General features: G+C 74.8%; 49 protein-coding genes and 1 riboswitch (1 of these 50 running past the window's edge). Of the genes, 32 read left to right on the top strand and 17 right to left on the bottom strand.

The window, feature by feature from the left end:
• From ACFZBX_RS32395 to ACFZBX_RS32385, 3 genes are all read left to right on the top strand, one after another.
• A protein-coding gene (locus ACFZBX_RS32395; RefSeq protein WP_391537374.1) for a HipA family kinase crosses the window boundary here: on the top strand, window positions 1-684 show its 3' portion. Its footprint begins 72 nt before the window's first position; only the last 684 of its 756 coding nucleotides appear in the window; the start codon falls outside the window, past its left edge; the stop codon is at window positions 682-684.
• A gap of 140 nt (window positions 685-824) precedes the next feature.
• Window positions 825-1,211 (top strand): DUF3037 domain-containing protein, encoded by a 387-nt coding sequence (locus ACFZBX_RS32390; RefSeq protein WP_391537394.1) that lies wholly within the window; start codon window positions 825-827, stop codon window positions 1,209-1,211.
• Window positions 1,212-1,329: 118 nt separating this feature from the next.
• Window positions 1,330-1,776: a MarR family winged helix-turn-helix transcriptional regulator gene (locus ACFZBX_RS32385; RefSeq protein ID WP_391537373.1), complete on the top strand. Its 447-nt coding sequence runs from the start codon at window positions 1,330-1,332 to the stop codon at window positions 1,774-1,776.
• Here the strand turns inward: ACFZBX_RS32385 and ACFZBX_RS32380 are convergent.
• Window positions 1,773-3,962, bottom strand: a complete 2,190-nt coding sequence (locus ACFZBX_RS32380; RefSeq protein WP_391537372.1) for a HelD family protein — start codon at window positions 3,960-3,962, stop codon at window positions 1,773-1,775. The two genes, ACFZBX_RS32385 and ACFZBX_RS32380, sit on opposite strands and share 4 nt — an antisense overlap.
• A 118-nt stretch (window positions 3,963-4,080) precedes the next feature.
• Between ACFZBX_RS32380 and purB the strand changes: the two genes are divergently transcribed.
• Window positions 4,081-5,511, top strand: a complete 1,431-nt coding sequence (gene purB, locus ACFZBX_RS32375) for an adenylosuccinate lyase (RefSeq protein WP_391537371.1) — start codon at window positions 4,081-4,083, stop codon at window positions 5,509-5,511.
• 37 nt (window positions 5,512-5,548) lie between these two features.
• Here the strand turns inward: purB and ACFZBX_RS32370 are convergent, their stop codons facing one another.
• A complete protein-coding gene (locus ACFZBX_RS32370) occupies window positions 5,549-7,075 on the bottom strand; it encodes an MFS transporter (RefSeq protein ID WP_391537370.1) in 1,527 nt (508 codons plus the stop codon).
• 312 nt (window positions 7,076-7,387) lie between these two features.
• Window positions 7,388-7,550: riboswitch (cyclic di-AMP (ydaO/yuaA leader) on the top strand.
• Window positions 7,551-7,553: 3 nt separating this feature from the next.
• Here ACFZBX_RS32370 and ACFZBX_RS32365 point away from each other — a divergent pair.
• Together ACFZBX_RS32365 and ACFZBX_RS32360 are read left to right on the top strand one after the other, a co-directional pair.
• Window positions 7,554-8,570 (top strand): peptidoglycan DD-metalloendopeptidase family protein, encoded by a 1,017-nt coding sequence (locus ACFZBX_RS32365; protein WP_391537369.1) that lies wholly within the window; start codon window positions 7,554-7,556, stop codon window positions 8,568-8,570.
• Window positions 8,571-8,949: 379 nt separating this feature from the next.
• Window positions 8,950-10,548: an APC family permease gene (locus tag ACFZBX_RS32360; RefSeq protein ID WP_391537368.1), complete on the top strand. Its 1,599-nt coding sequence runs from the start codon at window positions 8,950-8,952 to the stop codon at window positions 10,546-10,548.
• Window positions 10,549-10,578: 30 nt separating this feature from the next.
• Here ACFZBX_RS32360 and ACFZBX_RS32355 read toward each other — a convergent pair whose 3' ends face one another.
• The 4 genes from ACFZBX_RS32355 to ACFZBX_RS32340 form a co-directional block, all read right to left on the bottom strand.
• A complete protein-coding gene (locus tag ACFZBX_RS32355) occupies window positions 10,579-11,334 on the bottom strand; it encodes a DUF2470 domain-containing protein (RefSeq protein WP_391537367.1) in 756 nt (251 codons plus the stop codon).
• Between the two features lie 160 nt (window positions 11,335-11,494).
• Window positions 11,495-11,902 carry a RidA family protein gene (locus ACFZBX_RS32350; protein WP_376139037.1) on the bottom strand — a complete coding sequence of 136 codons (408 nt, stop codon included), beginning with the start codon at window positions 11,900-11,902 and terminating at the stop codon, window positions 11,495-11,497.
• A 47-nt stretch (window positions 11,903-11,949) separates the two neighbouring features.
• Entirely contained in the window at window positions 11,950-12,702 is a 753-nt protein-coding gene (locus ACFZBX_RS32345) for an IclR family transcriptional regulator (protein WP_391537366.1), read from the bottom strand.
• Window positions 12,699-13,958 (bottom strand): sugar kinase, encoded by a 1,260-nt coding sequence (locus tag ACFZBX_RS32340; RefSeq protein WP_391537365.1) that lies wholly within the window; start codon window positions 13,956-13,958, stop codon window positions 12,699-12,701. Before ACFZBX_RS32340 ends, ACFZBX_RS32345 begins: the two co-directional genes overlap by 4 nt.
• Before the next feature lie 181 nt (window positions 13,959-14,139).
• Here ACFZBX_RS32340 and ACFZBX_RS32335 point away from each other — a divergent pair, with 181 nt between their 5' ends.
• The 5 genes from ACFZBX_RS32335 to ACFZBX_RS32315 all read left to right on the top strand — a co-directional run bounded on the left by ACFZBX_RS32335 (window position 14,140) and on the right by ACFZBX_RS32315 (window position 20,933).
• On the top strand, window positions 14,140-15,447 hold the full coding sequence (locus ACFZBX_RS32335; RefSeq protein ID WP_391537364.1) for an amino acid deaminase: 1,308 nt from the start codon (window positions 14,140-14,142) through the stop codon (window positions 15,445-15,447).
• A gap of 14 nt (window positions 15,448-15,461) precedes the next feature.
• Window positions 15,462-17,114: an amidohydrolase family protein gene (locus ACFZBX_RS32330; protein WP_391537363.1), complete on the top strand. Its 1,653-nt coding sequence runs from the start codon at window positions 15,462-15,464 to the stop codon at window positions 17,112-17,114.
• A 154-nt stretch (window positions 17,115-17,268) separates the two neighbouring features.
• Window positions 17,269-17,922, top strand: coding sequence for a bifunctional 4-hydroxy-2-oxoglutarate aldolase/2-dehydro-3-deoxy-phosphogluconate aldolase (locus ACFZBX_RS32325; RefSeq protein WP_391537362.1), 654 nt, complete (start codon window positions 17,269-17,271; stop codon window positions 17,920-17,922).
• 242 nt (window positions 17,923-18,164) lie between these two features.
• Window positions 18,165-19,784, top strand: coding sequence for an alpha-amylase family glycosyl hydrolase (locus tag ACFZBX_RS32320; protein ID WP_391537361.1), 1,620 nt, complete (start codon window positions 18,165-18,167; stop codon window positions 19,782-19,784).
• 177 nt (window positions 19,785-19,961) lie between these two features.
• A complete protein-coding gene (locus ACFZBX_RS32315; protein ID WP_391537360.1) occupies window positions 19,962-20,933 on the top strand; it encodes a hypothetical protein in 972 nt (323 codons plus the stop codon).
• Window positions 20,934-20,967: 34 nt separating this feature from the next.
• On the opposite strand, the gene ACFZBX_RS32310 is transcribed toward ACFZBX_RS32315, so the two are convergent.
• Entirely contained in the window at window positions 20,968-21,684 is a 717-nt protein-coding gene (locus ACFZBX_RS32310) for a (2Fe-2S)-binding protein (RefSeq protein WP_391537359.1), read from the bottom strand.
• Between the two features lie 104 nt (window positions 21,685-21,788).
• Window positions 21,789-22,172, bottom strand: coding sequence for a barstar family protein (locus ACFZBX_RS32305; RefSeq protein WP_391537358.1), 384 nt, complete (start codon window positions 22,170-22,172; stop codon window positions 21,789-21,791).
• 73 nt (window positions 22,173-22,245) lie between these two features.
• Here ACFZBX_RS32305 and ACFZBX_RS32300 point away from each other — a divergent pair, with 73 nt between their 5' ends.
• The 3 genes from ACFZBX_RS32300 to ACFZBX_RS32290 all read left to right on the top strand — a co-directional run bounded on the left by ACFZBX_RS32300 (window position 22,246) and on the right by ACFZBX_RS32290 (window position 24,812).
• Complete coding sequence (locus tag ACFZBX_RS32300; RefSeq protein WP_391537357.1) at window positions 22,246-23,541, top strand: sensor histidine kinase; 1,296 nt, start codon at window positions 22,246-22,248, stop codon at window positions 23,539-23,541.
• Window positions 23,542-23,835: 294 nt separating this feature from the next.
• Entirely contained in the window at window positions 23,836-24,090 is a 255-nt protein-coding gene (locus ACFZBX_RS32295) for a hypothetical protein (RefSeq protein ID WP_391537356.1), read from the top strand.
• Window positions 24,091-24,128: 38 nt separating this feature from the next.
• Entirely contained in the window at window positions 24,129-24,812 is a 684-nt protein-coding gene (locus ACFZBX_RS32290) for a response regulator (protein WP_391537355.1), read from the top strand.
• 311 nt (window positions 24,813-25,123) lie between these two features.
• Here ACFZBX_RS32290 and polX read toward each other — a convergent pair whose 3' ends face one another.
• The gene (gene polX, locus ACFZBX_RS32285; RefSeq protein WP_391537354.1) at window positions 25,124-26,854 is read right to left on the bottom strand and encodes a DNA polymerase/3'-5' exonuclease PolX; all 1,731 of its coding nucleotides are present in this window, start codon (window positions 26,852-26,854) and stop codon (window positions 25,124-25,126) included.
• A gap of 96 nt (window positions 26,855-26,950) precedes the next feature.
• On the bottom strand, window positions 26,951-27,847 hold the full coding sequence (locus ACFZBX_RS32280) for a hypothetical protein (protein ID WP_391537353.1): 897 nt from the start codon (window positions 27,845-27,847) through the stop codon (window positions 26,951-26,953).
• A gap of 281 nt (window positions 27,848-28,128) precedes the next feature.
• Here ACFZBX_RS32280 and ACFZBX_RS32275 point away from each other — a divergent pair, with 281 nt between their 5' ends.
• Window positions 28,129-28,761, top strand: a complete 633-nt coding sequence (locus ACFZBX_RS32275; RefSeq protein WP_391537352.1) for an ArsR/SmtB family transcription factor — start codon at window positions 28,129-28,131, stop codon at window positions 28,759-28,761.
• Window positions 28,758-30,212, top strand: coding sequence for an MFS transporter (locus ACFZBX_RS32270; RefSeq protein ID WP_391537351.1), 1,455 nt, complete (start codon window positions 28,758-28,760; stop codon window positions 30,210-30,212). Before ACFZBX_RS32275 ends, ACFZBX_RS32270 begins: the two co-directional genes overlap by 4 nt.
• 38 nt (window positions 30,213-30,250) lie before the next feature.
• Here ACFZBX_RS32270 and ACFZBX_RS32265 read toward each other — a convergent pair whose 3' ends face one another.
• Window positions 30,251-30,910, bottom strand: a complete 660-nt coding sequence (locus ACFZBX_RS32265; protein ID WP_391537350.1) for a DUF6629 family protein — start codon at window positions 30,908-30,910, stop codon at window positions 30,251-30,253.
• Window positions 30,911-30,928: 18 nt separating this feature from the next.
• Entirely contained in the window at window positions 30,929-31,939 is a 1,011-nt protein-coding gene (locus ACFZBX_RS32260; protein WP_391537349.1) for a DMT family transporter, read from the bottom strand.
• 322 nt (window positions 31,940-32,261) lie between these two features.
• On the opposite strand from ACFZBX_RS32260, the gene ACFZBX_RS32255 reads away from it, so the two are divergent.
• Entirely contained in the window at window positions 32,262-32,525 is a 264-nt protein-coding gene (locus ACFZBX_RS32255) for a dsRBD fold-containing protein (protein ID WP_380761206.1), read from the top strand.
• On the opposite strand, the gene ACFZBX_RS32250 is transcribed toward ACFZBX_RS32255, so the two are convergent.
• Window positions 32,519-34,069 carry an MFS transporter gene (locus tag ACFZBX_RS32250; RefSeq protein ID WP_391537348.1) on the bottom strand — a complete coding sequence of 517 codons (1,551 nt, stop codon included), beginning with the start codon at window positions 34,067-34,069 and terminating at the stop codon, window positions 32,519-32,521. The two genes, ACFZBX_RS32255 and ACFZBX_RS32250, sit on opposite strands and share 7 nt — an antisense overlap.
• Before the next feature lie 107 nt (window positions 34,070-34,176).
• Between ACFZBX_RS32250 and ACFZBX_RS32245 the strand changes: the two genes are divergently transcribed.
• On the top strand, window positions 34,177-34,923 hold the full coding sequence (locus tag ACFZBX_RS32245; protein WP_391537347.1) for a TetR/AcrR family transcriptional regulator: 747 nt from the start codon (window positions 34,177-34,179) through the stop codon (window positions 34,921-34,923).
• Window positions 34,924-35,007: 84 nt separating this feature from the next.
• Here ACFZBX_RS32245 and ACFZBX_RS32240 read toward each other — a convergent pair whose 3' ends face one another.
• Complete coding sequence (locus ACFZBX_RS32240; protein ID WP_391537346.1) at window positions 35,008-35,886, bottom strand: alpha/beta fold hydrolase; 879 nt, start codon at window positions 35,884-35,886, stop codon at window positions 35,008-35,010.
• Between the two features lie 95 nt (window positions 35,887-35,981).
• Here ACFZBX_RS32240 and ACFZBX_RS32235 point away from each other — a divergent pair, with 95 nt between their 5' ends.
• Complete coding sequence (locus ACFZBX_RS32235) at window positions 35,982-36,437, top strand: MarR family winged helix-turn-helix transcriptional regulator (protein ID WP_391537345.1); 456 nt, start codon at window positions 35,982-35,984, stop codon at window positions 36,435-36,437.
• A 40-nt stretch (window positions 36,438-36,477) separates the two neighbouring features.
• Here the strand turns inward: ACFZBX_RS32235 and ACFZBX_RS32230 are convergent, their stop codons facing one another.
• Window positions 36,478-37,500: a hypothetical protein gene (locus ACFZBX_RS32230; protein ID WP_391537344.1), complete on the bottom strand. Its 1,023-nt coding sequence runs from the start codon at window positions 37,498-37,500 to the stop codon at window positions 36,478-36,480.
• Between the two features lie 262 nt (window positions 37,501-37,762).
• Between ACFZBX_RS32230 and ACFZBX_RS32225 the strand changes: the two genes are divergently transcribed.
• The 9 genes from ACFZBX_RS32225 to ACFZBX_RS32185 all read left to right on the top strand — a co-directional run bounded on the left by ACFZBX_RS32225 (window position 37,763) and on the right by ACFZBX_RS32185 (window position 48,552).
• Window positions 37,763-39,349: a DUF3604 domain-containing protein gene (locus ACFZBX_RS32225; protein ID WP_391537343.1), complete on the top strand. Its 1,587-nt coding sequence runs from the start codon at window positions 37,763-37,765 to the stop codon at window positions 39,347-39,349.
• A gap of 76 nt (window positions 39,350-39,425) precedes the next feature.
• Window positions 39,426-40,247: a polysaccharide lyase gene (locus ACFZBX_RS32220; protein WP_391537342.1), complete on the top strand. Its 822-nt coding sequence runs from the start codon at window positions 39,426-39,428 to the stop codon at window positions 40,245-40,247.
• Between the two features lie 45 nt (window positions 40,248-40,292).
• Entirely contained in the window at window positions 40,293-41,858 is a 1,566-nt protein-coding gene (locus ACFZBX_RS32215) for an ABC transporter substrate-binding protein (protein ID WP_391537341.1), read from the top strand.
• Window positions 41,859-41,939: 81 nt separating this feature from the next.
• Window positions 41,940-42,899: an ABC transporter permease gene (locus ACFZBX_RS32210; protein WP_391537340.1), complete on the top strand. Its 960-nt coding sequence runs from the start codon at window positions 41,940-41,942 to the stop codon at window positions 42,897-42,899.
• Window positions 42,896-43,738, top strand: a complete 843-nt coding sequence (locus ACFZBX_RS32205) for an ABC transporter permease (RefSeq protein WP_391537339.1) — start codon at window positions 42,896-42,898, stop codon at window positions 43,736-43,738. Before ACFZBX_RS32210 ends, ACFZBX_RS32205 begins: the two co-directional genes overlap by 4 nt.
• Window positions 43,739-43,743: 5 nt before the next feature.
• A complete protein-coding gene (locus tag ACFZBX_RS32200; protein WP_391537393.1) occupies window positions 43,744-45,648 on the top strand; it encodes a dipeptide ABC transporter ATP-binding protein in 1,905 nt (634 codons plus the stop codon).
• Window positions 45,649-45,666: 18 nt separating this feature from the next.
• The gene (locus ACFZBX_RS32195) at window positions 45,667-47,688 is read left to right on the top strand and encodes a hypothetical protein (protein ID WP_391537338.1); all 2,022 of its coding nucleotides are present in this window, start codon (window positions 45,667-45,669) and stop codon (window positions 47,686-47,688) included.
• Between the two features lie 35 nt (window positions 47,689-47,723).
• Window positions 47,724-48,098 carry a hypothetical protein gene (locus ACFZBX_RS32190; RefSeq protein ID WP_391537337.1) on the top strand — a complete coding sequence of 125 codons (375 nt, stop codon included), beginning with the start codon at window positions 47,724-47,726 and terminating at the stop codon, window positions 48,096-48,098.
• Window positions 48,091-48,552: a hypothetical protein gene (locus tag ACFZBX_RS32185; RefSeq protein WP_391537336.1), complete on the top strand. Its 462-nt coding sequence runs from the start codon at window positions 48,091-48,093 to the stop codon at window positions 48,550-48,552. The genes ACFZBX_RS32190 and ACFZBX_RS32185 overlap by 8 nt, the downstream gene beginning before the upstream one ends.
• Window positions 48,553-48,615: 63 nt before the next feature.
• Here the strand turns inward: ACFZBX_RS32185 and ACFZBX_RS32180 are convergent, their stop codons facing one another.
• Window positions 48,616-49,269, bottom strand: coding sequence for a TetR/AcrR family transcriptional regulator (locus ACFZBX_RS32180; RefSeq protein WP_391537335.1), 654 nt, complete (start codon window positions 49,267-49,269; stop codon window positions 48,616-48,618).
• Window positions 49,270-49,366: 97 nt separating this feature from the next.
• On the opposite strand from ACFZBX_RS32180, the gene ACFZBX_RS32175 reads away from it, so the two are divergent.
• Both ACFZBX_RS32175 and ACFZBX_RS32170 read left to right on the top strand, forming a co-directional pair.
• Window positions 49,367-50,656 (top strand): MFS transporter, encoded by a 1,290-nt coding sequence (locus tag ACFZBX_RS32175; RefSeq protein ID WP_391537334.1) that lies wholly within the window; start codon window positions 49,367-49,369, stop codon window positions 50,654-50,656.
• Window positions 50,657-50,741: 85 nt separating this feature from the next.
• Window positions 50,742-52,481, top strand: a complete 1,740-nt coding sequence (locus tag ACFZBX_RS32170) for a glycoside hydrolase family 3 protein (RefSeq protein ID WP_391537333.1) — start codon at window positions 50,742-50,744, stop codon at window positions 52,479-52,481.
• 51 nt (window positions 52,482-52,532) lie between these two features.
• Here the strand turns inward: ACFZBX_RS32170 and ACFZBX_RS32165 are convergent, their stop codons facing one another.
• Window positions 52,533-53,453 (bottom strand): AEC family transporter, encoded by a 921-nt coding sequence (locus tag ACFZBX_RS32165; protein ID WP_391537332.1) that lies wholly within the window; start codon window positions 53,451-53,453, stop codon window positions 52,533-52,535.
• A 263-nt stretch (window positions 53,454-53,716) separates the two neighbouring features.
• Here ACFZBX_RS32165 and ACFZBX_RS32160 point away from each other — a divergent pair, with 263 nt between their 5' ends.
• Window positions 53,717-54,478, top strand: coding sequence for a thioesterase II family protein (locus ACFZBX_RS32160; protein WP_391537331.1), 762 nt, complete (start codon window positions 53,717-53,719; stop codon window positions 54,476-54,478).
• Between the two features lie 246 nt (window positions 54,479-54,724).
• Window positions 54,725-55,876, top strand: a complete 1,152-nt coding sequence (locus ACFZBX_RS32155; RefSeq protein WP_391537330.1) for a cytochrome P450 — start codon at window positions 54,725-54,727, stop codon at window positions 55,874-55,876.
• The last annotated feature ends 148 nt before the right edge of the window (window positions 55,877-56,024 follow it).

Raw genomic sequence — 56,024 nt, 5'->3', positions numbered from 1 at the left:
GAGGCCGACGACCGGCGGCTGTACGCGCTGAAGTGGGTCGGCGCGGCCCAGGGCCGCAAGGCGCTGATCGCCGAGGTGCTGGCCGGTGAGCTGGGCCGGCGGCTCGGCCTGCCGGTGCCCGAGCTGGTGACCGTCGACCTGGACCCGGTGCTGGCCCGCAGCGAGCCGGACCCGCAGATCCAGGACCAGATGCGGGCCAGCGGCGGCCTCAACCTGGGCATGGCCTTCGTCAGCGGCGCGCTCAACTTCGACCCGGTCTGCTTCGACGTGGACGCCGGGCTGGCCGGGCAGGTGCTCTGGTTCGACGCGCTGATCGGCAACGTCGACCGTTCCTGGCGCAACCCCAACCTGCTGGTCGCCACCGGCGGCCTGCGGCTGATCGACCACGGCGCGAGCCTGATCTTCCACCACCACTGGGCGGGTTCGGCCGGCTGGGCCCGGCGTCCGTACGACGCCTCCGACCACGCGCTGCTGGGCGCGGAGCCGGACCTGCTCGCGGCCGACAAGGCGCTCGCGCCGCTGGCCGAGGCGGCGATCGGGGAGGCGGTGGAGCGGATCCCGGACGTCTGGCTGACGGACGAGCCCGGGTTCGACTCGCCCGGGGCGGTGCGCGAGGCGTACCGCGACCGGTTGACCGCGCGACTGGCCGGTCCGCGCGACTGGCTGCCGGAGGTGTCCGCATGACCGGGTCCGGTTTCGAGGAGTTCGGCCTCTCCGAGTCCCACCTGTCCGGGCCCCGCCGGACCGGGTCCCGGCTGTCCTGGTCGGCGGACACCGGGCCGTCCGAGCTCCGGGCGGGCGAGGCGGCGCGCTCGGCGCTGCCGATCCGGGCCGAGCTGCACGAGTACGAGTACGCGGTGATCCGGGCGGTGCCCCGGGTGGAGCGCGGCGAGTGCGTCAACGTGGGCGTGCTGCTCTACTGCCGGCACGGCTCCCACCTGGCCGCGCGGACCCACCTGGACCAGGCGCGGCTGCTGGCGCTGGACCCGGTCGCGGACGTCTCCGCGGTGCGGCGGGCGCTGCACGGGATCGAGGCGGTCTGCGCGGGCGGGCCGCAGGCCGGTCCGGCCGCGGCGGACAGCCCGGGGCAGCGGTTCCGCTGGCTCACCGCGCCGCGCAGCGCGGTGGTGCAGCCGGGCCCGGTGCACACCGGGCTGACCGCCGACCCGGAGACGGAGCTGCGCCGGCTGTTCGACCAGCTGGTGCTCTGAGCAGGAGTGTTTCCCGGACGCCGACGGTTCGGACGGTGATCCGGGCGGCGGTTCGGCGGCGGACCTTTGCCGTGATCAAATCTTGAGTTACTGAAGCAGTTGGTCGTACGCTGAGCCCATGGGTTCGACGACGAGCACGACCGTACCGACCAACGCCGAGCTGATGGAGGCGCTGGCCGCAGTCGGCGGTGCGTACTTCCAGGACTTCGCGGCCGCCGCGGCCCGGCACGGTCTCTCCTCCTCGCAGGCCAAGGCGCTCGGTGCCGTCCAGGAACCGGTGCCGATGCGCGCGCTGGCCGGGCGGCTGGGCTGTGACGCCTCCAACGTGACCGGGATCGTCGACCGGCTGGAGTCGCTGGGCCTGGCCCGCCGGGAGGCCTCGGCGGGCGACCGGCGGGTCAAGATCGTGGTCATCACCGAGCAGGGCCGGGAGATCCTGGCGCTGATCCGCGGCGAGATGGCCCGCACCCACCAGGCCTTCGAGAGCCTCGACGGCGAGCAGCGTGCGGCGCTGCACTCGATCTGCCTCCAGGTCCTCCCGGTGCTCAGCGGGCGCACGCCCTAGTTGTTGATGGTGAGGGCGGGCGGCAGCGGGGTGTGGTGGAGCAGGGTGAGGCGCTGCGTCGCGCGGGTGAGGGCGACGTAGAGGTCCGCCGGGCCCTGGGCGAGCAGGGCGGCCGGGTCGACCACCACGACCGCGTCGAACTCCAGGCCCTTGGCCGCGCGGACGGTCAGCGCCCCCAGTTCGGCGGCGCCGGCGTCGGGGGCGATCACCCCGAGGGTGCCGGGACCGGCGGGCAGCGCGACCAGTGCCGCGGCGTAGCCGCCGTCCGGGACCGGGACGACGCGCGGGCGTTCGGCGGTCTCCCGGACCGCCTCGGGCGGCTCCTGGCCGGGGGCGTGGGCGCGCAGCACCGCCGCCGCCGGTGCCATGATCGCGGCGGGCGTGCGGTAGTTGACGGTGAGCCGCTCCTCGCGCCAGCGGCCCGGCAGCTCGCGGTTCAGCAGCTCGGCCCAGGACGACCTGGTCCCGGCCGGTGAGGCGGTCTGGGCGAGGTCGCCGACGATGGTGAGCGAGCGGGTCGGCACCCGGCGCAGCACCGTGCGCCAGGCCATCGCGGACAGCTCCTGCGCCTCGTCGACCACGACGTGCCCGTACGCCCAGGTGCGGTCGGCGGCGGCGCGTTCGGCGGTGGTGCGCTCCGGGCCGCTGTCGCGGAAACGCCCGGCGAGCAGCGCGGCGTCCAGGGTGGCGTCCTCCCGCTGGCCGGTGACGGTGAGCACGCCCTCGGCGTAGGCCAGTTCCTCGTCCAGCGCGCGCTCGGCGGCGCGGGCGCGGGAGCGGAGCGCGGCGCCGTCCTCGCCGAGGAGTTCCGCCGCCTCGTCGAGCAGCGGGACGTCCCCCGTGGTCCACGGCGAGCCGGGCGGGCGCAGGACGGCGGCGTGCTCGGCGGGGGAGAGCCCCGGGGCGGCGGCGGCCAGCAGGGCGGGGTCGGAGAGCAGCCGGTCGATCAGCCGCTGCGGCGTCAGGACCGGCCAGAGAGCGTCGAGCGCGGCGCGGACCGCCGGCTGCTCCCAGAGTTCGCCGGGGGCGTGCCGGGCCTCCTCCTCGTCGTACGGGCGGCCGAGTGAGAGCGCCTGCTCCACCGCGAGGGCGTCGAGCAGGGTGCGCAGGAAGAACCCGCGGGCCCGGTTGTGCGGCAGGCGCAGGCCGCGCGCGGCCTCCCGGGCCCCGGCGCAGGCCCGATGGGGCAGGCACAGGTGCTCGCCGAGCAGCAGTCCGTCCGCGGGCAGCAGTTGGTGGGCCTCGACGGCGCGCCGGACGGCGTCCGCCATCCACGGCCCGCCCTTGACCACGGCGGCGGCCGGCCGGTCCTCGGCGGTCGCCCGCACCCCGGGGAACAGCTCGCCGACGGTGCTCAGCACCACCTCGGTCTCGCCGAGCGCGGGCAGCACCTGCTCGATGTAGCGCAGGAACGCCGGGTTGGGCCCGACCACCAGGACGCCGCGCCGCTCCAGCACCGCACGGTGCGTGTACAGCAGATAGGCGGCGCGGTGCAGGGCGGTGACGGTCTTGCCGGTGCCGGGGCCGCCCTGGACGACCAGGGCGCCGGGCAGCGGGGCGCGGATCACCCGGTCCTGCTCGGCCTGGATGGTGGCGACCACCGAGGCCATCCGGCCGGTGCGCGCGCGGTCGAGGGAGGCCAGCAGCGCGGCCTCGCCGACCAGGGCGCGCCGGCTCGGCTCGTCGAGGCCGGCCAGGTCGAGCGCCTCGTCGTCCAGCCCGGTGAGGGTGCGGCCGCGGGTGTGCAGGTGGCGGCGGCGGACCAGGCCGCCCGGAGCGGCCGGGGTGGCGGTGTAGAAGGGGCGGGCGGCGGGGGCGCGCCAGTCGACCAGCACCGGCTCGTAGGTCCCGGCCGCTTCGTCGGTCAGGCCGGCCCGTCCGATGTGGCGGACCGTGCCGTCGCGGTGGTCGAGGCGGCCGAAGCAGAGGCCGTGCTCGACGGCGTCCAGCCGGGCGGCGCGGCGGGCGGCCTCGGCGGCGCGCAGTTCGCGCTCCAACCGGGCCTGGTGGGTGCCGCCGGGGCCGGCCTCGCGGCCGGCCGCCGCCAGGGCCCGGCGGGCGCGCTCGCGAGCGGTGTCCAGATGGCCGTAGAGGCCCGTCAGGCAGGCCTGTTCGGCGCGCATCGCCTCGGCGAGGGGGTCGTCCGTTTCGGCCGGACGGGTGGGAACCGCTGGAGATCCGTTCATGGACGTGGTATCCTTGCGGTGAGGAGTTTGTGGGATGCTTGGTGAAGGGTGCTCAAGTGTCCCAGCCTACCCGAGCCCGGGCCGTTCCGGCTGACCTCGGCTGTTAGGCTTGCGAAGCGTGAGCGCGAAGCCCCAGATCCCCAATGTCCTGGCCTCCCGGTACGCCTCGGCGACCCTGGCCCAGCTCTGGTCCCCCGAGCACAAGGTGGTCCTCGAGCGCCACCTCTGGCTCGCCGTCCTGAAGGCCCAGCAGGACCTCGGCGTCGAGGTGCCCGCCACCGCCGTCGCCGACTACGAGCGGGTGATCGACCAGGTCGACCTCGGCTCCATCGCCGCCCGCGAGCGGGTCACCCGGCACGACGTCAAGGCCCGCATCGAGGAGTTCAGCGACCTCGCCGGCCACGAGCAGATCCACAAGGGCATGACCTCCCGGGATCTGACCGAGAACGTCGAGCAGCTGCAGATCCGGCAGTCGCTGGAGCACGTCCGTGACCGCGTCGTCGCCGTGCTGGTCCGCCTGGGCCGGCTCTCCGCCGAGCACGCCGAGCTGGTCATGGCCGGCCGCTCGCACAACGTGGCCGCGCAGGCCACCACCCTGGGCAAGCGCTTCGCGTCGATCACCGACGAGCTGCTGGTCGCCTTCCGCCGCCTGGAGGAGCTGATCGCCCGCTACCCGCTGCGCGGGATCAAGGGCCCGGTCGGCACCGCGCAGGACATGCTGGACCTGCTCGGCGGCGACACCGACAAGCTGGCCGAGCTGGAGCGCCGGGTCGCCGCGCACCTCGGCTTCGAGAACGTGCTCATCAGCGTCGGCCAGGTCTACCCGCGCTCGCTGGACTTCGAGGTGCTGACCGCCCTCGTCCAGCTGGCCGCCGCGCCGTCCAGCCTGGCCAAGACCATCCGCCTGATGGCCGGCCACGAGCTGGTGACCGAGGGCTTCAAGGAGGGCCAGGTCGGCTCCTCGGCGATGCCGCACAAGATGAACACCCGCTCCTGCGAGCGCGTGAACGGCCTGGCCGTCATCCTGCGCGGCTACGCGTCGATGACCGGCGAGCTGGCCGGTGACCAGTGGAACGAGGGCGACGTCTCCTGCTCGGTGGTCCGCCGGGTCGCGCTGCCGGACGCCTTCTTCGCCTTCGACGGCCTGCTGGAGACCTTCCTGACCGTCCTCGACGAGTTCGGCGCCTTCCCGGCCGTGGTCGAGGCCGAGCTGGACCGCTACCTGCCGTTCCTGGCCACCACCAAGGTGCTGATGGGCGCGGTGCGCGCGGGCGTCGGCCGGGAGACCGGGCACGAGGTCATCAAGGAGCACGCCGTCGCCTCCGCGCTCGCGATGCGGGCCGGTGCCCGGGAGAACGAGCTGCTGGACCGGCTGGCGAACGACGGGCGGATCCCGCTGGACCGGGCCGCGCTGGACGCGCTGCTGGCCGACAAGCTGTCCTTCACGGGCGCGGCCGGCGCGCAGGTCGCCGAGGTCGTCCGCCAGGTCGAGGCCGTCGCGGCCGCGTACCCGGAGGCCGCCAAGTACGCGCCGGGCGACATCCTCTGACGGTTCGTCGGGTGTTCGGCAGGGCCTCGTCGCGGGTTCACGCGGCGGGGCCCTCGCCGTGTTCGGCCGAGGTCGCGGCCGGGTGGCCGGGGTCGAGGGGCGGGGCGTTGGTGGCACAGGCGTAACGGCAGTCCGGTTCGGCGACCGGGTGCTCGTCCTCCGGGGCCAGTACGTTGCCGTGCACGGTGGCCAGCGCGATCAGCCCGCCGGCCACGAGCAGTCCGGCGCAGATCAGCATCGCGACGCGGAAGGCGGAGTCGACCGCGTCCGGCACCTGGTAGTCGTCGCCGCTGAGGCCGGCCAGCGCGGGCAGCGCGGCGACCGCCAGCAGGCCGGCCGCCCGGGCCGCGGCGTTGTTGACCCCGCTGGCGATGCCCGCGTGCCGCACGTCCACCGCCGCCAGCACGGTGGCCGTCAGCGGTGCGACCAGCAGCACCATGCCGCTGCCCATCACCGCGGCGGCCGGCAGCACGTCCGTCCAGTACGAGGCGTCGGGGCCGATCCGCAGCATCAGCAGCACCCCGGCCGCGCAGAGCAGCGGGCCCACGGTGAGCGGCAGCCGGGGGCCGATCCGCTTGCCCAGCCGGCCGGCCCGGGCGGACAGCGCCAGCATGATCACGGTGATCGGCACCAGGGCCAGCCCGGAGGCCAGCGGGGAGAACCCGGAGACGATCTGCAGTTGGAGGACCAGGAGGAAGAAGACGCCGCTGAACGCCGCGTAGACGGCGAGGGTGACCAGGTTCACGGCGGTGAACAGCCGGGACGCGAACAGGCCGAGCGGCAGCATCGGCTCCGGGGCGCGGCGCTCGACCGCGACGAAGGCGGCGCCGAGCAGCAGGCCCGCCGCGCCGGTGCCCCAGACCGCGGCGGACAGGCCCGTGCCGGCGGCGGTCAGCGCATAGGTGACGGTGCCCAGCGCCAGGGCGGCCAGCACCGCGCCGAGCACGTCGAAGCGGCCGGTCGCGGACTCGTCCCGGCTCTCCGGCACGTGCCGGGCGGACACCGCCACCACCAGGGCAGCCAGCGGCAGGTTCAGCAGGAAGATCCAGCGCCAGCCGGGGCCGTCCACCAGCCAGCCGCCGAGGAACGGGCCGACCGCCGCCGACACCCCGCCGAGCCCGGACCAGAGGCCGACCGCCGCCGAGCGGTCCTCGGGGTGGAAGACCGCCTGGAGCATCGCCAGCGAGCCCGGGGTGAGCAGCGCGCCGCCGACGCCCTGCACGGCGCGCGCCAGGTTCAGCACCTCGATGGTCGGCGCCGCGGCGCAGGCCGCGGAGGCGGCGGCGAACCAGACCACGCCGAGCAGGAAGACCCGGCGTCGGCCGTACCGGTCGCCGAGGGCGCCGCCGAGCAGGATCAGGCCCGCCAGGGTGAGCAGATAGGCGTTGAGCGTCCATTGCAGGGCGTCGATTTGGGCGTCGAGGTCGGCGCCGATCCGGGGCAGCGCGACATTCACGACGGTTCCGTCGAGCATCACCATGCTGGAGCCGAGCACCGTCGCCAGAAGTACCCGGCGACCCTGCGCGGTGCCCAACCGCAGGGTGCCGGCCTCGGAGGTGGCCACGGCCCATGGTCCGCCCCGCAGGGCGGACGTGACAAGGGTCACCGGGGGTGTGTCGCGGAATGTCCGCTCCGTGAGTGATCGTGTGCGTACTGGTTCCGGAATGTGCGCAGGGTCGTGGATCACGTGCGCGGCGTAAATGGATTGTGTGCGTACTGTGCATGCCTTTTCTGCGGAGCGTCACCGTGCTGCGGACTTTGGTCCCGGGTCGCGGAGATCGACATTGCTTCACCCGAACGGATGAGTTTTAGTTCAGCGACCGCCCGGCGTCAGCCCGGGTGGCCACCGGGTGGAACGCCTAGTCCTGCCGCTGCCCGGTGGTACGCAACGAACTCTGTACGGCAGGAGCGGGGGACCCACAGGTAAGTCGCCGGACCCGAATTCCGAGGTCCGGCTTGGGGTGAAGCCGCCTTTACGCGGCCGGGCAACTCCAGCCCGAACCCGACAGCTCACCTCGCAGGCGTCGGAGAGGACATCTTCCATGCCCGCACAGGCTCGTCGTATCGCCCTGCCCCGCGCCGCCCGCATCGGCATCGCCACCGCCGTCACCGGCGCCGCCTTCGCCCTTCCGCTGGTGACCACCGTCAGCGCCCAGGCGCACGAGGTCCCGGCCGCCAAGCCCGCCGCCCCGGCCGCGCAGACCGCTCCCGCCGCCCAGGCCGCCGCTCCGGCCGCCGCCCCGGTCGAGGAGAGCTACAAGGTCGTCGGCGGGGACACCCTGTCGAAGATCGCCGCCGCCAAGAACGTCAACGGCGGCTGGCAGGCGCTGTACGAGCACAACCGCTCGGTCGTCGGCGCCAACCCGAACCTGATCTTCCCGGGCCAGAAGCTCGCGCTCGGGACCAAGGCCGCTCCGGCCGCCCCGGCTGCCCCGGCCGCCAAGTCGGCCGCGCCCGCCGCCCAGGCCGCCAAGCCGGCTGCTCCGGCCACCAAGCCCGCCGCCCAGGCCGCCAAGCCGGCCGCTCCGGCCACCAAGCCCGCCGCTCCGGCCACCAAGCCGGCCGCGCCCGCCACCAAGCCGGCCGCTCCGGCCGCGAAGCCCGCCGCTCCGGCGGCCGTCGCCCCGGTCGCGGCCCCGGTCGCCTCCACCTCCGGCTTCTTCGCCCCGCTGGCCAACCCGAAGCTCGGCACCGCCTACGGCGTGGCCGGCTCGATGTGGTCCTCCGGCCACCACACCGGCGTTGACTTCGTCGCCCCCACCGGCACCCCGCTGCGCGCCGTCGGGGCCGGCACCGTGGTGAAGGCCGGCAACGGCGGCGCCTACGGCAACGAGGTCGAGATCAAGCTCGCCGACGGCAAGTACGCCCAGTACGCGCACCTCTCCTCGATCGGTGTGAAGATCGGTCAGACCGTCACCGCCGGCCAGCAGATCGGCCTCTCCGGCGCCACCGGCAACGTGACCGGCCCGCACCTGCACTTCGAGATCCGCACCGGCTCGGAGTACGGCTCGGACGTCGACCCGATCGCCTACCTGCGGGCGCACGGCGTCGCGATCTGACCCTCGGGTCGGATCATCTCCGCCACCGCTGGGTGCGGGGCGAAACGACTCTCCCGGAATGGTCATGTCGGGTGACCGCTAGACCGGGTGATCGCCGCACCTCAAGCGGATCGACGGGCGCGGGACACGCCCGTCCGGCCGGCCCGGTTCGCGAGACCTCCCTCGCGAGCCGGGCCGGCCGTCGTCGTGACCGGCCCGCCCGGTCGGGGCGCGGGCCGCTCGAACGGCGCGCGGCCCGGTCGAACACGGCGTCAACCGGGTGGTGGTGACGCCGGGTCGGCGCGCTTTGCGGCCGGTGCGGCGATTGCGGATGCTGTCGGGCAGTCATCGCCCGGCCGGTCCGGCGGGCGGCACAGCCACGGCGGGTGAAGGAGGCCGGATGGCCGTCCAGCGCGGGGACACGGGGCAGCGGTCGGGCGCGGAGCCGGAAGCGGGGGCGGGCCCGGAAGCGGGTGCCGCGCCGGGAGCGGGGGTGGACCGGCTGAAGGCGGACTCGGTCGGCCTGGCGGGCGTGGTGTTCATGGCGGTCGCCACGGCGGCGCCGATCACCGCGATGACCGGCAACCTCCCGATCGTGGTCGGCCAGGGCAACGGTGCGGGCGCGCCCGCCGCGTACGTCTTCGCGACCCTGGTGCTCACGGTCTTCTCGGTCGGCTATGTGGCGATGGCCCGTCACCTCACCGCCGCCGGGACGTTCTACGGCTACATCTCGCACGGGCTGGGCCGGGTCGTCGGGATGGCCTCGGGGCTGCTGGCGGTGCTGGCGTACATCGTCTTCGAGGCGGCGGTCGTCGGCTTCTTCGCCTACGCGCTGCGCGGGCTGGTCGCGGCGCAGTTGGGGGTGGAGCTGCCCTGGGGCTGGTACGCGGCGCTGGGGCTGCTGGTGATCGGGGTGATGGCCTGGTTCGACCTGCACCTGACCGCGCGGGTGCTCGGAGTGGCGCTGGTGCTGGAGGTCACCGTGCTGGGCGCCGTCTCGCTGGCCGTGCTGTTCACCGGCGGCGGGCCGGACGGGATGGTCGGGGAGGCGCTCGATCCGCTGAACGCCTTCCGCGGCGTGGGCTCCGGCGGAGGCGCCGGGCTGGGGCTGTTCTTCGCGTTCTGCTCCTGGGTCGGCTTCGAGTCGACCGCGATGTACGGCGAGGAGTCCCGTGATCCCAAGCGGGTGGTGCCGCGGGCGACGCTGATCTCGGTGATCGGGGTCGGGCTGTTCTACGTCTTCGTCTCCTGGATGATCGTCTCCGGCAACGGGGCCCGGCACGCGGTGGACGTCGCCAACGGACTGGTCCCCGGCAAGGACGGAAACAGCCTGTTCTTCGATCCGCTCGGCGCGCACTTCGGCGGCTGGGCGGTCACGGTGTTCCAGTGGCTGGTGGTGAGCGGTTCGTTCGCCTGCGCGATGGCCTTCCACCAGTGCGCGGCGCGGTACCTGTACGCGATCGGGCGGGAGGGGTTCATCCACCCGGCGCTCGGGCGGACCCATCCGCGGCACGGCTCGCCGCACATCGCCTCGCTGGTCCAGTCGGTGCTCGGGGCGGCGCTGGTGGCCGGGTTCCTGGTGGCCGGGATGGACCCTTACACGCACCTCTACACGCTGCTGGCGCTGCTCGGGACGATGGCGATCCTGATCGTGCAGACGCTCTGCTCGTTCGCGGTGGTCGGCTGGTTCCACGTGCAGGGCCGGCATCCGGAGACCGGGCACTGGTTCCGGACGCTGGTCGCGCCGCTGGCGGGCGGGGTGGCGATGGCGGGGGTGGTGGTGCTGCTGGTGGTCCACCGGGACGCCGCCGCCGGGGCGGCCGCCGGCACCCTGCTGTTCCGGCTGATCCCGTACCTGGTGATCGGCACCTTCCTGGGCGGGATCGCGCTGGCACTGTGGATGCGCGCCCGCCGGCCGCAGCGGTACGCCCGGATGGGGCGGATCGTCCTGGAGGACGCGGCGGAGCGCGCCGACGGCGAGGCGCCGGCGGGTGCGTGACGGATCGTCAGCCCGTTCGGGGCGGGGCCGTCAGCGAAGGCGGGGCAGGCGGGCGGGCAGCGTCTGCTCGGCGGCGGCCAGCAGTTGGTGCACCCGGTGGCCGAACTCGTCGGCGTCGCGGGCCGGTTCGAGGAAGACCAGGCGGACGTCGCGGTGGCCGTGCGGGTGGTCCAGGCGGAGCACCAGGCCGTAGCGGTCGAGGGCGAGCGGGCGGACGGCGGGGAACTCGACGAGCAGCGCCGGGTCGAGCAGCCGGGTGAGCATGGTGAGCGCGTCCGGGTGGTCGTCGGCCAGGTGGGTGAGCAGGCCGGCCTCGAAGCGGGCCAGCGGATCGGGAGCGGCGGCCGCGAGGTCGTCGCCGGTGATCGCGGTGGTGCCGTACGGGGTGGAGAGCACCGCGTGGGCGACGTCCAGGCGCAGGTGGACGCTGAGGCCGTCGTCGGCGAGGTGGGCGAGGTGGAGCCGGCCGGCCAGGGTGAGCCGGCCGCGGACCCGGTCGCGGACGGCCACCGGGGCGATGTCGGTGAGGTCGAGCACGACGGGCAGGCCGTCCTGCTCGCGGGCGGCGGCGACGGTCAGCGGGGCGTCGAGCGGGGCGCGCAGCCGCAGCCGGGAGCCGTGCACCGAGACGGGGGTGGTGAGTTCGTGCTGCTCGCCGCCGGCGCGCAGGACCACCGAGGAGGTGGCGGTGAGCAGGCTGCCGATCCGCTCGGCGGCGCTCGGCTCGGGGGTCGCGGCGGCCTCGGCGGCCGTGGCGGTCTCGGCGTCGTGGGGGTGCGGGCTCATGGGTTCGGGACCTCCGGCGGGCTGCCTGCCTGTTGGTTAGGTGAGCCTAACCTAATCAGTTGTGAGGGGGAGGGCAAGGCGTTGCCGTCGGGGCGGACGCGCAAGGGCCCGGACGTGAGGTCCGGGCCCTTGCGAATCCGCTGACGGGGGTCGGCGGAGGTCAGCCGATGACGGCCTGGGCGTCGATCTCCACCAGCATCGGCTCCTGCGGCAGCTCGACGAAGATCGTGGTGCGGCAGGGCTTCACGCCGCCCGGCTTGATGTTCTCCTCGATGAACGCGGCGTAGACCTCGTTCATCAGCGGGAAGTCGGCGCGCTTGGTGAGGTACACGCGGAACATCACCACGTCCTCGACGGTGGCGCCGCCCGCCTCGACGATCGCCTTGACGTTCTCCAGCGTGCGCCGGGTCTGCGCCTTCACGTCGCCGTGGTACAGGTACTCGCCGGTGGCCGGGTCCTGCGGGCCCTGGCCGGAGACCTGGAGGATCGGGCCCTTGCGGACGCCCTGGGAGAACATCCAGGCCGGGGCGGGGGCGCCGTCGGTGCGGATCTCGGTCTTGTCGCTCATGCGGGTTTCGCTTCCTTGGTGGGGTGCGGTCGGGGGTGGTTCAGGAGTCAGGGGTGGTAGGGGACCTGGCCGCAGTCGGCGGAGATCGCCCGGGTGGTGGCGAGCAGCGCCGGCAGCAGTTCCAGCACCTGCTCGTAGGGCAGGACGACGTCCGGGACGGAGATCGAGGCGGCGGCGACCACCCGGCCGCTGGCGTCCCGGATCGGCGCGGCCACGCAGTTGATGAACGCCTCGTGCTCGGCGTGGTCCTGCGCCCAGCCCTGGACGGCGACCTTCTCCAGTTCGGCGAGCAGCGCCTCGGGCGTGGCCAGGGTGCGGGGGGTGTGCGGGACGAAGTCGATCCCGGCCACCACCCGGCGCCGCTCCGGCGCGGGCAGGTCGGCGAGCAGCACCTTGGAGACGGCGGCGCTGTGCAGGGCGGCGCGCAGGCCGATCCGCGAGTACATCCGCACCGGGTGGCGGGAGTCGTACTTGTCGATGTAGACCACCTCGCCGCCCTCGTACGCGGCCAGGTGCACGGTCTGGCCGGTGGCGGCGTTCAGCTCGGCCAGGTGCGGGGCGGCGATCCGGCGCATCCCGCGCTGCTCCAGGGCCAGGCCGGAGAGGGCGAACAGCCCGGCGCCCAGGTGGTAGCGGTAACCGGCGTCCCGGTAGACGAATCGTTCCTCTTCGAGGGACTGGAGCAGTCGCAGCACGGTCGTCTTGTGCACGCCGAGCACCTCGGCCAGCTGGTCCAGGGAACGCTCGCCCTCGCCGAGCTCGGCGAGGATGCGCAGGGCGCGGGTGACGGTCTGGCTCATGGTGCTCCAAGGGCCGGGGCGGCGGCCGGTCGAGGGTCGGCGGCACCGCCCTCGGGGGCGGCGGTCGCCGTGGTGTGCGCGGGGGCGGTCGGTGCGGGCAGGACAGGAGACACGATGCCATCCGCGGAGACCCGGGTGGCCGCCCAGTCCTCGGGTGCGGCGTCGAGCAGCGCCTCGACCACCTCGGCGGGCGGCAGCTCGGCCTGGTCGCCGTGGGCGGTCAGCGCGCAGGCCGCGCTCAGGTGGCCCAGCCGCAGGCGGCGCCGCTGGTCCAGGCCGCGGACGGTGCCGGCCAGGTAGCCGGCGGCGAAGGCGTCCCCCGCGCCGGTCGCCTCGACCACCTCGACGGCCAGCGCCGGCTCGGTGACGGTGGCGCCGTCGCGCTCGACCGCGGTGACCAGCCGGGCGGCGTCCTTGACCACCACGGTGGCGGGGGAGGGGAAGCGCCGGCGCAGTTCCAGCGGGTCGCCGGTGCCGAAGGCGGTCTCGGCCTCGTCGGCGCCGAGCAGCAGCAGGTCGGCGGCGTCCAGCAGCGGCGGCAGCACCGAGGGGTCGCGCTCGCGCCAGAGCGCGGGGCGCCAGTTGAGGTCGAAGCTGACCAGCCGGCCGGGGCGGCGGTCGGCGAGCAGGGCGCGGAGCAGGGCGAGGCAGTCGTCGGAGAGTGCGGCGGTGATGCCGGACAGGTGCAGCAGCCGGGCCCCGGCCAGCATCCGGGCGGCGGCCGGGTCGGCCAGCAGGGCCGGGGAGAGGGCGGCGGCGGCCGAGCCGCGCCGGTGGTAGTGCAGCCGGCTGCGGCCCGGGCCGAGGTCGTGGCGCTCGCCGGTGCTGCCGCCGACCTCCTTGAGGTAGAGGCCGGTCGGGCGGTGCGGGTCGACGGCGACCGCCGAGACGTCCACCCCGCGGGCGGTCAGTTCGCCGAGCAGCCGGCGGCCGAAGCCGTCGTCGCCGACCCGGCTGATCCAGGCGCTCGGCACGCCCAGGGCGCTCAGGGCGCCGGCCACGTTGGACTCGGCGCCGCCGACCGAGAGACTGAAGTTCTCCACGGACTCCAGCGGTCCGGGCCGGTCCGGGAGGAGGACGGCCATCGACTCGCCGACGCAGACGGCGAGCGGGGTGCCCTGCGGCTCCGGGGCGGGGCCGGAGGGCTCGACGGCGGATGCCGGGCCGGTCGCGGACGGGGCGGTCGCGGACGGGGCGGCCGTCGGATGGCCGGGCGGCGGGGTGCCCGGGCTCGCGGCGGCGTCCTGGCGTGGCATCTGCTGGGCTCCTCGGAGTGCTGCGGCCCGGCCGGGGTGGGGGGTGCTGTGGCGAGCCTGCCTGACCCGCGTGCTGCGGGTGGCTGTCGTTGACCTTCGTCCGGCGCCGATGCTAGAACCGTGTTGCCAGCATATGCAACCCTCATTGCGTATGTTGCAACATGGCAGATGGAGGAAGACGGTGGACCAGACCTTCGCAAGCAGCGGCACCGGCCCCGGGCTCGACACCGGCAAGGTGGCGGCCCTGGCCGAGGAGACGCTCGACTGGCGGTTCAAAGCGCTGCCACCGGCGGCCGCGGGCCTGACCGTCCGCCGGTACCTGGACACCGGTCCCGCCCTCGCCGACCTCGGCACCCCGCTGCTCACCCTCGACGCGGGAGCGCTCGACCACAACCTGCGGACCATGGCCCGCTGGTGCGCCGAGGCCGGCGTGGCACTCGCCCCGCACGGCAAGACCACCATGGCGCCCGCGCTCTGGCAGGCGCAGCTGGCCGTCGGCAGCCACGGCATCACCCTCGCCAACCTGCCGCAGCTGCGGGTCGCCCGCGCCTTCGGCGTGCGCCGGGTGCTGCTGGCCAACTCGCTGCTCGACCCGGCGGGCCTGCGCTGGCTGGCGGGCGAGCTGGCCGCCGACCCGGACTTCGCCTTCGCCTCCTGGGTGGACTCGGTCGAGAGCGTCCGGCTGATGGACGAGGCGCTGCGTGCCGCCGGTGCCGAGCGCCCGGTCGAGGTGCTGGTCGAACTCGGCGGCCCGGGCGGCCGCACCGGCGCGCGCACCGTCGACGCGGCGGTCGCGATCGCCGAGGCCGTGCGGAGCGCGCCGACCCTGCGGCTGGCCGGCATCGGCGGCTACGAGGGCGCGCTGGCGCACGACGCGAGCGAGGGCGGCCTCGCCGCCGTACGCGGCTACCTGCGGTCGCTGGCCGAGCTGCACGGGCGGCTCGCCGGCCGGTACGCGGACGGGTCCGCGCCGGTGGTGACGGCCGGCGGCAGCGCCTACTTCGACCTGGTGGCCGAGGAGCTGGGCGCCCTGCCGGAGGCGTTCGTGGTGCTGCGCTCGGGCGCGTACATCGCGCACGACGACGGCTTCTACCGGGGGATCTCACCGCTCTCCCGGGGGGCCGGGCAGGACGGGGACGCCCTGCGCTCCGCGCTGCACGGCTGGGCCCGGGTGGTGTCCCGGCCCGAGCCGCAGCTGGCGCTGCTGGACGCCGGCAAGCGCGACCTGCCGTTCGACGAGGGCCTGCCGGAGCCGCAGTCGGTGCGGGGCGGCGCGGAGTTGACCGGCACGGCGGCGCGGATCACCGCGCTCAACGACCAGCACGCCTTCCTGCGCGACGCGGGCGACCTCGCCCCGGTCGGCGCGGTGCTGCGGCTCGGGATCTCGCACCCGTGCACCGCCTTCGACAAGTGGGCGCTGATCCCGGTGCTGGACGACGCCTCGGCGGCCGAGCCGAAGGTCACCGGGCTGGTCAGGACGTTCTTCTGATGAGCGATGCGGGAATGAGCGACGCACGGAGCGGCGAGCGGCGTGCGACCGTACGGGGCACGGTGTTCCGGGGTGCCACGGTCGTCGACGGCACGGGCGCCGGGCGGTACCGGGCGGACGTCCGGATCGCCGACGGGGTGATCGTCGAGGTCACGGGCGCCGGGACCGCCGTGGGCGCCGCGGCCCGGACGGTGGACGCGGACGGGCTGGTGCTCGCCCCCGGGTTCATCGACATGCACGCCCACTCCGACCTCGCCCTGCTGCGCGAACCCGAGCACCAGGCCAAGGTCACCCAGGGCGTGACCTGCGAGGTCCTCGGCCAGGACGGCCTGTCCTACGCACCGGTCGACGACACCACGCTGCCCGCGCTGCGCCGCCAGATCGCCGGCTGGAACGGCGACCCGGACGGCTTCGACTGGGACTGGCGGACCGTCGGCGGCTACCTGGACCGGCTGGACCGCACCGGCCCCGCCGTCAACGCCTGCTACCTGGTGCCGCACGGCTCGCTGCGGATGCTCGCCATGGGCTGGGAGAACCGTGCCCCGAGCGAGGCCGAACTCGACCGGATGCGCGAGCTGTTGGCGCAGGGCCTGGCCGAGGGCGCGGTCGGCATGTCCAGCGGCCTGACGTACACCCCCGGGATGTACGCCGGAACCGAGGAGCTGGTCGAGCTCTGCCGGGTCGTCGCCGGATACGGCGGCTTCCATGCGCCGCACCAACGCTCCTACGGCGCGGGCGCGTTGGAGGGGTACGCGGAGATGGTCGAGATCGCCCGGCGGTCCGGCTGCCCGCTGCACCTCACCCACGCCACCATGAACTTCGGCGTCAACCAGGGCCGGGCCGGCGAACTGCTGGACCTGGTCGACCGGGCGCTCGACGAGGGCGTGGACCTCACCCTGGACAGCTACCCCTACCTGCCCGGCTCCACCACCCTGGCCGCCCTGCTGCCCGGTTGGGCCACGGAGGGTGGCCCGCAGGCCACCCTGGCCCGCCTCGGTGACCCGGCGGCGCGCGAGCGGATCCGCTACGAGGTGGAGGAGAAGGGCAGCGACGGCTGCCACGGGGTGGTCACCGACTGGGCCACCATCCAGCTCTCCGGCGTCGGCGCACCCGAACTCGCCGACGCGGTCGGCCGGACCGTCGCCGAACTGGCCGTCGAACAGGGCCGCAGCGGCACCGAGGTCTTCCTCGACCTGCTGCTCCGTGACGAGTTGGCCACCACCATCCTCCAGCACGTCGGCCACGAGGAGAACGTCCGGGCGATCATGCGCCACCGCGCGCACACCGTCGGCAGCGACGGGCTGCTGGTCGGCGCCCGGCCGCACCCGCGTGCCTGGGGCACCTTCCCGCGCTACCTGGCGCGCTACGTCCGGGAGTTGGGCGTGCTGATGCTGGAGGAGGCGGTCGCCCGGATGACCGGCCGGCCGGCCGGCCGGCTGCGCCTGCACCGGCGCGGGCGGATCGCCGCCGGGTACCACGCCGACCTGGTCCTGTTCGACCCCGACCGCGTCCAGGACACCGCCACCTTCGAGCAGCCCAGGCAGCCCGCCGCCGGCATCGAGCACGTCTATGTGAACGGCACCGCCGTGGTCGAAGGGGGCCGCGCCACGGGTGCGCGCCCCGGCCGGGCGCTGCGCCGCACCGAGCGGGGGGCCGAGGCCGTATGAGGCCCGGTCCGATGGCGTCGAGCGTCCCCGCTTCCGTGAACCCGAGTGAATGGATGAAAGCCGCGTGAATCCCAACCCTGCGAATCCGAATGTCGTCGACCCGCGCCCCGCGAACCCGAGCCCCGCGAACCCGGGTCCGGTGAACCCGGGTCCGGTGAACCGGAAGGCGTCCGCCGAGGCGATGGTGGCGGCGGCGCGGGCCGCGCTCGCCGCCGAACCGGTGATCGCGGTCGTCCGCGCCCCGCGGATCCCGGACGCCGCCGCGCTCTGCGCGGCGCTGGCGGAGGGCGGCATCACCTGGACCGAGTTCACCTTCACCACACCGGATGTGACGACCCATCTGCGCAAGGCGGCGCAGGCCGGCTACCGCGTCGGCGTCGGCACCGTGCTCACCGCCGAGCAGGCCGAGCGCGGGCTCGCCGTCGGCGCGTCCTTCCTGGTCACCCCCGGCCTGCGGCCCGAGGTCGCGGACGCCGCGCACGCGGCCCGGGTCCCGGTGGTGCTCGGCGCGCTCACCGCGACCGAGGTGGCCCAGGCCGTGGACCTCGGCGCCGCCGCCGTGAAGATCTTCCCCGCTCGGGCCTTCGGACCCGGCTACTTCAAGGACCTGCGCGGCCCCTACCCGGACGTCCCGCTGGTCGCCTCCGGCGGCGTCAACGCGGGCAACGCGGCGGAGTTCCTGGCGCACGGCGCGCTCGCGGTCTGCGCCGGGACGGACGTGGTGGCGCCGGAGGTGGTCGCGGCCGGGGACTGGGCCGAGATCACCCGGCGGGCGCGGGCGTTCACGGAGGCCTGCGCGGTCCGCTAGCGGGCGTGCCCGGCGGCCGTCCCGGTCTTCGGCGGGGTCGGCGGCCGGGCGCGCGGGGGGCCGCGCCGGGGGAGCAGGGGGGCGCGGGGGAGTGGAAGGGGCTCGGGACGGCGCGCGGCACGCCCCGGGGCTGCTTCCGGGAAACGCGCGGAGGCCCAGGAGTGGCCGGGCCGGGCTGTTGGGGCGGCCGGGATTCGACGAGAATCGGTAGCCCCCCGGTACCCGGCAGGAGGATCCCACCCATGACCTCGACCCGCCCCGGCCCCGAGTGGCTGACCGACGCCGTGCTGTACCAGATCTACCCCCAGACCTTCGCCGACTCCGACGGCGACGGCATCGGCGACTTCGCGGGCATCACCGAGCACCTCGACCACCTCGCCTGGCTGGGCGTGGACACGGTCTGGCTGAACCCGTGCTTCGACTCGCCGTTCCGCGACGCGGGGTACGACGTCACCGACTACTTCACCCCCGCCCCGCGCTACGGCACCGCCGACGACCTCGCCGTCCTCGTCGACGCGGCGCGGCGCCGGGGCATCCGGGTCCTGCTGGACCTGGTCGCCGGCCACACCTCCGACCGGCACCCCTGGTTCCAGGCCTCGGCGCAGGACCCGTCCGACCACCGCTACATCTGGTCCGAGCGGCCGGTGGACGGCTTCGTCGCCTCGCCGGGCAGCCGGCCCGGCTGGTACCGGCCGAACTTCTTCGACTGCCAGCCGGCGCTCAACTTCGGCTTCGCGCGCGAGAACCCGGACGAGCCCTGGCGCCGGCCGGTGGACGCCGAGGGCCCGCGCGCCAACCGCGCCGCGCTGCGCGCGATCATGGACCACTGGCTCGGCCTCGGCGTGGCCGGCTTCCGGGTCGACATGGCCTACTCGCTGGTCAAGGACGACCCCGGCTTCGTCGAGACCGGCAAGCTCTGGAACGAGCTGCGCGACTGGCTGGACCGCGACCACCCGCAGGCCGCGCTGTTCGCCGAGTGGGGCGAGCCGGGCGCCGCCGTCGCGGCCGGCTTCCACGCCGACTTCCTCCTCCAGTTCGGCGGTCCGGACGACGGCCTGCCGCTGCGCTCGCTGTGGAACAACAACGCCGGGACGGTGCAGGAGTTCTGGAAGCAGGGCCCGTGCTACTTCGAGGCCGAGGGGCGCGGCACCCCGCAGCCGTTCCTGGACGCCTGGCGCGCGGCGGCCGAACTGACCGAGGGCGCCGGGCACATCGCCGTCCCGACCGCCAACCACGACTTCTCCCGGCTGGCCACCGGACCGCGCACCGCCGAGCAGCTCGCCCCGGCCTTCGCCCTGCTGCTCACCTGGCCGACCCTGCCGGCGGTCTACTACGGCGACGAGATCGGCATGCGCTACGTCCCGGACCTGCCCGACACCGAGGGCAGCGTGCTCGGCCCGACGTACAACCGGGCCGGCTCGCGCACGCCGATGCAGTGGACGCCCGGCTCGAACGCGGGCTTCTCCACGGCGCCCGCCGAGCGGCTCTACCTGCCGGTCGACCCGGACCCGCACCGCCCGGACGTCGCCACCCAGCGGGCCGACCCGACCTCGCTGCTGCACACCGTGCGGCGGCTGATCGCGCTACGCCGGGCGCACCCGGGCCTGGGCGCGCGGGGCTCGGTGGAGGTGCGGCACGCCGGGTACCCGCTGGTATACACCCGGGCCGGGCGCTACCTGGTGGTGGTCAACCCGCGGCGGGAGCCGGCGGTCGTCCCGGCGGACGTGGCGTTCGGCGGCGGCGTCGGCGGCTCCGGGGCGTCCGGGCGGGCGCTGCCGTTGGACGTGCAGGGCGTGAGCGTCGGCGCGGGCGGCGAACTGCGGGCGGACGGGTTCTCGTACGGCGTGTTCCAGTTGGGGTAGCGCCGCGCGGGACGGTGTGTGAGTCCTCGGCCACCGGGGGCGGACTTCGGTCCGCCCCGTGGTGCGCGGCCGACCGGGGGATCCTCGCGGCGGCGCGGCCCGCCGCCGCCGGGGCGGCCGGGCACGGCGTGCTCTCTTGGCCCTGTGCCGTTCCCGCCGCCCCCGAGGAGTACCGCCGTGCCCCGACCGTTCCGTCGTCCGGCCCGCGCCGCCCTGCTGTCCGGCCTGCCCGCCGCCGCCCTCGCGCTGGCGCTGCTCGCCGTCACTCCCGCCGTGGCCGTGGCCCCGCCGCTGTCCGACCCCCGGTTCGTCGCCCACTTCGACCTCGCCCAGGGCCTCCAGCCCGAGAACATCGCCGTGGAGCCCGACGGCGCGGTGGACCTCACCTTCTCCAACGCCCGCCAGGTCGGCCGGGTCGCCCCCGACGGCCGGCTCACCGTCCTGGCCACCATGCCCGCGCCCGAGCACCCGGCGACCCCCCTGATCGGCGCGGCCGTCGTCTCCGGCCTGGCCCGCGCCCACGACGGCACGCTGTACTTCACCTATGCCACCGGCACCGAGGACCTCACCGGCGTCTGGCGGCTCTGCCCCGGTGAGGAGCCCGAGCGGATCGCCGCGTTCCCCGTGGACAGCCTGCCCAACGGCCTCGCGCTGGACGAGCACGCGGGCGTGCTGTACTCCGCCGACTCGGCGCTCGGCCTGGTCCGGGTCGTCCCGCTGGACGGCGGGGCCCCGGCGGTCTGGTCGGACGACGCCGCGCTCAAGCCCGTCAGCGCCTTCGGAGCCAACGGTCTCAAGGTGCACCGGGGCGCCGTGTGGGTCGGCAACACCGACACCGGGTCCGTGCTGCGCATCCCGGTCGGCCCGGACGGCGCCGCCGGCCCCGTGGAGGTCCACGCCGGAGGCCTGCCCGGGCTCGACGACTTCGCCTTCGTCGGCGCCGGCGACGACCTGCTCGCGGCGCTCAACCCCTCCAACGAGGTCGTGTACATCGGTCCGGACGGCACCCGGCACACCGTCCTCGACGCGGCCGACGGCCTCTCCAACCCCACGTCGGTCGGGATCGGCGGCGACACCGTGTACGTGCCGAGTGCCGCCTTCTTCACCCTGACCGACCCGAACCTGCTGGCGGCGACGCTGGAGCGGTAGGCCGCCTCGGGGGTGGCTCGGGGGCGGCTCGGGTTCAGCGGCGGCCCGGCGGGCGGGTGAAGCAGCAGTCGCCGCAGACACCCGCCCGCGGTCCGGTCCGGTAGTAGAGGCAGCAGCTGTTGCGCCGGAAGGCGGCGCCGGCCGATGTCCCGGTGAGCGTCCCGGTACCGGCGAGCGGCGGTCGGTCGAGCGCCTCGGCGACGAGTGCGCGGGCCGTCGGGGTGTCGAGGACGCGCAGCGCGCCCGCCAGCGCGGAGGCCGCGTTGCCCCGCAGCAGCCCGTCGGAGAGCGGGACCGCCGAGCGCACGGCCGCCGCGAGGTCCGCCAGCCACCCCTCGACGACGGTCCGCCGGAAGCGCTCGGCGAGCGGGGCCGGGTCGGCCGGCGCGTGCCGGTACGGCGACCACAGGTCGATCGGCCCCTGTTCGGGGACCCGGACCCACGCCCGGGCGGGCTCCAGGCCGGGCAGCTCGCCGAGCAGGGCGGCCGCGCCGAGGCCCACCGAACAGAACCGGGCGGCCAGGCCGAGGTGGAGGACGGACGCCGCGACCCGAGGCTCGCCGGTGCCCAGCCGCCGGGCCACCTCGCGCACCCGGTCCGCCAACGGCCCGTCCGGGCCGGGGGCGTAGAACTCCCGCAGCGGCCGGAAGCCCGGCGGCGGGTCCTGGCCGGGCGCGGTGGCGGCGTCCAGGGCGAAGTACGGGCCGACGGCGGCGAGCCGGCCGTAGTCGGGCGGCGGCGTTTCGCTCATCGGGCTGGTCCTCCTGGTCCGTCTCCGTGCCGGGGCCGTTCACCGGCGGGGCCACCGGCGTCGGCTCGGAGGAACGGTACCGTGCGGCGCCTCGGGGGCGATCGTCACAGCAGTCGCAGGGCGCCCGGGACGCGCTGCTCGAAGATCGCGACCAGCCGGTCGAACACCGTCGGCCCGCGTCCCGCCCGCGCCTCGGCCAGTTCGGCGGCGACGGCCGGACGGTTCGAGGGGTGGCAGCGGGCCAGCAGGAGCTCCGACTGACGAACCGTTTCGGCATGGCCCAGGTGCTCGCGGGAGACCTGGTGGTCGCGCCACTCCACCGTGAAGTCGTCGTCCGGCGTGCCGAACCCGCCGCCGAGGCAGTCGGCGAACGCGTCGGGGTTCCGGCCGAAGTAGCCGCCGGGGCCGTTGACCGCCTCGCCGATCGCGCGCCAGAAGTCGTCCGTCGTCCTGATCCGCGTGCCGTCCAGGATGTACACCGTCGTCATGACCTCGCAGGATACGGGGCGGTCGGGGCCGGACCGGGAGGGCGGTGGCCGCCCTGACCTTAGGCTCGGGGGCATGTCTGCCGAGTCCGGCCCCGTGCCCTCCGCCTCCGGCGTTCCTCCCGTCCCCGGTGGCCGGCTGTCCGCCTCCGGCGCGCGGCTGCGGCGGCCGGTCGGGGTGGTGGGGGCGGTCGTCGCCCTGCTGCCCGTCGTCCTGGCGCGTCCGGGGCAGCACGCGGCCGCGCTGCTGGTGGCGTCGCAGGCCGCCGTGACGGTCCTGGTGGCCGCCTTCCCGTGGCCGTGGCGGCGGGTGACGCTCGCCGGGGCGGCGGGTGGCGTCGCCGCGCTCTCGCTGCTGCTCGACCTCGCCTACCCGGGTCCGTACCGGCTGCCCGCGTTCTGGCTGCCCTTGGAGTGGGCGGCGCTGCTGGCGCTGGCGGGGCGGGTGTCCCGGCGCTCCCGTGGCCGGTGGGCGGGCCTGGTCGGCACGCTGACCGTCACGGCGGCGCTGGCCGTGCCGCTGCGCTTCACCGCCCGGACCCCGAACGCGGGTTGGACCGGTTCGGTGATCGCCGTACTGGCGTCGCTGCTGCCGCTGGTCGTGGTGGTCGGGGCCGGCCTCTACCTGCGGGCGCTGGACGCGCGGCGCGAGCGGGCGGTCGACCGGGCCCGGCGCGAGCAGCGCCTGGAGGTCGCGCGGGGGCTGCACGACTTCGTGGCGCACGAGATCACCGGCATCGTGCTGGAGGCGCAGGCCGGACAACTGCCGGGCCAGGAGACGGAGGAGACGGCCGCGCTGCTGCGCCGGCTGGAGGAGGCCGGGCTGCGCGCGCTGGACTCGATGGACGCGATGGTGGGCGCCCTGCGGGAGCCGCGCGAGGACGGGGTCGACGGGCGGCCGCGCGTGGGCGCGGGCGGCGCCGACGGTGCCACCCGGGTGTACGGGCTGGCGGATCTGCCGGAGCTGGTGGGCCGGTTCGGCCGGACCGGGCCGACCCGGGCCCGGCTGGAGGCGGCCCCGGAGGTGACGGGGCTGCTCTCCGGGGAGGCGGAGGCGGCCGCGTACGCGGTGGTGCTGGAGGGGCTCACCAATGTGCGGCGGCACGCGCCCGGTGCGGGCGAGGCGGTGGTGCGGGTGGAGGTGCGGTCCGGCGGGGGCGGGGCCTCGGCTTCGAGTGTGCTGGTCGTGTCGGTCAGCGACGACGGCGGGAGCGGCTCCGGGGTCAGGGGCCTGCTGCGGCGCCGGCCGGGCGTCGGCGGAACCGGGTTGGTGGCGCTCGCCGAACGGCTCGCCGCGCACGGCGGAACGCTGGAGTCGGGGCCGCTGCGCCCGGTGGGGTGGCGCACCGGCTGCGAGCTGCCCGTCCGGTAGGGACCGGGGGCGTCCGGGACGGATCTGCCGATCGGCAGACGGCAGCGGCGCGGCGGGTGGCGGGCGGCGATGCTCGTGGGCGGCGATGCTCGTGGGTGTGACCGCCGCGTCCGTCGATGGAGGAGCCGCCACGGCCGCCCCTGCCACCACGTCCGAGCCGACCGCCCCCGCCCGTCGCGGGCGCCGCGCCGGGCGTGGCCGTCCTGCCGGCCGCCGTCGCCGGCTGCGCCGAGGCCGGGGGACGCCACCCCCGAGTCGACGGTCTTCGGCTTCAGCGGCAGCACCTTGGACGTCGTGACGCGGTACCAGGACCCGACCGACCTCGTCGCGACCGGCCGTCAGGACGTCGAGGTGACGCGCTGGTTCCGGTCGGACGGGATCGGCGAGGAGTGGACCACCTGGACGCCGGGGGGCGACACGCTCACCCTGGAGGCGAGTCGCACCGGCTTCGCCAACGGTGACGCGCGGTTCCGCGGCGAGGTGCCACTGCACACGGCCGTGCCGCACGACGGCAGGGCGACCGGCCTCAAGGGCACCGCGACCTGCTGAGTCGGGACCGGCCGGGGAGCCGTGCGAGACTGCCGGGCGTGACGAGTCCGAACCCGGAGCCCATCCGCACGTTGATCGCCGACGACCAGGAGGCCGTGCGCCGAAGCGTGCGGCGGATCCTGGACGCCCAGCCCGACATCACCGTGGTCGGCGAGGCGGCCGACGGCCTCGCCGCGCTCGAACTCGCGGCCGAACTGCGCCCGGACGTCGCGCTGGTGGACATCCGGATGCCCCGGATGGACGGCCTGGAGCTGACCAGGCGGCTGGCCGCTCCGGGGGCGGTGACGCCGGTGCGGGTGGTGGTGCTGACCACCTTCGACCTCGACGAGTACGTCTACCCGGCGCTGCGGCACGGGGCCTCCGGGTTCCTGCTGAAGCGGTCCGGTCCGGCGCTGCTGGCCGAGGCGGTCCGGGCGGCGGCGGGCGGGGAGAGCCTGATCAGCCCGTCGGTCACGGTGCGGCTGTTGCAGCACGTGACCGCGCCCCGGCGGGTGGACCGCAGGGCCGCCCCGGCGGCGCCGCTGACCGAACGAGAGGTGGAGATCGCCGGTCAGGTCGCGGCCGGGCGGACCAACGCGGACATCGCCGCCGAGCTGTTCATCTCACCGGGGACGGTGAAGACCCATGTGGCGAGCATCCAGCGCAAGCTCGGGGTGCAGAACCGGGTCGGCATCGCCGTGCACGCCTGGGAGATGGGGTACGCGGTGCCGTCCGCGCAGTGACGGTGACGGTGACGGTGGCTGCGACGGCGACGCGTCGAGCGGACGTGCGGAACCTGCGAGGTGGAGGATGGCTTCCGGACGTGAAGTCCTCCGGCCGAATGGTTCGATCGTCGACCGAGGTACCAGCGGCAGACCCTGATCCGTCTCGATCTGTCGCCACTGCCTCCTGCGGTCGAACTTCCTCTACGACCCCGCAGGTCCACCACCATGATGCGCCCGGGACGGCGGATGCACCAGGGGTTTCGGAATGAATTATCCGAAATCCGTCAAATTTCTCGAATCGGACACACCTGGTCTCCGGGGGTGGCGGCTCAGTCGCGCAGCGCGTCCTTGCGCAGGAAGCGCTTCAGCCGCTGCCACGGCCAGGTGTTGATCACGTCCTCGGCGGTCAGCCAGGCGCGCTGCGCGGTGCCGATCCCGTACCGGGGGTAGGCGAGGTGCGGGGTGGCGTGCGCGTCGCTGTCGATCGCGAACTTCACGCCGTGGCGCCTGGCCCGCAGCACGTCCTCGTCCCGCAGGTCGAGGCGCTGGGGCGAGCTGTTGATCTCGATGGCGGTGCCGGTCCGGGCGGCGGCCTTGAAAACGGCGTCCAGGTCGACGTCGATCGGCCCGCGCCGGCCGATCCGCCGGGTGGTGAGGTGGCCGATGACGTGGACGTGCGGGTTCTCGCACGCCCGGACCAGCCGGCGGGTCTGGGCGTCCCGGTCCGCGCCGAAGTGCGAGTGGACGGAGGCCACGCAGACGTCGAACCCGGACAGGAAGCCGGCGTCCCAGTCCACGCCGCCGTCCGGTCCGATGTTCAGCTCGGTGCCGTGCAGCAGCCGCATCCGGCGGTGGCGGCCGGCCAGTTCGCGCAGCCGCTCCCGCTGGGCGAGCATCTTCTCGTCGGTCATCCGCTGCATCACCAGGTCGGGGGCGTGGTCGGTGACCGCGAAGTACGCGTAACCGCGGGCGGCCGCGGTGTCGATCATCTCCTCCAGGGTGGCCAGCCCGTCGGTCAGGTCGGTGTGGGTGTGCAGGTCGCCGCGCAGGTCCTCCTCGGTCACCAGTTCCGGCAGTTCGCCGTTGAGCGCGGCCTCGATCTCGCCGCGGTCCTCGCGTAGCGGCGGCGCGATCCACGGCAGGCCGAGCGCCGCATACACCTCGTCCTCGCTCGCCGAGACGACCTTCCCGCCGCCCTCGACCTCGAACAGCCCGTACTCGGAGAGCTTCAGCCCGGCCCGGACCGCCATCGTCCGGAGCTTGATGTTGTGCGCCTTCGAGCCGGTGAAGTACACCAGCGCCGCGCCCCAGTCCTCCTCGGGGACCACCCGCAGGTCCACCTGGACGCCGTCCGTGGTGCGCACCGAGGTCTTGGTCGGCCCGGTGCCGATCACCTCGGCCACGTAGGGGAGTCCGGTGAGCGCGGCCATCAGCGGCGCCGAGTCCTCGGCGGTGGCCAGCACGTCGATGTCGCCGACCGTCTCGCGCATCCGGCGCAGCGACCCCGCGTACGCGCAGCGGGTGCACCCCGGCACCTCCCGCAGCGCCGCGACCAGCTGGTCGGCCAGCGCGGTGGCGGTGTCCAGGAGGGTGCGGCCGCCGGACTGCCGCATCAGCTCGATGCCGTGCAGGATCTTCTCGCCGCTGCGCTCGCCCAGGCCGGGCACCTCGCTCAGCCGGTCGGCGCGGATCGCCTCGGCGAGCTCGTCGACGGAGGCGATGCCGAGGTCGCGGTAGAGGGCGAGGGCGCGTTTCGGGCCGACGCCCGGGATCGACATCATGGCGCGGACCCCGCCCGGGATCTTCGCCCGGAGCGCCTCCAGCGCTTCGATCCGGCCGTCGGCGAGGTACTCGGCGATCTTCTCGGCGGTGGACCTGCCGACGCCCGGGATCTGCTGGAGCCCCTTGACGTCCAGGCCGTCGATGTCCTCGGGGTGGCCGCCGACCGCCCGGGCGGCCTTCTCGTAGGCGCGGGCGCGGAAGGCGTCGCCACCGGTGATCGAGATCAGGTCGGCGTACTCCTGGAGCAGCTCCCTGGCCTTGTCGTTGAGCCGGGCCATGGGGCCAGTCTAGGTTCGCGGACCGGCCGCGGCGCTCGCGCGGGCGGGGCCGGGGGCGGGCCCCGGCGCTGCGGGCCGTGCCCGCCCGGCCCGTGCTCAGTCCCGTGCGACGGTCAGCACCACGACCACCGTGAGCCCGCCGCCGGGTGTCTGCTCCACCGCGAGCCGGCCCCCGGCCGCCCGGACCAGGCCCGACATCGACGGGCCGACGCGGCCCGGGTCGGTGTCGTTCGGCCCGGCGTTGCCCGGAGCGGCGTCGTCCGGAGCGGCGTCGTCCGGCCCCGCGCCGTACGCCGCGCCGAGCAGCCAGTGCCTGGTGTCCGGGGGCTGCGACGTGCCCCGGTCCACCACCCGGAGCTCGACCCGGGCCGGCTCGCCCGCCCATGGGTCCGGTCCGCCGAAGGCCTCGGCGAACCCCGCCTCCGCCCAGCCGCCCCGGCCGCCCGGGCCGCCGGGCCGGTCACCGTCCGGCCCCGGCCCCGGTCCCGGCAGCGGGTCGGCGCGGACCAGGACCCGGGTGCCCGGCGGGTTGCGGCGGATCGCGTGGTCCACCAGGGCGGCCAGCGCCGCCTCCAGGCGCACCGAGTCCGCGACCACCACCGGCAGCCCCACCGGCACCCGTACGGTCACCGCCGACGCCCGGCCGCCGCCGCGCAGCACCCGTCCCACCAGCTCGGCCGGCTGCACGTGGCGCGCGTCCGGCACGCAGCCGCCGGCCCGGTCCGTCCAGCGCAGCCGTTCCAGCTCGGGCCGCGACAGCAACTGCGGCCCGGCCATGCCGCCGGGCCCGGAGCGCCCCGGAGCACCGGCGCCCGCCGTCCCGGCCACGCCTCCGAGCACTCTCGCGCGCCCACCCGGTTCCGGCCGCCCGCCCCCGCCGACGCCCTTGAGCAGCCGCGCACCCGTCAGCGCCCCGGACCGCCCGAACGGGCCGAACCCGCCCAGCGCCCGGGCGCCCGACGCGACGCGGCCCCAGAGCTTCCCGCCTGCCATCGTCCTGCCCCTCGTCCCCGCCGCCTCCAGGGCGGCCCGGTGCGGGCCGCTTCCCCGGCCCTGCGCCAAGCCTGCGCCCCCGCCGCTCGGGTGACAATCCGGCCCTCGGGCCCCGGGGGGCACTGCCACCCCTCCGACCAGCGGGGCCGTCACCCGCCGACCGGCGGGAGCACCGGACCGGCGCGCGCCCGGTGCCGTGCGCCCCCGTCCTGTTCGAATCCGCAAAGAGTTCTTCGCAAAAATCCTTTGCGAAGAGTCCTTTGCGGTCCTATGGTGCTGCCATGACCGATGACCGCAGGTGGCCGCACAGTCCGGACCCGCAGACCGATGTCGTGATCGATGCCAAGGGCCTGCGCGCGCTGGCCCACCCCGTGCGCGTGCAGCTGGTCGGGCTGCTCCGCAAGAACGGCCCGTCGACCGCCACCAGGCTGGCCGAGCAGCTCGGGCTGAACTCCGGCGCGACCAGCTACCACCTCCGCCAGCTGGCGGCGGCGGGCTTCGTCGCCGAGGACACCGAGCGCGGAAACGCCCGGGACCGCTGGTGGAAGGCGGTCCACCAGGTGACGTGGTGGACGGACACCGACCTCGCGGACCAGGATCCGGAGGCGGCGATGGGGTATCTGCGCTCGATCCTGGCCTCGCACACGCTGACCGCGCAGACGGCGCTCAACTCGCTGGAGACCATGCCGGTCGAGTGGCGGAACGCGATGGACTTCAGCGACATGGTGCTCCAGATCACCCCGGAGGAGGCCCGGTCGCTGGCCGGGGAGCTGGCGGCGGTGGTCGCCCGCTACCGCCGGATCGAGCCGGGAACGCCCGGGCCGGAGGGCACGGACCGGGTGGCCGTGGTCGTCCATGTGCTGCCCGAGCCGCAGGGCGGGGCGAGCGTCGAGGAACCGGAGGGGCGATCATGACCGCGCCCGCCCCGGCCACCTCCTCGACCCCGGCCACGGCGGCCGCGCCGCGCAGCCTGCGGCCGGTGGTCGGCGTGCTGGTGGCGATGGCCGTCTCGCTGACCGGCACCCGGGTGTCGGCCATCGCCCTGCCGTGGTTCGTGCTCGCCACCACCGGCAGCGCCACGATGACCGGCCTGGTCGCCTTCGTCGAGCTGGCGCCCTATGTGCTGGTCAAGGCCTTAGCCGGGCCGGTGATCGACCGGCTCGGACCACGGGTCGTCTCCTGGACCACGGACGCGGTGAGCGCCGTCGCGGCCGGCCTGGTGCCGCTGCTGCACGGCCTCGGGCTGCTGCCGTTCTGGCTGCTGCTGGTCATGGTCGCCGTGATCGGCGCCGCCCGCGGCCCGGGGGACCTCGCCAAGGAGGTCATGATTCCCGAGGCGGCCGAGCTGGGCCGGATCCCGCTGGAGCGGGCCACCGGTCTGTCCGGTGTGACCGAGCGGCTGGCCGGCACGATCGGCCCGGCGGTCGGTGGCGGGCTGGTCGCCCTGCTCGGTCCGATGGCCGGCCTGACGGCCAATGCGGCGGCCTTCGCCCTCGGCTCGCTGGTCATCGCCGTCGCGCTGCCGCGCGGGACGGGCGGCGCCTCCGTCCCGGCCCCGGCATCGGCTCCGGCACCGGCTTCGTCCGGCACCGAGGACGGTGAGGAAGAGCCCGCCGGCTACTGGCAGCTGTTCCGGGAGGGATTCGCGTTCCTGCGGCGTGAACCGCTGCTGATGACGATCATCGTGATGATCGCGGTGACCAACCTCCTGGACGCCGCGTTCCTGACCGTGCTGGTCCCGGTTTGGGCGCGGGAGTCGGGCGGCGGCCCGGCCGCGATCGGCGTGACCGGGACGGTCTGGGGGATCGCGGCGGTGGCCGGCAGCCTGATCGCGGCGGCCATCGCCCACCGGCTGCCACGGCGCACGGTGTTCTTCGCCGGCTTCCTGCTCTGCGGGGCCCCGAGGTTCGTCGTCCTGGCGCTGGACGTGCCGATGAGCGTGGTGGTCGGGGTGTTCGTGGTGAGCGGCTTCGGGGGTGGGTTCATCAACCCGATCCTCGGCGCCATCCTGTTCGAGCGGGTGCCGCGCCACCTGCTGGGGCGGGTCAACGCCCTGGGTGACTCGCTCGCCTGGGCCGGCATCCCGCTGGGCGGCCTGCTCGCCGGCGCGGCGGTGGCGACGACGGGGCTGATACCGGTGCTGCTCGCGTGCGGCGGTCTGTATTTCGTCGTCACCACGCTGTCCGGTCTGCGACCGGAGTGGCGGGAGATGGACCGCAAGCGTGGCCACGGCCCGGTGGAGGCCACCGACGCGAGCAGCGAACCGGCGGCCGCGGTACCTGCCCCGCCTGCTGCGTCGGCCTCGCCGGTCTCGCCGGCCCCGCCTGCCTCGGCGCAGGCGACGGCGGGAGTCAGGGCGGAGTGACGGAAGGGAGGGGGTGATCGACCGGGGGACCGGGGCGGTCATGGGGGTGGCTGGTGCGGGCGTGAGGGGGTCCAGCGGAGGAGGAGGACGGAGGTGAGGGCGGCGAGGGCGCACCAGGTGGAGATGAAGGCCAGGCGCCAGAGGAGGGCACAGGCCAGGGCACCGGCGGCGGTGAGCAGGCCGAGGCGGCGCAGGCGGCGGTCGCCGCTGATGAGCAGGGCGCCGACGGTGGCGAGGAGGTAGCCCGAGAGGAGGAGGGCCGGGTGCGGGATGCCGATGCGGTAGTCGAGGGTGTGGGCGTGGGCGGTGACGCCGACCGGGTGGGTGGCGACGGTGTGGGCCAGTGGCACGGCGACCAGGAGGCCGAGGAGGACCAGCGCGGTGAGCAGCCGCCGCCGGGACGGTCCGGCGTCGACGGCCGCGCGGCGTACGCCGACCGGTACCAGCAGGGGGAGCAGCGGCAGCGCGATCACCGCCCAGGCCGTGCGGGCCCAGGCGGCCGGGGCGGCGGGCAGATCGCCGTCGGCGCCGAGCCAGACGGCGGCCTCGATCAACTGGTGCACGCCGAGCACGAGAGGGAGCGCGGCGAGCGGCAGGCGTTCCGGGCGGCCGGCCTGGTGGGTTCGGACCAGGCAGAGCACACCGACGGCCGTCACCGCGCCGCCGACGGCCAGGTCCGCGCGGGCACTCCAGCACATGGGGGCTCCTGCGGCCGGTCAGTCGCGGTCGGTGGGTGGGGCCGGGGGAGGGTCGGTGGGCGGCTCGGTGGGCGGCTCGGTGGGTGGATCGGTGGGCGGATCGTCCGCGTCGTCCGCGTCGTCCGCGTCTTTCTCCGCCGAGCCGCCCGGGACTTCGCCGATCGACTCCAGGATGTCCCCGGTGGTGCCGGGCATGGCCGGGTGACGGCCGATCACCACCACACCGATCACGACGGCCACCAGGCCGGCCGCCTGCCAGGCCAGTGCGCCGGGGGTGACCCGGAGGCGGTCGCCGAGGAACCCCACCGCGCAGGCGATCCCGGTGATCGGCTGGGCGGCCGTCAGCGCGGGCAGGGACATCCGCAGCGGTGCGGCCTCGAAGGCGCTCTGTACCAGAAGCAGCCCGACCACCCCGGCCGCCACCACCGCGTACGGCTGCCAGCTGCGCAGCACCGCCTCCAGCCCCTGCTGGTCGAGCCGCTGGGTGGTGGCTCGGGTGAGCGCGTCCTGGAGGCCGTAGAGCAGGCCGGCGGCCAGGGCGAGCACCGTCGCCTCCTCGAACAACGGCAGCCGGCGGGCCGTGGAGATCAGCAGCAGGGTGAGGCCGACCACCGTGCCGACCACCAGCCAGTGCCTCAGCTCGCTCGCCGGCGGACCGCCGCCGGTGGGGCGGCCCGCCACGATGAACGCGGTCACGCCGAGCGCGAGCAGCAGCACCCCGGCCCAGCCGGAGCGTCCGAGCGTCTGGCGGGTCAGCACCCGGGCGAGCGCCATCGCGAAGATGAGGTTGGTGGCGAGCAGCGGTTCGACGAGCGAGACCTCGCCCTGGTTGAGCGCGAGCGCGGAGAGGATCAGTCCGGTGATCATGAACCCGGTGCCGAGCAGCCACCCCGGCATCCGCAGCAGGTCCAGCAGCAGGCGCCAGTGCAGCAGGTCGGAACGCGGTGCCTGCTGCGCCGCGTGCTGCTGGAGGACGAATCCGAGGCCCAGGAAGCAGGCGGCGCTCAGGGCCAGGACGAAGACCGCCACGGAGGGACCACCCGAGGGTTGTTGACCGCACCGCACCGCCGCCGGACTCCGGGGCGGCTCCACGCTCCGGAGCGGGGTGTCCCGCGGCATCGGCACGTTGGGCCCAGCCTACCGCCGGGGTGCGGCGCGGACCCGTGGAGCCGCGCCGCACGGCGGGTCGTGGCGGGTCGCGGCGGACCGGGGGGCGGATGGCGCGGCCGTCCGCCCGGTTGCCCCCGCCGCGCCGGGGGGCGCACGCTGGTGGGAGCGGCCGTGGCGGGAGCACCGCCCGTACCGGCCCGAGCAGGCGCGCCGGGGGAGCGCCGCCGCCAGGAGGTGTGGCATGCACAACGAGTGGGCTGTGGAGCTGAGCTTCGAGGAGGACGGCGTCCACACCGGATGCCAGGCGAGGCTGACCGGCGCCCGGGCCCCGGGCCTGAGCGCGCACGGGGAGTCGACCAGGAGCGTGGACGACCGCCCGCTCGCCAGGATCGGCGAGGAGGTCGCGGCCTCGCGCGCGCTGGAGGCGTTGTCGCGCAAGCTGAGGGCGCAGGCCGACGGGGAGATCGAGGACGAGGGCCACCGGCCCGGGTACCTCATCTACTGACGCGCCGAAGCCTCCGTTGTCCCCGACTTCGACTTCGACTTCGACGCCGACCCCGACCCCGACGCCCGCGCCGACCGCTCGGCGGTTCGGCGCGGCGGGACGAACAGCACCGCGACCAGGGCGGCCACGCCGAGCAGCCCGGCGGTGATCACGAACGCGTGGTCGTAGCCGGCGGCGAGGGCGGCCCGTGCGGTGTCCCCGTCCGTGGCGGCCCGGCGGGTGGCGGCCACCGCGAGCGTCGACAGGACGGCGAGCCCGATGCTGCCGCCGCACTGGCGGCCGGCGTTGAGCAGTCCGCTGACCAGCCCGGCCTCGCGCGGGTCGACGCCTGAGGTGCCCATCGCGGTGTTGGCGACCATGCAGATGCCGACGCCCACGCTGGCCACGATCGACGGCCCGGCGAATCCGGTCAGATAGTCGGAGTCCAGGGCGAGCCCGCCGAACCAGAGCATCCCCAGCGCGGAGAGCAGCAGCGCGCCGGTGAGCGTGGCCCGGCCGCCGAAGCGGGCGGTGAGGCGGCTCGCGATCATGCTGCCCGCCGCCGTTCCGGCGCAGAACGGCAGGAACGCGGCGCCGGCCGCCAGCGGGCCGTAGCCCAGGACGTTCTGCAGGAACAGCGAGCTGAAGTAGAAGCCGGCCAGCATGCCCGCCCCGAGCAGGGTCACGAGCAGACTCGACAGCCACGCCGTCCGCTCCCGCAGCACACCCAGCCGGACGATCGGCGCCCGCGCGAACCGCGCCTCCCAGAGCAGGAAGAGCAGTCCGAGCAGGACGGCGGCGCCGAGCGTGCCGAGGGTACGGGCCGAGCCCCACGGGTGGCGGTCGGTCTCCATCAGCCCGTAGACCAGGACGGTCATCGCGCCGGTGCCGAGCACGGCGCCGGGCACATCGGGTCGGCCGGTGAGCGACGGGCGGCCGACGGGCACCGAGCGGACCGCCAGGAGCAGGCCGACGAGCACGATCGGCGCGTTGACGAAGAACACCCAGCGCCAGTCGAGCAGGTCCGTCAGCACACCGCCGAGCAGGACGCCCAGCGCGCTGCCGCCCGCCGTCACCATCGACCAGATGCCGAGGGCCCGTGCCCTGGCGGCGCCCTCGGCGAAGGTCACCATGATCAGGGTCAGCCCGATCGGGGCCAGGACGGCGGCCGCCACGCCCTGGCCGGCCCGGGCCGCGACCAGTTGCGCAGGGGTCTGCGCGAACCCGCCGAGCACCGAGGCGAGGCCGAACAGCACCAGGCCGGAGAGCAGCGCGCGGCGGTGTCCGACGAGGTCGGCGATCCGGCCGCCGAGCAGCAGCAGTCCGCCGAAGGCGAGCGCGTAGGCGTTGACCACCCACGGCAGCGAGCCGTCGGCGAAGCCGAGGGACTCGCCCATCGCGGGGAGCGCGATGTTCACGATGCTGGCGTCCAGCGTGACCATCAGCTGGCAGACGGAGACGGTGGCCAGCACCAGGCCGGGGCGGACACCGGTGCGGTGGGAATCCCCGGGCGTGGACGTGGGTGCGGGTGGGGCGGTGGCGCGGGGCGGCGCGGCTTCGGGCATGGTGACCTCCGATGCGAACGTTGTTCGCGTAAGGTAAGCCTTACTTGCCCAGCGGTGCAAGCGCCCAGGTCGGCGGCGGCTTGGCGCGGACGTGGCAGGATGGCGGCGTGTCAGAGCGAAGAAGCCGGCCCGGCGTCGGCGAACAGCAGGCGGACGGGGCGGCCGGGGTGGGGGGTGCGGAGGGGCTGGACGCCGAGCGCGGCAAGTACGGCCGCAAGCGGCCGCGCCCCGGGCTCACCACGGCCGGGGTGGTCGCCGCCGGGCGCCGGGTGATCGAGCGCGACGGCATCGACGCCCTCACCATGCGGGCCGTCGCCACCGAGCTCGGCACGGCGCCCGCGTCGCTGTACCGGCATGTGACCGACCGTGAGGCCCTGCTCATCGCCGTCCTGGAGCAGATCGCCGAGGGCATCCCGGTCGACGTCCCGGGCGCGGGCCCGCGGGAGCGGCTGCTGAACCGGTTGCTCGGCGCCCACGACTACATGGTCGGGCACGCCTGGGTGCTGCACGTCCTGATCCGCGGTGAACTCGTCGCCCGGAACGCGCTGGCGTTCAACGACGCCTGCCTCGCCGACCTGATGGCCGCCGGACTGCCGCCCGGGCGCGCGCTGACCGCCTTCCGCGCCTGCTGGCACCTGGTCCTCGGCGAACTGCTCTTCGAACACCCCGTCAGCCCGCCCCGCGAGCCCAGCCAGCGCCGCGCCGTCATCGAGTCCGCGGACCGCGAGCAACTCCCCGCACTGGGTCAGGTGCTGGCCGAGGTGGGCTTCGTGGGCGTGGGTGAGCGCTGCGGTGATCTGGAGGTGGCGCTGGGCGCCCTGATCACCGGCCTGGTGGGACGCCGGCAGTCCTGAGGAGCGGGTGCGCCCTGCCGGCCGTCGCCGCCGCCGGTGCCCGGTCCGGGCGGGCGGGTGGACGGGCGTCAGGGCGTCAAGGCGTCAGGGGGCCAGGAAGGTGATGAGGTGGCGGTTCAGTTCGTCCGGGCGGGCCGTCGGCAGGGTGTGGTGGGAGGTGTCGGGCAGGACGGTGACCGTGGCGTTCGGGAGGGTGTGGCGGGCGCGGGCGGCCACGGTGCGGGGGTGGTGGGTGCGGCTCCGTTCGGCGAGCAGGACGAGGGCGGGGGCGGTGAGGGTGCGCAGTTCCGCCGGGGTGGGGCGGGGGCCGGTGACCGGCCGGGCGGCGGGGAAGGCCGCGAAGCCGAGGGCGTAGAGCTCGCGCCAGGCGGGGTCGAGGGCGGTGTCACCGCTCTCCCAGCCGAGGTAGGAGCGGGCCTTGGCGGCGGTGCGCGGCGGGAGGAGGAGGGGCAGCACACGCAGCAGGTAGCGGGCCCGGAATCCGGTGAAGCACTGGGTGGGGTCGAGCAGCGCGAGCCGCCGGACCCGGGCGGGGGCGTGCAGGGCGTACCGCAGGGCGACCCACCCGCCGTAGGAGTGGCCGACCAGGTCGGCGGCGGGTGCGTCCAGGCCGTCGAGGACGGCGTCGAGCCAGCCGAGCAGTTCGGGGAGGCCGTCGAGGCGGGGGCGGTCGAGGGTGCTGCGGCCCGGGTCGCCGATGAGGTCGACGGCGAGCACCCGGTGGCCGGCGGCGAGGGCGGCGGCGTTGGCGGACCAGCAGGTGGCGGTGGCGCCGCCGCCGTGCAGCAGCACCAGCGGGCGGCCGTCGCGCGGACCGCAGGCGTTGACCCGGGTGGCGCCGTACGGCGTGGGCACGGTGAGCGCCTCGACGGGGAGCGGCCAGTGGGCGAGGGCCTCGTCGTAGGCGGCGAGGAAGGCGTCCAGGGAGGAGGGGGTGGGGCCGGTGGCAGGGTGTGCGGACATAGTCTTCCCCCAGGGTTCGACGTACTCGCTCGGTGGGCATGTATCTCGCCCAGCGAGAGAATACGTCGAGGGGACTCCGGAGGGAAGGAGATGAGGTGGAGCCGGAGCGGACGCCGTTGCAGCTGGTCCATCTGCTGCGCGGGCTGACCGTCGAACTCGACCTGTTCGGCGCCGAGTTCGCCGCGCGGAACGGCCTGCACCCGACCGATCTGCGGGCGCTGATCCATCTGTTGGACGCCGCGCGGGCCGGGACGGTGGTCACGCCGGGGCGGCTCGGCGAGGCGCTGGGGCTGAACTCGGCCGGGACGACCGGGCTGGTCGACCGGCTGGAGCGGCTCGGGCTGATCCGGCGCGAGCGTGATCCGGGGGACCGACGCAAGGTGCGGCTGCTGGTGGAGGAGCGCGCGGTCGAGCTCGGCCAGGGCTTCTTCGGCGGGCTGATCGCCGATCTGGTGGCCGCGATGGGCGCGTTCGGGGATACCGAACTCGCGGTGGCGCGGCGGTTCCTGGAGACGATGACCGAGGTGGTGGCCGCGGCCCGGGCGGAGTGAGGCCCGGCGGGTGGCCGCGCCGGGCCTCGCCGGAGGGGGCCTACGGGCGAAGGCCCGCGAACTCGTCGAGGACGGCGACCCGCAGTTCGTGCGCGCCGTCCGGGCGGGTCTGCTCGTAGTACAGGTACCAGCGGCCGCGGGCCGCCACCACGTCGGCATAGCGGACGTCCAGCCACGGGCGGTCCGGCGTCAGGCGGCGCCAGTGGCGCAGGTCGGCGGAGGCGGCGAGGCCGCAGCGCTCCTCGTAGTTGCCGCTCGCGTCGGCCGAGCCGTCGTAGAGGGCGAGCCAGCCGCCGGAGCCGTCCGGCAGGACGGCGGTGATCCGTGACTCGTAGGCGTCCCAGGCACCGGCCGGGCCGACGTCGAGGATCTCGGCGGCGCGGCCCGGCGGAGTGGTGAACCGCAGGCCGTCGGCGGAGTCGGCGAGCGCGGTGGGCTGGACGGTCAGGCCGGTGGTGTGGATGTCGGCGGTGGCGTGGGCGCGGGAGCGCTCCTCGGCGGTGAAGGCGCGGGCGCGCGAGACGGTGGCGAACAGCCGGACGCCGCCGTCGTGTTCGAGCAGGTAGGGGTCCTTGACGCCCTCGGTGCCGGTGCCGGCGGCGGTGAGCACGGGGGTGCGGGCGGTGAGGTCGAAGGCCTCGGGGGTGTCGGCGCGCAGGGCGTCGATCCGCCAGCGGCGGTCGGCGGGGTCGACGTAGCTGAGGTGGAGCAGATAGCCGCCGTCGCGCCGGAGCAGGGCGAAGCGCTCCATGGACGGCGAGTCGAGGTCGGCGCGTTCCACCGACCAGAGGTCGTGGAACTCCACGCCGTCCCGGCTCTCGGCCACCGCGCAGCGCCAGCCCCGGTCCTGGCCGCCGGCCACACCGGTCGCGTCGGCCGCACCGGCCGACGGGGCGGCGTTGCGCGGGCGGCGTTCGCGGTAGGTGAGCAGGAAGCGGTCGCGGTCGGGTTCGTAGCGCACGCTCGGGCAGCCGGCCCAGTAGCCGGGCTCGGGGCGTTCGGGGGCGCGGACCAGGGCCGAGCCGGAGAGGTCGGGCGCGGCGGGCGGGGCGGTGATCGGCATCGGTGGTGGGCCGTCCTCACGGGGTTGGGGTGGATTCTCCGCCACTTTCTATCAGATCGATAGAAAGTGGCGGGAGACGGGCCAAGCAAGGGATGAGACGGCCGCCTCGGCTGCAAGCGGCCTGTCACATGGTGTGATTCTGTGAATCGCATGTTTCCTCCTGTGGCGATCGGGCAACGCCGCTCGGCCCGGCCTTGACCCTCCGTCGAAGATCGGGGAAAACTTCTTCTCAGAGTCGATCAAACAGAGGAAGCCCGCACCGATGACAGCCCCCACCACCGACGCACCCGGCTACGGCGGTCTCGGCCTCTATGTCGGCGACCTCCACAACCACTGCGGGATCAGCTACGGCCACGGCCCCATCGAGGACGCCTACGCCAACGCCCGCCTCCAGCTCGACTTCGCCAGCGTCACCGGCCACGGCTGGTGGCACGACCTGCCCGAGCGAACGCCCGAGCTGGCCGGCCTGGTCGACTACCACACCGAGGGCTTCGCCCGGCTCGCCGAGCGCTGGGAGCACGTCCAGGAGGTCACCGCCGCCGCCCACCAGGACGGCCGCTTCGTCACCTTCCAGTCCTTCGAGTGGCACAGCCTCGCGTACGGCGACCACTGCGTGTACTTCGACGGCCCGCGCGGCGAGATCATCCGCGCCGGCGATCTGGACGCGCTGCGTGCCCGGCTGCGGGCGCTCGCCGCCGAGGGCGTGCGCACCTGGGCGCTGCCGCACCACATCGGGTATGGCACCGGGCGGCGCGGCATCAACTGGGCCGCGTACACCGAGGAGTTCGCCCCGGTGGTGGAGGTGATGTCGATGCACGGCTGCGCCGAGTCCGACGAGGCGCCGCGCACCTACCTGCACACCATGGGGCCGCGCGACACCACCGGCACCGCCGTGCACGGGCTGCGGCTCGGCCACCGGTTCGGGCTGATCGGCTCCACCGACCACCACAGCGCCTTCCCTGGCAGCCACGGCCACGGCCGGCTCGCCGTCTGGGCACCCGAGTTGACCCGCGCCGCGGTCTGGGACGCGGTCCAGGCACGCCGCACCTACGCGATCACCGGCGACCGCATCCTGCTCGCGGCCTCCGTCAACGGCGTGCCGATGGGCGGCGAGGCGCCGTCCGCCGACCGCCGCCGGATCCGGGTCACCGTGCGCGGCCGGGACGCCCTCGACCATGTCGAGGTGGTCCGCAACGGCGTACCGATCCACCGGCTCTCGCGGCCCGAACTGCTCGCCTCCGCCGCCGCGGCGCCCGGCTTCGACGGCACGCTCGGCTTCGCCGTCGGCTGGGGGCGGCGCGGGGCGGCCGTGCGCTGGGACGTCACCCTGCGCGTGGAGGGCGGTGAACTGCTGGACGTGCAGCCCCGGTTGCGCGGTTCCGAGACGGTGGCGCCGGCCGAGGCCGAGCCCGCCACGTACCGGCCGTCCGACTGGTCGCGCACCGGGCCGGGCGAGCTGCGGCTGCGCACCGTGACCGAGGGCAACCCGAACACCGCGACCGACGCCACCCAGGGCTTCTCGCTGGCCGTTGCCGGCGACGACCGGACCAGGCTGACGGCGATCGTCAACGGCGTCGAAACCTCCTACCGCGTCGGCGAGTTGCGGGAGGGGCCGCGGACCGGCTTCCTCGGCGGCTTCGTCTCCGGCGCCTACCGCTTCGACCGGGCGGTGCCCGGGCGGGAACTCACCGCTGAGCTCGACCTGGTCGACGAACGGCCGGGCGGGGAGGGCGACTTCTACCACGTGCGGGTACGGCAGCTGAACGACCAGTGGGCGTGGTCCAGCCCGACCTGGGTGGGCGGCGCGGGAAGCGGCGGACCGGCGGCCTCCTGTCGACGGGCCGGCTGACGCCTGCACCCGTCGTCGGCCGGCCGCCCCGGTCACCGCCCACCGTTCCAGCGAACCCGTACCGAGGAGCACCACCATGTCCGTCACCACCTCCGCGCGCCGCTCCGCCGGCGCCGCACTGGCCGCCGCCCTGCTCACCGGCACCCTGGCCGCCCCGGCGGCCGTCGCGAGCACCGCTGCCACCACGACGTCCGCCAGCACCACGACGTCCGCCAGCACCACGACGTCCACGACCGTCTTCGCCGACGACTTCGAGTCCGGCACCGTCGCCAACTGGACCCGTCAGCGCATCGACGGCAACGGCTCCATCACCGTCACCGGCGCCCCCGCCGGCGGCTCCGGCCTCGCCGCCCGCTTCAGCGTCCCCAACGACGGCGCGTCCTACCGCTCCGAGGTGGCCGTGAACGCCCTCGGCTGGGGCGGCTACCGCTTCGCCCTCGCCGACTACCTGCCCGCCGACTGGGTGCAGACCTCCACCGAGACCATCGTCGCCCAGTGGCACGGCTACCCGCTCTCCGACGGCAGTGACACCAAGCCGCCGATCGCGCTGACCGTCAAGGACGGCAACTGGCGCCTCAAGGTGCACTGGCTGACCGGCCCGACGACCGTCGCCGAGGCGGTGATCCCGCTCGGCGCCGTGCAGTTCGGGCACTGGAACCAGTGGGCGTTCGACATCACCTGGTCCACCGCCACCACGCCCGGCTCGATCACGGTGTACCGCGACGGCGTGCAGGTCGGCGCGCACAGCGGGCTCAACAACTACCACCAGAACCAGGCCCCGTACTTCAAGACCGGGATCTACCGCGCCAACTGGAACCCCGCCAAGGGCATCCCGTACCCGACCGGCGGGCCCGACGTGGTGCTCTACAGCGACAGCGTCGTCGTCACCCAGCTCTGACCCGGCCGCCCATCCCCCCGACAACCACCAAGAGGTAGCAGCACCATGAGCGAAGCGGCCCGTCTCCCCGGCCTGCCCCGACGAGGCTTCCTCGGCCTGAGCGCCGGAGCGGCCCTGCTGGCGGCGGGCTGCCGCTCGGCCACCGACCCGGACGCGGGCGCCGCCCCCGGCGGCACCGCCGCGGCGTCCGCGCCCGACCTCCAGATCGTGTACGGCAGCGCGCCCGACCCCACCCAGCTGCTCCACCGCGGCCCGGACACCCCGGCGTTCGTCAACCTCGTACTGGACCGGCTGGTCGACCTCGACCCGGCGACCCTCCAGCCGGTGCCCTGGCTGGCCACCTCCTGGGAGTGGAGCGCCGACCGGCTGAAGCTGGTGCTCAAGCTCCGCGAGGACGTCACCTTCCACGACGGGCGCGCGCTCGAAGCGGACGACGTGGTCTTCTCGCTGGCCGGCGCCGCCAAGAGCTCCCAGGTCAAGCCGTTGCTGGAACGCCTGGCCGACATCAAGGCCAGCGCCCGGGGCGAGGTCACCCTCACCCTCGCCAAGCCCACCAGCAACCTGTTCGACGCGCTCGCCTTCAACCCGGTGGTGGACGCGCGGACCTACGCCGAGGGCCGGGCGAGCGACACCGTCAACGGCACCGGGCCGTTCCGCTGGCAGTCCTTCAAGGGCGGCAACCAGCTCGACCTCGCCCGCTACGAGCGGTACTGGCAGAGCGGGCGCCCGCGCTTCGAGCGGATCACCGTGCGCTCGGTCACCAGCAGCCAGGCCGCGCTCTCCGCCCTCCAGTCCGGGCAGGGACACCTGATCGGCGCCGTCCCCGGGCGCGACCTCAAGGTGCTGACGGGCAACCCCGGCTTCACCGTGCAGTCCGCCAAGGCCTCCTACCAGCAGGCGTTCCTCGGGGTGAACGTCGCCTCCAAGCCCTTCGACGACCTCCGGGTCCGCCAAGCGCTGCAGTATGCGGTGGACCGCGAGCGCATCGTCGCCCAGGTCTACGGCGGCCACGCCGAGGCCAGCAGCCTGCCCTGGCCCTCCAACACCCCCGGCGTCACCCCGGACCAGGTCACCCGCTACCGGCACGACCCGGAGAAGGCGCGCGGGCTGCTGCGCGAGGCGGGCGCGGAGGGCGCCCGGGTGCCGCTGACCGCCGCCAACTCGCCGGTCTTCAGCTCGCTCGTCGAGCTGGTGAAGTACGACCTGGAGCAGGCCGGGTTCGGCGTCGACGTGCAACTGCTGGACAACGCCGCCCTCCAGCCGAAGATCCAGCAGGGCACGCTGGAAGGCCTGTTCGTGGCCAACCACGGCATGGTCAGCGTCTCGCCGCTCAGCGGCATCACCGTCTCCGGGCCGCTCCAGGTCGGCAGGAACACCTCGCACGTCACCGACCCGGCCTACGCCGAACTCCAGGCGCGCGCCTTCGCGGCGGCCGACGAGCAGGCCCGGGCGGACGTCAACCACGAGCTGTCCGAGTACCTGCTCGCGCAGTCCTTCCACATCACCCTCGCGCACGCCTGGGAGACCTACGCCTTCGCCTCCTCGGTGCGGGACGTGTCCACCAGCGCGCTCGGCTACCTGAAGCTGACCGACACCCGCCGGGACGCCTGAGCCGGCGCCCCGCCACCCGCCCGCCCCGCGCCACCCGCCCGTGCCGTCAGCCGCCCCGCCCACCCCCCCCGGAGAAACCCCGTGCCGTACTGGACCAGAAAGGCCGCCGGAGCCCTGGCCACCCTCTGGCTCGCCTCGGTGGCCGTCTTCCTGCTGCTCCGCCTGGCCCCCGGCGACCCGGTCTCCGCCGCGCTCGGCGCCGAGGCCGACCAGGAGCAGCGCGACCACCTCGGGCGCCAGCTCGGGGTGGACCGGCCACTGCCCGTCCAGTACCTCACCTGGCTGGGCGGCCTGCTCGGCGGCGACCCCGGGCTCTCCTTCCACTACCGTGAACCGGTCACCCGGATGATCGGCCAGAGCCTCGGCTCCACCGTCCAACTCGCAATCGCCGCCGGGCTGCTGATGCTGGTGCTCGGCCTGCTGCTGGGCGCCGCGCTGGCCGCCGAGCGGCGCGGCCGGCTGGCCCGGGCGCTGGACCCGCTCACCACCGCCGTGCTCGCCCTGCCGGTGTACGTCACGGCGGTGCTGTTCGTCTTCGTCTTCGCCGTGCTGCTGCGGGTGCTGCCGGCCGGCGGCGAGCGGGACCTGTTCACCGCGCCGGACCTGGCCGTGCAGTACCTGGCACTGCCCGCCGTCGCCCTCGCCCTGCCCGGTTCGGTGGTGCTCGCCCGGCTGCTCGCCACCGAGCTCCGGCGCACCCGGCAGGAGGAGTTCGTGCTCACCGCGATCGCCAAGGGCGCCCCGCCCCGGCGGATCCTGCTGCGGCACGTGCTGCCCAACAGCCTCGCGCCGTTCTGCGTCGAGTTCGGGCTCAACCTGGGCGAACTCCTCGGCGGCGCCGTCGTCGCCGAGCAGCTGTTCGCCCGGCACGGCCTCGGGCAGCTGCTGCTCGACGCGATCAACCAGCGGGACTACCCCGTCGCCCAGACCCTGATCATGCTCGCGGTCGCGGTGGCCGTCACCGTGCAGCTCGGCTCGGAGCTGCTGGTCGGCCGGCTGGACCCGAGGATCGCCCGCGCCGGTACCGGGGAGGGCCGATGAGCACCGCGGTCGCCCGTACGGCGGGCCGGCGCCCCGTCCTTCCCGCCGCGCTGCGCGGGCGGCGCGGCCGGACCGGGGCGGTACTGGTCGCCCTGGTCGTGCTGCTCGGGCTGCTCGGACCGCTGCTGCTGTCCGCCGACCCCTACCAGCAGGGCCGCGAGGCGCTCGCCGGACCGTCCTGGTCCCACCCGCTCGGCACCGACGAGGTCGGCCGCGACCTGCTGGCCCGCGCGCTGTACGGGGTCCGGATCGAGCTGCTGGTCTGCCTGCTGGCCGTCCCCGCCGCCGCCGTGCTCGGCACCCTGCTCGGGCTGCTCGGCGGGCTGAACCGGCTGCTCGGCGAGGCCGTCCAGCGCCTGTTCGACCTGCTGCTCGGCTTCCACGGGCTGCTGCTCGGCCTGGCGATCGCGCTGATCGTCCGCCCCGGCCTCGGCAGCGTGGTGGTCACCGTCGTGCTCAGCGCGCTGCCCGCCTTCGGCCGGCAGGCCAGGGCCGCCCTGCTCGCCCAGCTCGCCCGCGACCACGTGGTGGCCGCCCGGGTGCTCGGCGTGCCGCGCGCCCGCACGCTGCGCCGCTACGTGCTGCCCAACGTCACCGACGCCGCCACCGCGCTGCTGGCCGTGACGATGGCGCACGCCGCCAAGATCGAGGGCGGGCTGAGCGTGCTCGGCTTCGGCATCCAGCCGCCCACCCCCTCGCTCGGCACGATGATCAACACCGGCAGCAAGTACCTCTTCCTGCACCCGGGTTACGCCCTCGCGCCGGTGGTGCTGCTGGGCGTGCTGGTCTTCGGGCTGACCCTGCTCGCCGACTCGTTCAACCGGGAGAAGCTGCGGTGACCGTGATGACGGCGAAGACCTCGACGGCGAAGACCTCGACGGCCAAGAGCCCGACGGCCAAGAGCCCGGCGGGCCCCGCGGCCCGGACGACCGGAGCACCGCTGCTGGAGGTGGCCGGGCTGCGCGTCACCGCCGGGCCCCACGAGGTGGTCCACGGCGTGGACTTCACCCTCCGCCCCGGCGAGATCCTCGGCCTGGTCGGCGAGTCCGGCTCCGGCAAGACGCTCACCGCGCTCGCCGCCAACCGGATGCTCCCGCCCGGCTGCCGGACCACCGGCGGCACCGTCCTCCTGGACGGCACCGACCTGCTCGCCCTCCCCGAGGACGCCGTGCGCGCCGTCCGGGGCCGGCGGATCGGCATGGTCTTCCAGGACCCGCTCGCCTACCTCAACCCCCGGATGCCGATCGGCCGCCAACTCGCCGAGGCCGCCCTGGTGCACGGCGCGAGCCGGGCCGACGCCCGTGCCCGCGCGCTCGAACTCCTCGATCTGGTCGGCATCCCCGAGCCGTCCCGCCGCTACCGCGACCGCCCGCACGAGTTCTCCGGCGGTATGCGCCAGCGCGTGCTGATCGCCATGGCGATGGCCAACCGGCCCGATCTGCTGATCGCGGACGAGCCCACCACCGCCCTCGACCCCACCACCCAGGCGGGCATCCTCGACCTGCTCGTCCGGCTCCGCGACGAGACCGGCACCGCCGTCCTGCTGATCACCCACGACCTCGGCGTGGTCACCCGCACCTGCGACACCGTCCAGGTCATGTACGCCGGACGGATCGCCGAACGCGCCCCGGTGAAGGCGCTGCTGGAGGCGCCGGAGCACCACTACACGGCCGGGCTGCTGGCCGCCGTCCCCCGGCTGGACGGCCCGCGCGGACTGCCGCTCGCCGTGATCGGCGGCCGACCGCCCGCCGCCGGGGAGCCGCTGCCCGGCTGCGCGTTCGCGCCGCGCTGCGCCGCCGCGACGGAGCGGTGCGGGCGGGAGGCGCCGGGCTGGGTGACGGCCGGGGAGCGGGGGTTCGCCTGCCACCTGCCGGTGACGGCGGGGGAGGAGCCGCCGGCCCGGGCGGACGCCGGGGAACCCGCCGCGCCGCAGGCCGCCGGGGACCCGGTGCCGGTCGCCGAGCCGGTGCCGGTGCCGGTGGTCGAGCCGATGCCGGTGCCGGTCGCCGAGCCGGTGCTGGTAGCCGAGGACCTCACCGTCCGCTACGGCCGCCGGGGCGCGCCCGCGCTCGACGGTGTGAGCCTGACCGCCGCGCCTGGGCGCGCCGTCGGGGTGATCGGCGAGTCCGGCTCCGGCAAGTCCACGCTGGCCCGCGCCCTGCTCGGGCTGCTGCGCCCGCAGTCCGGCACCGTCCGGGTCGGTGGCCGGTCCTGGGACGGGGCCGCCCCGGCCGAGGAGCGCGCGCTGCGCCGCCGGGTCCAGTTCGTCTTCCAGGACCCGTACGCCTCGCTCAGCCCGCGGATGACCGTCCGCGAGGCGCTCGCCGAGCCCCTGCTGGTCCATGGGCTGCCGCTCGGCCGCATCGAGGAACTGATCGAACTCGTCGGCCTGCCACCCGAGTTGCTGGATGCCCTGCCGCACCGGCTGTCCGGCGGCCAGCGCCAGCGGGTGGCGATCGCCCGGGCGCTCGCGGTCGGCCCGGAGGTGCTGGTGGCCGACGAGCCCACCTCCGCGCTGGACGTCTCCGTCCAGGCGCAGATCCTCAACCTGCTGCTCGACCTGCGCCGCCGCACCGGCATCGGCCTGGTGTTCATCTCGCACGACCTCGCGCTGGTCCGCCACCTCTGTGACGAGGTGCTGGTGATGCGGCACGGCCGGGTGGTCGAACAGGCCCCCGCCGAGCGGCTGTTCAGCGCGCCCGAGCACCCGTACACCCGCGAACTGCTGGCCGCCGCCGGGCAGCACTGAACCCTTCCGAGGAACACCATGACGCCGTCCGCCCGACCGTCCCGCCGCCAACTCCTGCTCGGCGCGGGCTCCTTGACCGTCCTGACCGGCCTGACCGGCCTTGACACCGGGGCCGCCTCGGCCGCGCCGCGCCGCCCCGCCGGCACCCCCGAGGTGACCGGACTCGGCCCGGGGAACGCCGACTTCCCGCTGATGAGCGCCACTCTGGCCGGCGAGACGCTGTGGATCGGCTCGCGCAACCTGGCCCCAGCCAGGGTGGTCGGCTACCACGTGCCGACCGGCCGGGTCACCGGCACCGCCGTCCTGCCCACCGGCAACTTCGTCCAGGGCTCGGCCGCCCACGACGGCGTGCTGTACCTCGGGGTGACGGACGCGCCGAAGGCCGTCAACCTCTACCGCTTCGACCCGGCGGGCGGCGGTGTGCGGGGCCTGGCCAACGTGCCGGGCGCCGACGTCCGGGACGTCGCGGTCGCCCCCGACGGCGTGGTGTTCGCGACCGGCCGGCAGAAGGGCCGGGCGGCCGGCCCCGGCCTGTACGCCTACGACCCGGCGAGCGGCGTCCTCACCGAGGTCGCCTCGCCCGCGCCCGGCGCCACCCAGGGGCGGGCCGTCGAGGCCACCGCCACCCACGCCTACCTGGGCGTCGGCAGCAACCTGGCGGGCGGCGGCGGGGCCACCCTCGCCTCGCTGTTCGCCGTCGAGCGGGCCACCGGCAAGGTCACCGACATCACCCCGCCCGACCTGGCCGCCGACACCATCGTGCGCCAGATCACCGCCCTGGGCGACGACCTGCTCGCCGTCTCCACCGAGGGCAAGCCCGCCCACGTCGCCCTGCTGGACCCGGCGACCCACACCGTGCTGCGGTCCTTCCCGGTGCCCGGCACCAAGAGCGTCACCAACTTCCAACGCCTCGGCGACACCGTCTGGTTCACCTCCACCGAGCACGGCACGGTCTGGCGCTACCGGCTCGGGTCGGCCGGCCCGGAGGCCTTCGCGGTGCCGGTCCCGGACGGCAACTCCTGGGGATTGGGCCGGATCGGCGACACCCTGGCCGGCGTCACCGAGGGCGGTACCGCCTGGACCCTGTCCACCACGACCGGCGCCGTCACCACCACCGACCTGGTGGCGGCCGGGGCGCCCGCCGAGGCGCAGCTCGGCATGTCGCTGGCGGCCCGTTACGGGCGGGTCTACGTCGGCGGCAACGGCTCGCTCGCGCTGCACGACCTCGACGCCGGGACGGTGCGCAAGCTCCCGGTGCCCGGTGAGGCCAAGGACGCCGTGATCCTCGACGACGGCACCCTCTACCTGGGCGTCTACTCCTCCCAGGGCATCTGGCGCCACCGCCCGGGCGTGGACGAGGTCCCGGTCCAGGAGGCGAAGCTGCCGCAGGACCAGAACCGGCCGCAGGCGGTGCGCTGGGACGCCGAGCACGGCCTGCTGCTGCTCGGCGTGCAGGCCGACACCACCGGCGGCGGCTCGTTCGTCACCTACCGGCCCGGCAGCGGGCGGCCCGTCGTGCACGTCGACCCGCTCGGCCCGGAGCAGTTGGTGCGCGCGGTGGCGGCGGGGCACGGCCAGGCCTTCCTCGGCGGCGACAACGCCAAGGCCACCGGCCCGCGCGGCGACCTGGCGGCCTGGGACCCGGTGGCCGGCCGTGAACTGTGGCGGACCGCCACCGACTTCGGCTCGGGCATCAGCAGCCTGGCGGTGCACGGGCACCGGCTGTTCGGGATCACGGTGAACGGGCAGGCCTTCGTCGCCGATCTGCGCACCGCCCGGCGCGGCCGACCCCCGGTGATCGGTGCGAGGGCCGACCTGCGCGCGATCACCTCGGCCAACCCACGGCTGCTGGTGGCGCGCGGGCGGCTGTACGGCATCAGCGAGAAGACGCTGTTCCGGCTGGACCCGGTGACGCTCGCCGCCACCGTGCTCGTCCAGGTGGACGCTGAGTGGTACAGCGGCGCCCGGCTGGCGGCGGACGAGGACGGCGTGCTGTACACGCTGCGCGGCCGGGAGCTGATCGCCGTCCGGGAACGGTGAGGCGGGCGGGCGGCCGGACGCACTAGGCTGCGGGCATGGGGGAGTCGAGGGGCGACTGGGTGCGCCGCGCGGTCATCGTCTTCGTGGCGACGTCCGTGCCGGTGATGCTGGTACTGCTGGCGGTGATCGCCCTGCAACCGGTGGATCGGGAAGGCAGCAGCGCCGGGCCGTCGGAGTCGCAGAGCGCCGGGCTGGACCTGGGTTCGGCGGCGACGATCAGCGCGGTCGCCGGTCTGGTGACCTCGATCGGCGTCAGCGCGTCCAAGATCATCAGCGCCGTCGCCGAGCTGACCCGCAGCCGGGCCGACCTCGCCCGCGCCCGCCGGGAGGAGGGGGCCGGCGCGCCCGCCCCGGCGGCTGCCGCCGTCCCCGGCGCCGGACCGGACCCCGAGCCGGGTGAGGATGCTTGACGACCGCCGCCGGAGCGCGGTGGAGAAACGCGCCGCCCTCCAGCGGCGGCTCGCCGAGCAGCGGGCGGCCGAGGGGCTGGCCGAGTGGTGGGCGGAGCATGTCGGTGCGCCGCTGCGGCCGGTCGCCCTCGCGGGCGTCGACGACGCGGTGGTGGCGAAGCTGCCCTACAGCGCCCCCGGTGCCCCCGACCGGGTGGTACGGATGGCCGAGGTCGCCGGGGTGCTCGCTCCGGGCGCCGGGGAGTTGGTCGTGGTCTTCCAGGAGTCGGGCCACGTGTTCGCCGCCGCGATGACGGCGGAGGAGTTCCGCGCCTCGGCGGGCGCCGTGCTGACCGCCGAGGGCGGGGTGCACGCGATCCTGGTGCCGGGGGCGGAGCCGGTCCTCGCCGAGCACGACCGTGACCACGCCCCCGACGGGCGCTCGGACGGCTGGGTCGCGCTCTGGGGCGTCTGACGGGAAGTCCGGACCGCCGCCCCCGCGTCCCCGTCGCCTCCCGCCGTCCCCGCGTCCCCGTCGTCAGTCGGCGGCCGGCGTGAGCGCGTCGAAGGCGGCGGCGCCCGGCTCGGTGAGCAGCGCCAGCACCGCCGCCCGCACATGGCGGGCCATGTCCACGGACCGGTCGAAGAGCCACTGCGCCTGGAGGCCGTCCATCAGCGCGGTGAGCCGCACGGCGGCCTCCTCCGGGTCCACGTCCGCGCGCAGGTGCCCGGCCTCGCCGGCCGCGCGCAACGCCTGGGCGGTGCCGCGCCGGATGCGCTCGTAGCGGTCGGCGAAGTAGGCGTGGGCGGGGTGCTCCGGGTCGGAGGCCTCGCCGGAGAGCCGGACGAACAGTTCGATGAGCCCGGGGACCAGTTCGTTGTGCCCGGCCAGGTCCACCATGCCGCGCAGCACGCCGAGGCCGCCGCCGAGCCGGGTGTAGGGCCGGAAGCGCTCCCGGTCGAGGCGGTCGCGGTCCTCCAAGACGGCCTGGAGCAGCGCGTCCTTGTCGGGGAAGTAGCGCAGCAGGCCGGCCCGGGAGATGTCGCAGGCGGCGGCGAGGTCGAGGATCGTGACGGCCCGGAAGCCGCGTTGCGCGAAGTGCTCGGCGGCGGTCTGGATGATCGCGGCCCGGCGGGCGCGGCCCTTGGCGTAGCCGCCGGTCGCCACCGCCCCGGCTCCTGAGGAGGTCATGGGGGGACGGTATCAGGATTGCTTGACAGAAAGCTACACGTGTGTAGCAATTGGGCCCACGCCACGCCGTCGTGGCTGGTTCCCAAGGAGCTCCCCCATGCTCGATACCCCTCCTGCGTCTGCGGTGGCCCCCCGGCCGCAGGCCCCGCGCGGCTTCGTCCGAAGACTCGCCCTCGGCAACTTCGGCATGTTCCTGGCCGTGCTCGCCCCCGTGATGGGCGGGCTCTCGGTCAAGATCCAGCACCTGGTCGGCCTTGATGCCGCCACCGCCCAGCTCGGACTGGTGACGGGGGCCGGCGGGGTGTTCGCGATGGTCTCGCAGCCGCTCGCCGGGCGGCTCTCGGACCGCTGCACCTCCCGCTTCGGGATGCGCCGTCCCTTCCTCGTCGGCGGACTGGTCGTCATGGCGGCGGCCCTGACGGTCTGTGCCGCGGCCCCGAACATCCCGGTCCTGCTGATCGCCTGGTGCGCCGCCCAGGGCGCCGGCAACTTCGCCTTCGCCGCCGCCGGCGCGACCGTCGCCGACCACGTCCCGGAGGCCCGGCGGGGCAGCGTGTCCGGCATCATCGGCGCCGTCACGCCGATGGGCATCCTCGTCGGCTCGATCCTGCTGTCCGTGCTGCCCAACGACTTCCTGCGGTTCGCCGTGCCGGCCGCCGTCGCCCTCGTCCTCGGCCTCTGGTTCGCCGCCCGCCTGCCGGACCGGATCCGGACCGAGCCGCCGACCGAGCCGCTGAACCTCCGCAGCCTGCTGCTGTCCTTCGTCTTCGACCCGCGCAAGCACCCGGACTTCGGCTGGGTCTGGCTCAGCAAGTTCCTCATCATGCTCGGCTACGGTGCCCTGTCCGGCTATCTGACCCTATTCCTGGCAGCCGAGTTCGGCATGGACGACACCGACGAACAGTTGGCCTTCAACGCCCTGGCCAACGGCCTGAGCGTCGCCGCCCTGGTGGTCGCCAGCATCGTCGGCGGCGCGGTCTCCGACCGGATCGGCCGTCGCAAGCCGTTCGTGGTCGGCAGCGGCCTGCTGATGTCGGCCGTCCTCGCCGTCGTCACCGTCACCCCGTTCCTGGGCGATGCCGGGCTGGGCGTCCTGCTGGTGCTCGAAGTCGTGCTCGGCCTCGGTGCCGGGCTGTTCTTCGCGGTGGACGCCGCGCTCGCCATCAGTCTGCTGCCGGACAAGGGCGACACCGCGAAGGACCTGGGTGTCCTCAACATCGCCAACGCCCTGCCGAGCTCGCTCTCGCCGCTCCTGGCCGGTGTGATCGTGATCCCCCTCGGCAACGCCCTGCTCGGCGGCGCCGGCTACTCCCTCTGGTTCGGCCTCGCCGCCGTGTTCTGCCTGGTCGGCGCGCTGCTTGTGCGCAAGATCAGAAGCGCCGCCTGACCGCATGCCCGCCTGACCGCATGCCCGCCTGACCGCACCCGCCCCCGCTCCCTGGATTCCCCGCACCACCGAGAAAGGCCCCGCCATGACCACCGACGCCCGCTTCCCCTACCAGGACCCGACGCTGACCGTCGACCAGCGCGTCGAGGACCTGCTGAGCCGTCTGCCGCTCGAGGACAAGGCCGGCCTGATGTTCCACCCGCTGGGCAGCACCGGCGCCCTCGACGAGCCCGGCGCCTTCGGCATGCCGTCCATGGCCACCTTCCTGGAGCGGCGCATCAACCACTTCAACATCCTCTGGGCGACCACCGGCCGCGACCTCGCCGCCTGGTACAACAACCTCCAGCGGACCGCCCTGGAGCGGCCGCTGGGAATCCCGGTCACCATCTCCAGCGACCCGCGCCACTCCTTCACCGACAACCCGGCCACCGCGCTGCTGGCCGGCCCGTTCTCGCAGTGGCCCGAACCGCTCGGCTTCGCCGCCGTGGGCTCGCCCGAGCTGGTGCGCCGCTGGGCGGACACGGTGCGCCGCGAGTACCTGGCCGTCGGCATCCGGGTCGCGCTGCACCCGCAGATCGACCTCGCCACCGAGCCGCGGTGGGCGCGCATCAGCGCCACCTTCGGCGAGGACGCCGACCTCACCTCCGAGCTGGCCGTCGCCTATGTGCGCGGGCTCCAGGGCGAGGAGGTCGGGGCGGAGTCGGTCTCGGCGATGGCCAAGCACTTCCCCGGTGGCGGTCCGCAGCTGAACGGTGAGGACCCGCACTTCCCGTACGGGCGCGAGCAGGTCTACCCGGGCGACAACTTCGACTACCACCTCGAACCGTTCAAGGCCGTCATCGACGCCGGCGTGGCCCAGATGATGCCCTACTACGGCATGCCGGTCGGCACCGAGCACGAGGAGGTCGGCTTCGGCTTCAACAAGGGGATCATCACCGGCCTGCTGCGCGAGCGGCTCGGCTACGACGGCATCGTCTGCACCGACTGGGGCATCCTCGCCAACACCTGCTGGGGCGTGGAGGAGCTGACCTACGAGGAGCGCATGCTCAAGTCCCTGGACGCCGGGGTGGACCAGTTCGGCGGCGAGTTCCGCCCGCAGGTGCTGGTGGACCTGGTCAAGGCCGGCAAGGTGACCGAGGAGCGCGTCGACGCCGCGGCGCGCCGGCTGCTGCGCGAGAAGTTCCGGCTGGGCCTGTTCGACCGGCCGTACGTGGACGAGGACGCCGCCGACGTGATCGTGGGCGCCGCCGAGGCGCGCGCCGAGGGCCTGGCGGCGCAGGCGGCCGCGTCCGTCCTGCTGGCCAACGCCGCCGAGGGCCCGGCCCGGCTGCCGCTCGCCCCGGGCGGCCTGAAGGTCTACGCGGAGGGCCTGTCGGCCGAGGCGCTGGGCGACCGGGCGGCGCTCGTCGCGACGCCGGAGGAGGCGGACGTGGCGGTGCTGCGGCTGTCTGCGCCGTTCGAGCCGCGCGGGGAGGAGGGGACCCTGGAGTCCTTCTTCCACGCGGGCTCGCTCGACTTCCCGGCGGAGGAGATCGAGCGGGTGCGGCGGATCTGCGCGGCCGTGCCGACGGTCGTCGACGTCTACCTGGACCGGCCGGCGATCCTGACCGGCATCGTGGGCCACGCCGCGTCGCTGACGGTCAACTTCGGTGCGGCGGAGGGCGCCTTCGTGAAGGTGCTGTTCGGCGAGGAGCTGCCGCAGGGCTCGCTGCCGTTCGACCTGCCGTCCTCGATGGCGGCCGTCGAGGCCAGCCGCTCGGACGTGCCGTTCGACACCGCCGACCCGCTGTTCCGCTTCGGCCACGGCCTGCGCTACGAGGGCTGACCCCGCTTCCCGTACGGCCCGCCGCCTGCCGGGCGGCGGGCCGTACGCGTGTCAGCCGAGCGCCCACCCGACCACGGAGAGGGTGGCCATCGACACCAGCGTCGAGGCCAGCACCGTGTCCCGGGCGAGGGCGGCGCCGTGGCCGTATTCACGCGCGTAGATGAACACGTTCTGCGCCGACGGCAGCGCGGAGAACAGCACCACGGTGAGCAGTTGACGCGGCGGCAGGTCGAGCACCAGGGCGCCGACCGCCCAGGCCGCCAGCGGCTGGACGACGGTCTTGAGGGCGACCGTCGTCCCGACCTCCAGGTAACGGGAGGCACCGGTGACGGCGGGCGGGTGGCAGAGCGAGAGGCCGAGTGCCACCAGCGCGGTCGGCACGGCCGCGCCGCCGAGCAGTTCGCAGGAACGATTCAGCTCGGCAGGTGGCCGCCACCCGGTCGCCGACACCATGGCACCGAGCCCCACCGCCAGCAGGATCGGGTTGCGCAGCGGCAGCGTGAGCGCCGCCCGCAGGCCCGCGCGCCCGGAGTCCAGCACGGTCAGCACCGCCGGGGTGACCACCAGGATCTGGAACAGCACCACCGGGCCGACGAAGGAGGCGTCGCCGAGCACCTGGGTGGCCACCGGGATGCCCAGATTGGCCGAATTGACGTACCCGGCCGCCATACCGGCGACGGTCCGCTCCGGCAGCCCCCGCCCGAACAGCCGGTACGCGACGAGCAGCCCGAGCCCGCCCGCCACCACCGTGCCCGCGGTGAACGCGACCATCGAGGCGTTGGCGAACCGGTCCAGCGGAGTGCGGCCGATCAGCAGGAACAGCGCGGCGGGCATGGCCACATGGAAGACGAAACGGTTCAGCACCTGCTCCGCGTGCCCACCGAGCAGCCCACCGCGCCCGACCAGGTAGCCCACCCCGGTCAGCGCCCAGACCGGGGCGAAACCGGACAGCAGCGGATGCAGGCTGGGCATGGCTTCCTCTCCGCATATCCGTCGGCCCGGTATTCCGGAGGCCGCGCGGAAAGCGCACGGGCGTCGAGTCGTCTTTCCGGTGCGGGCCTTCCCGCATCGCGGCCCCGGGGACGGTGCACCCCTAGCGCGGCCCCTAACCGACCGAATGGGTAAGGGGTTGCGGCTGGTCGGATTCGGCGGAAATCCTGATGGACGACCTTGTGCACGGCCGATCGGGGCCGTCCAGAGGACAGGGTTTCACGGCAGAGAGGAACTGGGAGAGCATGACCAGGACGGCTGATCACGATCTATGGTTCCGACGCTACCACCCGGCCGGGCGGAGCCGGGTGCGGTTGGTCTGCTTTCCGCACGCGGGGGGATCGGCGAGCTTCTTCTTTCCCGTCTCGGCCGCGCTCTCGCCCGGCATCGACGTGCTGGCGGTGCAGTACCCGGGTCGGCAGGACCGGCGGACGGAGCCGGGTATCGACGACATCCCCGCCCTGGCCGAGCTGATCTTCCGCTCCACGGACGTCTGGGGCGACGGGCCGCTGGCCCTCTTCGGGCACAGCATGGGCGCGACGCTCGCGTTCGAGGTCGCCCGCAGGATCGAGCGTGAGCTCGGTGTGACGCCCGTGCGCCTGTTCGCCTCCGGGCGGCGGGCTCCGTCGTGCACCCGGGACGAGTCGGTGCACTCCAGGGACGACGACGGCATCGTGCGCGAGCTGCAGTTGCTGAGCGGGACCGACGCCCGGGTCCTCGGCGACGAGGAACTGCTGCGCATGGTGCTCCCGGCGCTCCGCAGCGACTACCGGGCGATCGAGACCTACCGCTGCGAGGGCGGCGCCTCGGTGGCCTGCCCCGTCACCGTGATGACCGGCGACGCGGATCCGAGGACCTCGATGGAGGAGGCCGGGGCCTGGCGCGACCACACCTCGGGCGAGTTCGACCTGGAGGTCTTTCCCGGCGGTCACTTCTTCCTCGCGGCGCAGCAGCAAGCCGTCCTGAAGGTGATCGGCGAGCGGCTCGCCCCGGTGCCGGCCTCCTGACGGGGTCATTCCGGTCCGGGGGTTTCAAGTCCACTGATTTCGTAGGGGAACGGGAGCGTCGGGCAGGGGTTTCCATAGGGGTGGATGCGTGGATAGCCTGCCGACGCCACAGGCCTGCGCAGGGAAAGGTGAATCAAGCAGATGACCGACACGGAAATCAACGCGGAAATGGACTTCCCGATTATTCGGACGTGTCCGTTCCAGCCGCCTGCTGAATACGCGAAGATCAGGGCGAAGCGGTCTCCGGTGCGCGCCAGGATCTACAACGGCAAGCTGATCTGGGTGATCACCGACTACGAGGACGCGCGGGCCGTACTGCTGGATCACAAGAACTTCAGTTCGGACATCACCAACCCGTCCTACCCGCTCTACACCGCGATCATGGAAGGGACGAGGAACTTCCCGACCCTGCCGACCATGGACCCGCCGCAGCACACCGCCTTCCGCAAGATGCTGATCAGCGAGTTCTCGGTGCGCCGCGCGAACGAGCTGCGTCCCGCGATCCAGCAGCACGCCGATGAGCTGATCGACGCCCTGCTGGCCGGCGAGCGCCCGGCGGACCTCGGCGCGGCCTTCGCGACGCCGCTGATCGAGCGGGTGACCTGTGAGCTGCTCGGCATGTCGAGCGCCGACATGCAGGCCTCGGTGGCCCAGACGGTCGGCGCGCTGATGCAGCAGCAGATGGCGGCCGTGCAGGAGAGCGGTGTCGCCCCGGACCCGATCGCCCAGGCCCAGGCGGCGGTCGGATTCCAGTTCGTCGCGATGCACCAGTACTTCGCCCAGGTCGTCGCCGAGAAGGCGGAGAAGGCGGGCGACGACATGCTCAGCCGCCTGATCGCCAAGTTCGTCGAGCCCGGCGACCTCACCCGGGAGCAGCTCGCCAACCTGGCGTTCGTGGTGTTCGTCGCGGGCGTGGCCCCCACGACGTCGATGATCAACATCGGCACGGCGACCCTGCTGGACAACCCCGAGCAGCTCGCGGTCCTGCGCAGCGGCCGGGAGGCCGTCCCCGGCGCCGTCGAGGAGCTCCTCCGCTACCTCAGCGTTCTCGACCTCCTGCCCCGGGTGGCGGCGGCCGATGTCGAGATCGGCGGCACGCTGATCCGCAAGGGCGAGGGCGTCATCGTCCCCAACGCGGCAGCCAACCGCGACGAGAAGGTCTTCGCCGACCCGGAGGTGCTGGACCTCACCCGTCCGACCGCGCGCCAGCACATCGCCTTCGGTCACGGCATCCACCAGTGCCTCGGCATGAACGTGGCCCGGGTCCAGCTGGAGATCGCGTTCGAGACCCTGTTCCGCCGGATTCCCGACCTGCGCCTGGCCGTCCCGATCGACGAGATCCGGCCGGCCATGCCGTCGCCGCTGCCGGAGCTGAACCAACTGCTCGTGACCTGGTAGCGCCAGGCCTCCAACAGGACCCGTCGTGGGGGGGGGGCCCCCCCCCCGGGGGGGCCCGCCCCCCCCCCCCCGGGGGGGGGGGGGGTGGGGTGTGGGTGGGGGGGGGGGGGGGGGGGGCGGCCCCCCCCCGCCGCCGCCCCCCCCCGCG

It is taken from the genome of Kitasatospora sp. NPDC008115, assembly GCF_042957205.1.
GTDB lineage: Bacteria > Actinomycetota > Actinomycetes > Streptomycetales > Streptomycetaceae > Kitasatospora.
This window is presented reverse-complemented; position numbering and strand designations above follow the sequence as displayed.

Coding starts and splice junctions, on each gene's coding strand:
- ACFZBX_RS32190 (WP_391537337.1), top strand. CDS start 47,724: ATGGGGGAGTCGAGGGGCGACTGGGTGCGCCGCGCGGTCATCGTCTTC.
- ACFZBX_RS32385 (WP_391537373.1), top strand. CDS start 1,330: ATGGGTTCGACGACGAGCACGACCGTACCGACCAACGCCGAGCTGATG.
- ACFZBX_RS32180 (WP_391537335.1), bottom strand. CDS start 49,269: ATGACCTCCTCAGGAGCCGGGGCGGTGGCGACCGGCGGCTACGCCAAG.
- ACFZBX_RS32320 (WP_391537361.1), top strand. CDS start 18,165: ATGACCTCGACCCGCCCCGGCCCCGAGTGGCTGACCGACGCCGTGCTG.
- ACFZBX_RS32345 (WP_391537366.1), bottom strand. CDS start 12,702: ATGAGCCAGACCGTCACCCGCGCCCTGCGCATCCTCGCCGAGCTCGGC.
- ACFZBX_RS32310 (WP_391537359.1), bottom strand. CDS start 21,684: ATGAGCGAAACGCCGCCGCCCGACTACGGCCGGCTCGCCGCCGTCGGC.
- ACFZBX_RS32270 (WP_391537351.1), top strand. CDS start 28,758: ATGACCGCGCCCGCCCCGGCCACCTCCTCGACCCCGGCCACGGCGGCC.
- ACFZBX_RS32250 (WP_391537348.1), bottom strand. CDS start 34,069: ATGCCCGAAGCCGCGCCGCCCCGCGCCACCGCCCCACCCGCACCCACG.
- ACFZBX_RS32305 (WP_391537358.1), bottom strand. CDS start 22,172: ATGACGACGGTGTACATCCTGGACGGCACGCGGATCAGGACGACGGAC.
- ACFZBX_RS32230 (WP_391537344.1), bottom strand. CDS start 37,500: ATGCCGATCACCGCCCCGCCCGCCGCGCCCGACCTCTCCGGCTCGGCC.
- ACFZBX_RS32170 (WP_391537333.1), top strand. CDS start 50,742: ATGACCACCGACGCCCGCTTCCCCTACCAGGACCCGACGCTGACCGTC.
- ACFZBX_RS32160 (WP_391537331.1), top strand. CDS start 53,717: ATGACCAGGACGGCTGATCACGATCTATGGTTCCGACGCTACCACCCG.
- ACFZBX_RS32240 (WP_391537346.1), bottom strand. CDS start 35,886: ATGTCCGCACACCCTGCCACCGGCCCCACCCCCTCCTCCCTGGACGCC.
- ACFZBX_RS32165 (WP_391537332.1), bottom strand. CDS start 53,453: ATGCCCAGCCTGCATCCGCTGCTGTCCGGTTTCGCCCCGGTCTGGGCG.
- ACFZBX_RS32200 (WP_391537393.1), top strand. CDS start 43,744: ATGACGGCGAAGACCTCGACGGCGAAGACCTCGACGGCCAAGAGCCCG.
- ACFZBX_RS32255 (WP_380761206.1), top strand. CDS start 32,262: ATGCACAACGAGTGGGCTGTGGAGCTGAGCTTCGAGGAGGACGGCGTC.
- ACFZBX_RS32360 (WP_391537368.1), top strand. CDS start 8,950: ATGGCCGTCCAGCGCGGGGACACGGGGCAGCGGTCGGGCGCGGAGCCG.
- ACFZBX_RS32175 (WP_391537334.1), top strand. CDS start 49,367: ATGCTCGATACCCCTCCTGCGTCTGCGGTGGCCCCCCGGCCGCAGGCC.
- ACFZBX_RS32275 (WP_391537352.1), top strand. CDS start 28,129: ATGACCGATGACCGCAGGTGGCCGCACAGTCCGGACCCGCAGACCGAT.
- ACFZBX_RS32280 (WP_391537353.1), bottom strand. CDS start 27,847: ATGGCAGGCGGGAAGCTCTGGGGCCGCGTCGCGTCGGGCGCCCGGGCG.
- ACFZBX_RS32195 (WP_391537338.1), top strand. CDS start 45,667: ATGACGCCGTCCGCCCGACCGTCCCGCCGCCAACTCCTGCTCGGCGCG.
- ACFZBX_RS32185 (WP_391537336.1), top strand. CDS start 48,091: ATGCTTGACGACCGCCGCCGGAGCGCGGTGGAGAAACGCGCCGCCCTC.
- ACFZBX_RS32365 (WP_391537369.1), top strand. CDS start 7,554: ATGCCCGCACAGGCTCGTCGTATCGCCCTGCCCCGCGCCGCCCGCATC.
- ACFZBX_RS32340 (WP_391537365.1), bottom strand. CDS start 13,958: ATGCCACGCCAGGACGCCGCCGCGAGCCCGGGCACCCCGCCGCCCGGC.
- ACFZBX_RS32300 (WP_391537357.1), top strand. CDS start 22,246: ATGTCTGCCGAGTCCGGCCCCGTGCCCTCCGCCTCCGGCGTTCCTCCC.
- ACFZBX_RS32355 (WP_391537367.1), bottom strand. CDS start 11,334: ATGAGCCCGCACCCCCACGACGCCGAGACCGCCACGGCCGCCGAGGCC.
- ACFZBX_RS32380 (WP_391537372.1), bottom strand. CDS start 3,962: ATGAACGGATCTCCAGCGGTTCCCACCCGTCCGGCCGAAACGGACGAC.
- ACFZBX_RS32205 (WP_391537339.1), top strand. CDS start 42,896: ATGAGCACCGCGGTCGCCCGTACGGCGGGCCGGCGCCCCGTCCTTCCC.
- ACFZBX_RS32265 (WP_391537350.1), bottom strand. CDS start 30,910: ATGTGCTGGAGTGCCCGCGCGGACCTGGCCGTCGGCGGCGCGGTGACG.
- polX (WP_391537354.1), bottom strand. CDS start 26,854: ATGGCCCGGCTCAACGACAAGGCCAGGGAGCTGCTCCAGGAGTACGCC.
- ACFZBX_RS32330 (WP_391537363.1), top strand. CDS start 15,462: ATGAGCGACGCACGGAGCGGCGAGCGGCGTGCGACCGTACGGGGCACG.
- ACFZBX_RS32220 (WP_391537342.1), top strand. CDS start 39,426: ATGTCCGTCACCACCTCCGCGCGCCGCTCCGCCGGCGCCGCACTGGCC.
- ACFZBX_RS32350 (WP_376139037.1), bottom strand. CDS start 11,902: ATGAGCGACAAGACCGAGATCCGCACCGACGGCGCCCCCGCCCCGGCC.
- ACFZBX_RS32215 (WP_391537341.1), top strand. CDS start 40,293: ATGAGCGAAGCGGCCCGTCTCCCCGGCCTGCCCCGACGAGGCTTCCTC.
- ACFZBX_RS32225 (WP_391537343.1), top strand. CDS start 37,763: ATGACAGCCCCCACCACCGACGCACCCGGCTACGGCGGTCTCGGCCTC.